Genomic DNA, 41,452 nt, shown 5'->3' with positions numbered 1-41,452 from the left:
CCGCACCTGGCTGCGGACCTGCTCACCGGCTACGAACACGCCTTTCCGGAGCTGCGGAAGTTGTGGGGCGGGGGCGGCGGCTGACACACAACGGCGGCGGCTGGGGCGGCGGCGACTTCGGCGGCGGTGACATGGGCGGCTGGGGCGGCGACTCCGGCGGCGGAGGCGACTTCTAGTACCGGCACGGACCTTGGCGCCTTCCGGAGACTCCGGCCGGCGCCCGGAAGCAGTACACCACTGTCTACGGATTTCAGTGGCCATCACAGAGCAGGACGAAAGGTAACACCATGGTTAAGCAGTCCATTTTCGGCCGTATCGCGCAGCTGGCAAAGGCGAACATCAACTCTTTGCTGGACAACGCTGAGGATCCGCAGAAGATGCTGGACCAGATGGTCCGGGACTACACCAACAACATTGCCGAGGCCGAATCCGCCGTCGCACAGACCATCGGCAACCTCCGGATGCTCGAAGATGACTACAACGAGGACATCAAGAACGCCCGCGACTGGGGCAACAAGGCCCTGGCTGCATCGCGCAAGGCCGATGAGTTCCGGGCCAGCGGCGACGTTGTTGACGCCGAGAAGTTCGACAACCTGGCCAAGGTTGCCCTGCAGCGCCAGATGGCGGCCGAGAACGAGGCCAAGGGTGCGGAGCCGGCTATCATGTCCCAGCGCGAGGTGGTGGACAAGCTCAAGACCGGCCTGGAGCAGATGAAGGGCAAGCTCAACCAGCTCACCAGCAAGCGCAACGAACTGGTGGCCCGGTCCAAGACTGCCGCTGCCCAGTCGCAGGTCCATGACGCCATCAAGAGCATCGACATCATGGACCCCACCAGCGAAGTGGGCCGGTTTGAGGAAAAGATCCGCCGTGAGGAAGCCAAGGTCCGCGGCCAGCAGGAACTCGCTGCCTCCAGCCTGGACGCCCAGTTCAACCAGCTCGAGGACCTCGGGGAACAGGTGGAAATCGAGGCCCGCCTGGCCGCGCTGAAGTCCGGCGGCGCGAAGCCTGCAATTGCCTCAGGCAATTCCACGTCCTCCGAGTCAACCGTGGAAGAAGCGGACTTCGACAAGCTTTGACAGGCACGAATAGAACGCTGTTCCCCTAGCGCGGAACAAGGGCCAGGACCCGACATCCCTGGCCCTTATCCGTGCCCCGGTGTGTAGCGTGGTGGCATGGCCTCCTCCAACGAGACATCCCTGGTCTGGCTGCGCGACGATCTGAGGCTGGACGACAACCCGGCCCTGGCAGAAGCCGCCGGCCTGGGCAAGCCGATGACAGTGGTGTACATCCTGGACGAGGAGTCCGAGGGCGTACGTCCCCTGGGTGGCGCCACCCGCTGGTGGCTGCACCATTCCCTCGCCGCTCTTGCCACGGACCTTGAGGCCAAAGGCTCGCGCCTGGTACTGCGCCGCGGTCAGTCAGAATCCATCATCCGGAATCTTGCCCTGCAAACGAATGCCAGCCATATCTTCTGGAACCGCAGGTATGGCCAGCCTGAGCGCACCATCGACGCGGGGCTCAAAGATTGGGCAGGCGAAAACGGCATCCAGGCCTCAAGCTTCCAGGCCAACCTCCTGTTCGAGCCCTGGACCATCCGCACCGGGGCCGGCGGGCCGTACAAGGTCTACTCCCCGTTCTGGCGGGCCTGTATGGCGTCCGCCGACATCCGGGACCCGCTGGACGCTCCTTCATCACTGCCGGGACCTGCGGCCTCCGGTCCGGGCGTGCCCGCAAGCGATGCTCTCGGCAGCTGGAAGCTGCTGCCCACCTCCCCCGACTGGAGCACGGGGCTGGCTGAAAGCTGGGAGCCGGGTGAGAAGGGGGCGGCCGACCGCCTGGCGGACTTCCTGGACGGACCAATCGAGGATTATGGCAGCGGCCGGAACATTCCCGGCACGGAGGGAACCAGCCGGCTCTCGCCGCACCTGCGCTTTGGTGAGGTCAGCCCGTTCCGCGTGTGGCGCGAAATCCACCGCCGCCATTCCGGAAGGATTCCTGCCGACGTCGGGACCTTCCGTGCAGAACTCGGCTGGCGCGAGTTCAACTGGCACCTGCTGTACCACAACCCCGACCTTGCCACCCGGAACTTCCGGCCCGCATTCGATAACTTCCAGTGGGGCCAGGTGAGCCGCAAGGAACTTGCCGCCTGGCAGCAGGGGAACACCGGATATCCGCTCGTGGACGCCGGGATGCGGCAGCTCTGGAAGACCGGATGGATGCACAACCGTGTACGGATGGCGGCTGCATCCTTCCTGGTGAAGAACCTCCTCATCGACTGGCGCATCGGGGAGGAATGGTTCTGGGACACCCTGGTGGACGCCGACGCCGCCAACAACCCCGCAAACTGGCAGTGGGTGGCCGGGTCAGGCGCGGATGCCTCCCCCTATTATCGGATCTTCAACCCGGTGACGCAGAGCAAGAAGTTCGACGCCGACGGCCGCTACTTGCGCACCTTCATCCCCGAGCTCCAGGGCCTGAAGGGTAAGGAAATCCACGAGCCGTGGACGGCGGAGGCGGACAGCTACCCTAGGCCGCTGGTGGATCTGGCGGAGTCCCGGGAACGGGCCCTGGATGCCTACCGGGCGCTCAAGGACGAATAGCCTTGGTCAGCGGCTGCTGACTTTGCCCATCAGCGAAGCAATTGGCCGCAGGAAAAGCGGGCGTGCCAGGAACCAGGCTGCGACCATGACGGCCACCGAGGCGACGAACACCCAGAAACCGAACCAGCCGTCGTCGTCCCTTGCGCCGTACATGTGGTTCAGGTTCCGCAGTGCGCCGGTGGCCAGCACCAGGAAGACGTGGACCACGATGAAGGCGACGAAGTAGATCATCACCGGGAAGTGGACCGCGCGTGCCCATTCGATGGGGTAGGCCTTGTTGAGCCTTGCCGCCTTCTTGGGCCAGGCGGAGGACATCCGCAGGCCGGTAATGAAGGCCAGCGGCGCCGCGATGAACACGGTGATGAAGTAGGTCAGGAGCTGGAGGGCGTTGTAGTTGACCCAGCCGTTTTCCGTGGGCCAGTCCAGTGACGCATACTGCAGTGCCGCCGAGAGGGCGCTCGGGAACACGTCCCAGCTGGTGGGGACGATCCGCATCCACTGTCCGGTGGCGAACAGCAGCACCGCAAACACCACCCCGTTGAGGATCCACAGGGCGTCCAGCGTCAGGTGGAACCACAGCTCAAGGCTGATCTTGGTGGGGGCGTTCCGGGTCTTGATCAGGCCCTTGTTGTTGCGGGTCCAGTACCCGCTGGGACGGGTGGTGGTGCGCACCTGCCAGCCGGTGCGGATGATCAGCAGCAGGAAGAAAGCGTTGAGGAAATGCTGCCACGCCAGCCAGGCGGGAAAGCCCACCGGGGCGTTCTCCGGAAGTTCCGACTGGCCCGGATAGTCCGCCACGAAGGAGGCGACGGCAGGAAGCCCCATCAGCCCCTTGGCGGCCAGGACCACCAGGACAAGCGCGGCGAGGACAGCCGGCACGCCCCAGTAGAGGCGGGACCGCTTGCCCGCGGCGGTGCCGGGCTTCTTCGTGGGTGTGGACATCGAGCAACATTCCTCTCGAGAATGACTGGCCAACTGCTCACTGCTGTGAGGCTCTGCGAAAGAGAATACTAGGAACTACCCGTGATGAAGGAAAAAGAAGACCCCGGCCGGCTGTCCTGCCGGTCGGGGTCTTTCGTGGTTGCGGGGACAGGATTTGAACCTGTGACCTCTGGGTTATGAGCCCAGCGAGCTACCGAACTGCTCCACCCCGCGTCGCTGAAACAACACTACCCTATTTTCGCACCGGCATTTACCAGCCGGTTTGGCACCTGCCGGACGGGTTAAAGCAAGAAGGCCCGGACACTGTTTCCAGTGTCCGGGCCTTCCGCCAGTTGCGGGGACAGGATTTGAACCTGTGACCTCTGGGTTATGAGCCCAGCGAGCTACCGAACTGCTCCACCCCGCGTCGCAAGAACTACTTTACCGGGAGGTGAACAGGCGGCCAAATCGAGACGGCGTGATCTCCGTTACGCCGGCCCGGCACCTCGCCCGCGAGGGGCCGGGAGGCCGGGCCGCCGTCGTCGTCTAGTTGCTGGGTGAAGGCGACGGCGACGCCTCGGGCGTTGCCGTCGACGCCGGGGCGGGGGTGGCCTCGGGCGCCGCTACCGGGATCTTGGCCTCGGCATCCACGGCCTTCTGGAGCGCCGCCGCAATCCGCTTTTGGGCTTCGCCGTAGGCCGCGAAGTCACCCGCCGCCAGTGCGGCCTGGCCGGCCTGGATAGCGGCGTTTGCCTCATCCAGCGCCGCCTTCAGCTCGGCCTTCGCGTCCACTCCCCCGGGCGCCGCAGGCGTTGCCGGATCGGCAGGCGCCTGGCCATTGTTGTCCGAGTCCCCGGCAGCAGCACCGGAATCACCGCCGAAGAGCTGCTTCAGCGCCTCATCCAGTGTGGGTGCGAAGCCAACCTTGTCACCGAACGCCACCAGCACGCGCTGCAGCGTGGGGTAGGACGTCTCGCCCGTGGACTTGAGGTAGACCGGCTGCACGTACAGGATGCCGCCGCCGACAGGCAGGGTCAGCAGGTTGCCGTTCAGCACGTCCGAGGCGCCCTGACGCAGCAGGTTCAGGGCCTGCGACACGGTGGGGTCGGAGTTGAACTTGTTCTGCGCCTGGCCGGGACCGGGGACCTGCGTCTCCGGCGGAATCTGCAGCAGCCTCAGCTTGCCGTAGCCTTCCGCCTTGACCCCTGCCTCATTGCCCGCGTCAGAATCTGCCGCCAGGAAGCCATACAGGACGTTGCGGGCGTTGCCGTTGACGATCTGTGGAATGAACGAGGAGGTGAGCTGGAACGCGGGCTCGTCCTGGTCCGGCATCTGCAGGGACATGTAGAACGGCGGCTGCTTCACTCCTGTAGTGGAATCCACTGTGGGGTCGTTCGGAACGCTCCAGGCGTCCTTCGTCTGGTAGAAGGTGGACGGGTTGGTCACGTGGTATTCACCCAGCAGCTGACGCTGGACCTTGAAGAGGTCCTCCGGGTACCGGACGTGGGACATGACATCGCCCGACATCTCGGAGTAGGGCTTGAGCGATGTGGGAAACACCTTCTGCCAGGCTTTCAGCAGCGGGTCCTGGTCGTCCCAGGCGTATAGCGTGACGGAGCCGTCGTACGCATCCACCGTGGCCTTCACGGAGTTCCGGATGTAGTTGACCGTACTGTTCGGCAGGGCCACTGTACGGCCGGACGTGGTTAGCGAGTCTGCAGTCGCATCCGAGAGCTGCTCCTGCTGGGAATACGGGTAGTACTGGCTGGTGGTATACCCGTCCACGATCCACTTCACGCGGCCGTCCACCACCGCGGGGTAGGCATTGCCGTCAACCGTCAGGTACGGCGCAACCTTTTTGACCCGGTCCCGCGGATTGCGGTCATAAAGGATCTGCGACTCTGGGTTCACACCGTCCGACAGCAGCAGGTCGGAAGACTGGAACTTGATGGAATACAGCACCCTGTTGAAGAACGTGCCGACATTGGGTCCGCCGTTGCCTTTGAAGGTGTACTGGGTCTCCCCCTCACCGGAGGGCCTGTCCTGCTCCCGCGGCGGGGCTCCTTCCGGGGCGCCCACGATCGAGTAGTCGGGCGAGTACTCCCCAAAGTAGATCCGCGGCTCGTAGGAAGAATCGTCACCCAGGACACCGGTAGAGGGAATGCCCGACTGCAGGAACTCCGGCTTTCCGTCCACCGTGAACTTGTTGCCCTTGGCCGCAACCACACCGTAGCCGTGGGTGTAGACCACGTGCTGGTTGAGCCAGCCCTGCTGGTTGGTGGCAACGTTGGCAGGGTTCAGTTCCCGTACAGCAATAACCGTGTCCTGGATTTGACCGTCAACTTCGTAACGGTCAACGTTCAGGGTTTCGGGGAAGCGATAGTACGGACGGTACTGCTCCAGCTGTGCGAAGGCGTCGGAAATCAGGTTCGGATCAAGGAGCCTGATGTTTGCAGTGGTCTGGGCATCGGGGGCGAGGGCTCCCGTGCTTGCCGTGTTCGTGGCGTCGTAGCGGCTTTCTTGAATGGCATCAAGGCCGTACGCCCTGCGCGTGTTGTCGATGTTGCGCTGGATGAATTCCTTTTCCAGCGTTTCCTCGGAAGGCCGCACCTGGAACTGCTGAATGACCCAGGGGTAGACGCCCCCCGCCAGGATGGAGGTGATGACCAGCATCGCCGTTCCGATGACGGGCAGGCGCCAGCGTCCGATGACGGCGGCAACGACGAAGAGGATGGCCACCAGCACCGCAGCGACGGCCAGGATGGCCTTGGTCGGAATGACGGCGTTGACGTCGGTGTACAGTGCACCGGCCCACCGCCCGTTATTGCTCTGCACCGCCGAGTAACGGTCCAACCAGAAGTTCACGCCCAGCAGCACCAGGAACGCGGCGCCGGTGACGGCGATGTGGATCTGGGCGGCCCGGCTGGTGAACACTCCGCGTTCCATGAGGCGGATGCTGCCGTAAAGGTAGTGCGTCAGGATGCCAGCGATGCCGGCAATGACCACGACACTGATCAGGAAGCCGGTGACGAACCCAAGGAAGGGCAGGACCATCAGGTAGAAACTGATGTCCAGGTTGAATTGCGGATCGGACTGGCCGAAGCCCTCCTGATTGAAGAACAGCAGCACCTTCTGCCACTGGCTCGCGGCGGCGCTGCCGGCGAAGAGGCCGAAGAGGACGGGCAGGCCCACCATGACCACCCGGCGGACAGGTTCCAGCTGGGCCTGATAGCGGTTGAGGTTGTCCCGGATATCGGAGTCCGGAGCGTAGACCGGCCTGGCGTGGTAGGCGATGCGGATGGCGAAGAACACTGCCGCGAACATGATGGCGAAGCCGGCCGCGAAGATGGCGATCCGGACGAGGTTCTCGGTGACGAAGACTTCAAGGAAGCCCAGCTGCCGGTACCAGAGGACGTCGGTCCAGACGTTCGCGAAGAAGATGAAGCCCACAACCACGAGGGCAACAACGATCAGGGTGGGCGTCAGTGCGCCGCGCCGGGAAGGGGGTCTGCCTGTGGACATGGTGCTGGCGGGACGGGACAAACTGGGTACCTCATAGCTGGTCGTCAGATATTTGGAGCGTGCGAGCTGGCGGTGGACTCCGCCAGCCAACGGCTGGTTTTGTCCGCCATATATTTGCCACGAGTGGCGGTAAAGCTTAGTTCCTCTTGAGTCTAGTTGCGCCCAGTCTAGTTGTTTGTGCAGGTGGGTAGGCCGGATGTGTCCTGGCCGCTGGCGGCACGTTCGACGGCGGCCCTCGCCTCCGCGAGGGTCTCCACCCGCACCACCTGCAGCCCGTCCGGGATGTGTCCGGCTACATTCGGGCAGTTGGCGGCAGGTGCAAGGAACAGGGTGGCTCCCCCGGCCCGGGCGCCGTGCATCTTCTGTGCGATGCCGCCGATCGGTCCAACGGCGCCGTCCGGGGAGATGGTGCCGGTCCCGGCGATGTGCTTGCCGCCGGTCAGGTCCCCGGGGGTCACTGTGTCGATGATGCCCAGCGAGAACATCAGCCCTGCCGAGGGCCCGCCCACCTTCTCCAAGGAAATCTCGACGTCGAACGGAAAGTCGAACAGATATTTCAGCATGACGCCGAGGATGAACCTGCCCTCAGCGTTGCTCTTGGGTGTGATGGTTTCGGTGACCTGCTGCCCGTCACGTTCCACGACGACGGTGGCGGGGGCGCCGTTGCCGGCCGCCAGTTCCTCCTGGACGACCGACAGCGCGCTGATGTCCTTGCCGTTGATGGTCTTCAGGATGTCCCCGGGCTGGATCTTCCCGGCCGAGGCGGAGCCCTCGGAAAGGCCGGCTGCCTGGAGCTGCTGGCCATACGGGATGTCCAGCTCATTGAGTGCCGAAGCTACCGCGTTTTCCTGCGACGTGGCCATGGCCACGGCGCTTTGCTCCTCGGCTTCCTGCCTGGTGGTGCCGGTCGGGTAGATCAGCTCCGCCGGCTGGACCGCGTGGGTGGGGTCCAGCCACGCGGAAAACGCACGGAGGACGCTGACCGGGCCGTTGGGGCCGCCGGCAACATACACGGTGGTCAGGTCAAGGTTGCCTGCCGCGGGATACGATTCACGGCCGGTGACCTTGATGACCGGCGTGCCCTGGCTCTGCCCAAGGGTGTTGTACGCGGGCCCGGGCGTCTCGATGACGTAGGGCACCGGAAGCGTGGCGACGCCGATGCCGAGGCCAAGCGCGGCCATCCCCGCCAGCATCATGGAGGACACCCTTGGATCCCTGGGTGCCGCGCCCGCCTCGAAAGGTCCAGGGCCGCCGTCATACGCCACACCGTCGTCCTTCTTCCACGGGAAGGCGGCCTGCGGAAGCTCTGGGGCGTGGTCCTCGGAGGGGTGGCTGCCACGGGTTGTCGTCACCCACCCAAGACTACGCGGTGGCGGCCGCGTACAGTCTTTGCCTACAGCGAACGGTACCGGAGCGCGGCAGACAGCCGGGGGCAGCCGCGGTACCGTGAAGGTTGATCAACAGTCACACCGACGATCGGCGGGATCATGACCTCCAATCCACTCAATCCGTCCAACGGCGACGACACCCCCAAGGACCCGTTGACCGAAATGCTGCAGAACCTCATGGGCGGCAAGGGGATGGAGAACTTCGACCCCGCCGAACTGGCCAAGGCTGCCGGGCTTCCCAATGACCCCAACCTGCTCGCCCAGATGTTCTCCCAGGTCCAGGCGATGATGAGTGCCCCGTCGGAAGGACCAGTGAACTGGACGCTGGCGCACGACAACGCCCGCCGGGTGGCGGCAAGCAGCTCTGACCCGTCTGTGACGTCCCAGCAGTCCCGCGACGTTGACGAGGCCCTGCGCCTGGCGGAGCTGTGGCTGGATCCCGTCACGGACCTGCCCGCCACCGGCCTGATCGGCCGCGCATGGTCCCGGGCGGAGTGGGTCGAGGCGACGCTTGGCACTTGGAAGAGGCTGACGGAGCCGGTGGCCAACAGCATCGCCAACGCGCTTTCCACCGCAATGACCGAACAGATGCCCGAGGAAATGAAGTCCATGATGGGCGGTGCCTCGTCCATGCTGCAGAACATGGGCGGCGCCATCTTCGGCATGCAGCTGGGCCAGGCAATCGGCGCGCTCTCCGCGGACGTGGTCAGCTCCACCGATATCGGCGTGCCCCTGGCGGACCTTGAGATGGCGCTCCTGCCCGCGAATGTTGCCGCCTTCGGTGAGGGCCTTTCCCTGCCCGAGAATGACATCCGGCTCTTCCTGGCAGTGCGAGAGGCCGCCCATGCCCGCCTCTTCGTCCAGGTTCCGTGGCTGCGGGGACACCTGCTGGGCGCCATCGAGGCGTACGCCCGGGGCATCCACATTGACACGTCCCGCATCGAGGAACTGGCCCGGGACCTGGATCCAAGCAACCCGGAAGGCATCCAGGAGGCCCTGTCCCAGGGCGTCTTCATGCCCCAGCGCACCCCGGCCCAGGAGCAGGCCCTCGAGAAGCTGGAAACGGCCCTCGCCCTCGTGGAGGGGTGGGTGGACGAACTGACCGCCGCGGCGACCGAGAAGATGCTGCCATCGGCGTCGGCACTGCGGGAAACCGTCCGCCGCCGCCGCGCCACCGGCGGTCCGGCGGAACACGCCTTCGCCTCGCTGGTGGGACTGGAACTGCGCCCCCGGCGGCTGCGTGACGCCGCCACCCTGTGGGCCACCTTGAAGGAAGAGCGCGGCATCGAAGGGCGCGACGCCATCTGGCACCACCCGGACCTGCTCCCCACCGCCGAGGACCTGGACGATCCCAAGGGCTTCAGCAGCCGGCGCAAGCTTGCCGAAGCCACCGACAGTGAAGTGGACGATGCCCTGCAGAAACTGCTCAATGGTGGTTTCGACACCCCGGCGGCGGACGCCGGCAAGGGAGAAGCAGCCGGCGAGGAAGAAGAAGAAGAAAAGGACGACGACGGAGGCGACACCCAGCCGAAAGGCTGAGTTCTCCCGTGGCCGGGGGGCCGCTGCTAGTCGGCGTCCCCCGGCCAGCCATCCAGCTCCGGCCAGCCTTCGAGCTCCTGGTTGCCGCTGCCGCCAAGTGTCCCACCGTCCCTTGCCGCAGCCAGTCCGCGCGCGGTGGCAAAGGAAACACCTTCCAGGAATGCCTTGGCGCGCTGGGTTTCCGGGTACGCCTCGAGCAGCTTCCAGAAAGCTGCGTTGTGCCCGGCCACCAGCAGATGGGCAAGTTCGTGGAGCAGGACATAGTCGATGACCCACTGCGGCATCGGACGGAGTTTGTCCGAGAGCCGGATGGTTCCGTCAGCGGGTGTGGCTGATCCCCAGCGCGAGTTCTGGTTGCTGACCCAGCGCACGGACGTTGGGACGGCACGCCCGCCGAGGTACCGTCCCGAGAGGTGGGTGGCGTGGGCGGCAAGGGCGGCGTCCGAGGCGGGACGCTTCCGGCCGGAGGCCGCGCGGCGCTCCCCCTGCCGCTGCAGCTTGGCCAGCATGCGCCGGACCCACTCGGACTCCTGGGCTGCGGTGAAACGGGCCGGAATGGCAACGACGGCTGTCCCATTCTCCCAGAAAGCCGCCACTGTCCGGGTACGGCGGGCAGAACGGCGCACTTCCACCGGTGCACCGTCCGCGGTGGTCAGCGGAGCAACTGTCCGCCGGCTCCCCGCAGCGACTCCGGGGCCCACCGCTGCTCCGGGACTCACAGTGCCGTACTTTCGGCCAGGACCCGGAGCACGGCTTCCCCGTACTTCTCCAGCTTCGAAGGGCCCACCCCGGCAAGGCCGGCGAGTTCTTCCAGCGAGGCCGGCCGGGCCTCGGCGATGGCTGTCAGTGTTGCGTCGGTGAAGACCACGAAGGCCGGGACGTCCGTGGACACGGCCACTTCCCGGCGCCAGTTCCGGAGTGCGTCAAAGGTCTGTTCCTCGTAACCCGGCGGGCAGGCGTTGCAGCGTCCCACCTTGCGCTCGGCGCCGGTGGCCAGCATGCTCCCGCAGACCCTGCAGACTGCGGGGGCGGCTGCCTTCCGGCGCGGGGCCACACCCTTGCCGCGGGCATTTGAGCTCGCCACTGATGCAGGCCGGAGCCCGTCGAGGAACCGGGACGGCTTGCGGTTGGCGCGGCCACCGGGCGTCCGAGCGGTGCTCCAGGACAGCGCGAGGTGTTCACGGGCCCGGGTGATTCCGACATAAAGGAGCCGGCGTTCCTCATCCACGGATTCCGGCGAGTCGGCGAAGGAGATGGGCATCAGGCCTTCGCTGAGCCCGACGAGGAACACGGCATCCCATTCCAGGCCTTTGGCGGCGTGCAGGGATGCCAGCGTCACCCCCTGGACTGTGGGCGCGTGCTGGGCCAGTGAGCGTTCCTGGAGTTCGTTGACGAAGTCAACCAGGCCAAACTGCGGTCCCCGGTTCTGGACGAGTTCGTCGGCCAGCGCCACGAGCGCCGCCAGCGATTCCCAGCGCTCCCGCAGCGCGCCGCCGCTGTGTGGTGCGGAGTCTGTGTAGCCGAGGGAGGCAACGATGTCCCGGACCAGCTGCCCCAACGACTCCGGCGCATCGGCCTCGCTGGCGGCCCTGGTTGCGGCCCGAAGCTGGAGGATGGCGTCACGGACTTCCTTTCGCGCGAAGAACCGCTCGCCGCCGCGGAGCTGGTAGCCGATGCCGGCGGCGGCCAACGCCTGCTCGTAGGCCTCGGACTGCCCGTTGGTCCGGAACAGGATGGCCACCTCGCTGGCGGGTGTGCCGGCGTCGAGGAGGGCCTTGATCTTCTGGGCCACCGTGGCGGCTTCGGCTTCGTCGTCGGCACATTCCGTGAACGTGGGCACGGGGCCTGCGGGCCGTTGCGCCACAAGCTGCAGGGGCGCAGCCCACGCGGCATCCGCTGCCGGTCCTCCGCTGCGCCGGGCCGCCAGGAGGTCGTTGGCGAGTTTCACCACCTGCGGCGTGGAGCGGTAGTCCCTGATCAGTTTGACCACGTTGGCCTGGGGATAACGGGCCTTGAAGTCCAGGAGGTGCCGGGGCGATGCGCCCGTGAAGGAGTAGATGGTCTGGCTGGCGTCGCCCACGACGCACAATTCGTCGCGCCCGCCCAGCCACAGGTCCAGGAGCCGCTGCTGCAGCGGCGACACGTCCTGGTACTCGTCCACCACGAAATGCCGGTACTGCTCCCGGACGGTGGCGGCAACCCGTTCATCTTCCTGCAGGATCCCGACCGTGATCAGCAGGACGTCCTCAAAATCAATGACGTTGCGGTCGGTTTTGACGTCCTCGTAGGCCTGGAACACCCGGGCGACAGCCGTCAGGTCGAAGCCGCCCGGCGTGCCCCTCCCCTGGGCGTTCTCGAGGTAGTTGGCGGGAGTCAGCATGGACACTTTGGCCCATTCGATCTCCGATGCCAGGTCGCGGATGGAGGCCCGGTCCGTGCTCAGCCTTAATCGCCGGGCCGCCTCTGCCAGCATTTGCGCCTTGTGGTCCAGAAGGTTGGGAAGCGAGCCGCCCACGGCCTGCGGCCAGAAAAACTGGAGCTGGCGCAGGGCCGCGGCGTGGAACGTGCGGGCCTGGACATTGCCTGCGCCAAGGTCCCGGAGCCTGCTGCGCATCTCGGCAGCTGCCCGGGCAGTGAAGGTGACGGCCAGCAGCCGCTGCGGAGTGTAGACGCCCGAGTGGACGCCGTAGGCGATGCGGTGGGTGATGGCCCGGGTCTTTCCCGTCCCGGCGCCGGCGAGCACGCACAGGGGTCCGTTGAGGGTGCTCGCAACCTCGCGCTGTTCGGCGTCCAGCCCGCCAAGGATCCGGTCCTCAAGCGATGCCGCCCCGTCAAAAATTTCTGTAGTCACTTCTGCTGCTTTATGTCTCGACTACCGCGTGCTTGGAGTCTGGTGGATAAGGGATCAGGCGCCGGCGCGGTCCTCGATCCGCCCGCCGTACCAATGCTCAATGAGCGCCCGTGCGATGGAGAGCCTGCTGGAAATGGTGACATCACCCCTGAGAACGGCTTCCTGCAGATCCTCCCGGCTGAACCAGCGCGCCCTGGTGACCTCCACGCCGTCGGGCGTTGCCTCGGCATCTTCGGTGACGGCGGTAAATCCAAGCATAAGGGAGGCCGGGAAAGGCCACGACTGCGAACCGAGATACTGGCAGGCAGTGACGCGCACTCCCACTTCCTCAAGCACCTCCCGCACCACTGCCTGTTCCAGTGATTCACCGGGTTCAACGAACCCCGCGAGGGTGGAGAAGTTCTTGGCGTCCACCGGGCCCCCGCCGCCCAGAAGCACCCGCCCGTCGGGCCCCACAACGGTGACGATGATGGCGGGGTCAGTCCGCGGATAGTGCTCGGACGAATCTGCCGGGCAGCGGCGCATCCAGCCGCCGGCCTCCACCAGAGTGGGGGTTCCGCACCGCGGACAGTGCGTGTGGCCTCCATGCCAGTTGGCGATGGCGCTTGCCTCAACGAACAAGGCAGTGCCGGTTTCCGTCAGGCCTGCAGCCACGTCCCGAAATCCTGCCCAGGCGGCATCGCCCGGAATGCCCGCAGTGCCCGGCTCCAGCGGCTCGGACAGGACGAAAAGCAGCAGTTCGGTGCCGGCGGGAAGGCCGGAGCCCGGCAGGGCAGCGCCGAGGTAGATCACCAGTTCCGGCGTGGCGGAAACCGCTGACAGGCCTTCCAGCAGGCCTTTGGCGCCGGTCATAAACAGGCTTCCGTCCTGCACCAGTCCCTGCCGCCCGGACAGGACGACTGCCAGCGTGCCTGGCGCGGCGAGGAGTTCGTCCACCATCCCCGGCCTGGTCCGAACGGCCGATCCCCTGTCCACCAGCGCCGGCCGGACGGGAAGCAGGGTGTCCCGGAGGTGGTTGGCCGGCAGCAGCGCCGGCGCTCCCTGATGGACCGGTGTGACAGACTCCGCGTGGCTCATGCATCCACCGTACTGACATGGACCGACAATCCGCATTTCCGGCGTGGCCCTCCGCCCCGCGCGGGTACCCCCCCTTTGCACCGATCTGAAGACTCGCCGCCCGCAGACCGGTGACTTGGACGGCGGGCAATCTACCGTGGAACGGTGAGAAGAAAACCGATTGAACTGGCAGCCGTTGCAACCGCGGCAGTCCCCGGACTGACCCCAACGGCCGTTAGCTCTGCCCCGGATGATCCCGCAGACTTCGATTCGGCCCTGCTCCTGGATTCGGAGGGCAAACGCTGGCGGGTCAGGTCTCCGCGGCACGCGGAGGCCAGCGCCCGGCTGGAGACCGAGTTCCTGGTGTTGCGGGCCTTCGCGCCGGGAATCCGGGCCGAACTTCCGTTCCTGATGCCCACGGTGGCCGGCAGCGTCCGGTTGGGCACCCTGAGCACATTTGTTTACTCACACCTGGCCGGAAGTACCCGCAGCGTTGAGGAGCTGACCGCGGGCCCTGAGGCCCTGGCCCGCGAAATCGGCGCGGCGCTGGCAGCCATCCACGATCTGCCCCGGGCCCTGGTCAGCAACGCCGACCTGCCCAGCTACACTCCCAACGAGTTCCGCCAGCGCAGGCTGAATGAACTGGACCAGGCAGCCACCACCGGGAAGATTCCGCCGGCGCTCCTGCTGCGGTGGGAGCACGCCATGGAGGATGTATCGCTGTGGCGCTTCAATCCCTGTGTGGTGCACGGCGACCTGCACGAGGACAACATCCTGGTCGAAGGCCAGCGCGTCACGGCCGTGACCGGATGGACCGACCTTCGGATCGGCGACCCGGCTGACGACTTCGCCTGGCTGGTGGCATCCAACGAGCAGGACTTCGTGGATGCTGTCCTGGCCCGCTACACGGCCAGCCGGCGCGACACGCCGGACAATCACCTGCTGCGCAGGGCCGCCCTTTCGGCCGAATTCGCCCTGGCCCAGTACCTGGTCAAGGGAATTGCTGCGGGCGATCCGGCAATGGTGGCGGAGGCGGAGGGCATGCTGGAGACACTTGCCAACGACATCGCTGAGCACGGCGGCCAACCCATCAGTGTTGAGCCGCAGCCCGCCGCTCTCACCGTGCCCGGGGCAGCAACGTCCGAGGGCGGGCCCGGACCGGGTGGGTCGGCCGTTACGGTCATTCCCGTCCCGGCACAGCCGGCGGTAGGAGCCGTTCCCGTCCCGGCACACCCGGCGGCAGGAGTTGTTCCCGTCGCGGCACAGCCGGCGGTGGAGGTTGTTCCCGTCCCGGTTAAGCCGGCGGTTCATGTGACACCCATCCCCGCCGAGCCGGAGCAGGCGGCTGGGGGGAAACAGCACTCCCAGGACGGGCCCGACGATACGTCCACTGCCGCCCTGCCGATCATCAACGCCCGGCAGTCCTAACCGGAAGCGCTACCCCGGATCCGCCCGACCCGTGCGGTCACCGGGAATCCAGGGCTGCGCTGACGATGGCCTCCAGCTCCTCGGCAGTTCCGAGGTCGTGGGGCCGTACCACCTCGTTGTCGGCCACATAGAAGAACGCTGCCCGCACTTCCTCCAGCGGAACGTTCTTCAGGCGTGCCCACGCCAGCCGGTATACGGCCAGCTGCACCGACCGCGCCCGCAACTGGGCACCGGACGGACGCCGGCCGGTCTTCCAGTCCACGAGGTCCCAGGACCCGTCCGCGTCCCGGAATACAGCGTCGATCCGGCCGCGCACAACCACCTCGCCCACCCGGGTTTCAACGGGGACCTCCACGAAGGCCGGCGAACGCTCGGCCCAGGGTGAGGCGCGGAACGTCGCCACCATGGAGTCGAGGTCGTAGGCGGCGTCGATATGGTCGTCCGAACCGGGAGCCTCACCCAGATCGAGCATTCCGGCAGCCCCAAAGTATTCCTCCACCCAGGCGTGGAATGCCGTTCCTTTGCGTGCCGACATTCCGGGTTCACGCGGAACCGGCCGGCGGAGCCTGGCGAGCACGTCCGACGGGTCGTTTCCCAGGTCCACCAGCATGGATGCGGAGATATGGCTTGGCAGGTGAACATCCTGGCCGTAGGACCGTTTGGCCCGGCGCTCGAGCAGCAGCGCCGCTTCCCGTGCCCACCCGGCCGCTGGTCCAGCCAGGCCGGTGATACCTGCCGGGCCGCCTTCAGCATCCAATGGTCCGGCCTCATGCTGGTGGTTCCCGGCAGCCTCGAGTTCGGCCAGAACAAGGGCAGCAGCCCTGTCCATGGCCTCCCTGCGGCCCCCGGCCAGCCGGAGCCGCTCCCCTGTCCGGGGATCCACCGGGCCTTCAAGGGGATCGTAGGGCCAACCTGCCACTTCGGTTTCGCTGGACAAGGGGCTGCTTTCGGGCAGGGCGTCTTCCGCCAGGGACAGCGGATGGACCGAGGCCCGGGCCTGCTGCCCATCGGACTTCACGAGGACATCCAGTTCGGCCAGGAACGGTGACATTTCCGCCCTGGCGGCGCGCGATCCCACCCATGCTGCACTGGAGACCCACAGGACGTGCTTCGCCCGGGTGTAGGCAACGTAAGCCAGGCGTCGCTCCTCCGATTCCCCGTGCGCCTGCACGGCCGCCTTGAAGTCCTTCTCCGCATCCAGCCAGCCCTTCTGGTCCGGCTGGTCCAGGTCCCACTGCGGCAGATCTGCACGGTCGCCCCGCAGGGGCCATGGCAGGGCCGCACTCCCGCTGCTCCAGCGGGAGTCCTTGTCGCTGGGAAAAGCCCCGGCGTTCAACCCGGGCACAAAGACGACGTCCCACTCCAGGCCTTTGGACGCGTGGACGGTCAGAAGCTGGACGGCTTCCCTGTTGACGTCGCCGGGCGGAGCTTCGAGCCCGTTCTCCTCCTCGGCTGCAGCTTCGAGCCAGGCAAGGAAGGCAAGGATGTCCACCCGCTGGGAGGTCCGAAGAAATCCCGCAGCGGCGTCCTGGAAGGCGTCCAGGTTGCGGCGCGCCTGGTGGATGCTGACCCCTGGGCGTGCCGCAACTTCGATATCCAGTAGCATGGCCCGTTCCACTTCCCCCAGGAGTGTGGTGAGGTCGTCCCCGAGGTAGCCGCGGAGCTGCCGCAGCTCGGCGGAAAGCTGCAGGAGGCGGCCGCGGGCCCCGGTGCTCAGGCACCTGCCGCTGGAGGAAGTCCATCCCTCGCGTGGCAGCCAGTCAAGGGCTTCCACGAGGCTGGCACCATCTGTCAGGTCACCCTCGAGAACGGGGGAATCCTCGTCGGGGGAATCGTCGTCGGACCGCTCCGCGGCCTGCCCGCGGCGGCGGGCCAGGTGGCTGGACCAGTCCCGCAGGGCCATCAGGTCCGCCGGTCCTATCCGCCACCTCGCTCCGGCGAGCAGCCGCATGAGCGCGTCCGACCGGCCCGGATCGGCCAGTACCCGGAGGGTGGCCACGAGGTCCACCACCTCGGGTGTGTCCAGGAGCCCGCCAAGGCCCACGATCTCGTAGGGGATGCTCCTGGCTTCAAGCTGGCGGCGGACAACTTCCATCTGCGCCCGCCGCCGGCACAGGACGGCGATGGCCGGCGGAACGGGGGTTCCATCGGGCTTCAGTTCGAAGTCTGTTACCCGGTATTTCAGGACTTCTTCGGCAAGTGCGGCAGCTTCCTCCACGTCACTGCCGAAACGGCCAAGCACCACGGAGCCCTGGGCAGCATGGGGGCTGGGCTGCAACGGAGGTACATGCGCGGTCTGGGCTCCCTTGCCGCCTGCCGGCCCACGCTGCGCTTCGGCTTTGACCAGCGCTTCCGACATCACGTTCGCCGCCGCCAGGATGGACCGTCCGTTCCGCCATGCGGTGGTCAGGTAGGACGTGGGTGCAGGCGCCCAGCCTGCCTGCCCGCCCATAGATTCCTGGCGGACAGGAAACTCCCGGACGAAATGGAACAGCTGGCCGGCCGAGGCCCCGCGGAAACCGTAGATGGACTGGTTCGGGTCTCCGACGGCCGTGACGGCGTGCCCGCCGCCGAAGAGCCGCGAGAACAGGACGAGTTGGGCATGCGAGGTGTCCTGGAACTCATCGAGCAGGACAACTTTGTACCGTTGGCGTTCCATCTGGGCGGCCATCGGAACGTCCCGGGCCACCTTGGCTGCGAGCGCCACCAGGTCGCCGAAATCGAGGGCGCCGCGTGCCCGCTTTGCCTCGGCATACCTGCCCACCATGTCGGCAACGCTGGCGCGGGTGCGAAGCATGGCGGCCAGCTCTGCAACGGCCTGCGGAGCGTTCTTCTTTTTGTCGGCCAGGTAAGGAAGCGATTGGAAGTCTGAGAGCCGGGCCATGAGCCAGGCCTCAACGTCTTCCGGTTCCTGAAGGTGTTCGGCACATTCTCCGGCGAGTTGGATGACCGCCTTCACCAGGGTGGACTTGGCGGCACGGAAGTGGGCGTACTCGCCGTCGTAGGCTTCCACCACTTCGCTGGCCAGCTGCCACGCCTGCGCCCCGCCCAGCAGGACCACATCCCGTTCCACGCCCAACCGCAGCCCGTAGTCGGAAACGATCCCGCTGGCGAAGGAGTGGTAAGTGGACACTTTGGGTTCCAGGGCATCACTGCTGAGCAGGCCTTCCGGAAAGACCTGGTGCGCCGTATCGCCGGCAACCAGCCGCTGGAGGGCCACCAGTTTGGCGCGGATCCTCGATGCCAGTTCCCCCGCGGCCTTCCTGGTGAACGTCACGCCGAGGACTTCCTCCGGCCGCACCCAGCCGTTGGCCACGAGCCACACCACCCGGTCCGCCATGGTGGCCGTCTTGCCGGAGCCGGCACCGGCGATGACCAGCCGCGGCGTGAGCGGCGAGGAGATGATGGCGGATTGTTCGGCTGTGGGCATGTTCTTTTCACCCAGGAGCACCGATAACTCCTCGGGGCTGAACCGTGCCCCCGGTGGCTGGGGAGCTGCTGCGGCCGCCGCTGATGGCCCGGCATCCGGCTCAGCGCCCTGCCGGCCGGGCAGCACGTCGAGGTTATGGCTCATTCCGTCACTTGCCTTCCACGCACGCAGAGCGGGCATACCTCGGGCAGCTTGCAGCCATGGCCTCCGTGGCTCCCCTTTGCCGGATCATGCCGGGCTTCGAATTCCTTGCCGCCCATCACTTTCGCTGCATCCTTTACCATGTCGAGGGCCCAATTTTCCTGCGGGTCGAGTGCATCCTGCTGCTGGACGGCAGGGTTCTTGGCGCTTGTTCCGAGTTGGGCAAGAACAGCCCCGCCGGGCAGGGTGCCGCCCTCCCTGCCTGTTGCCTCGGCAAATCCCCCCGCGAGGACTGCTGCCTGGTAGGCACCGAGCTGGGGGTGCCGGGACAGTTCAGCCTTTCCGGGCTGCCGCTTTCCCGTCTTCAGGTCCACGATGACCAGCCTGCCTTCGCCGTCGATCTCCAGCCTGTCCACCTGGCCGCGAAGTATGGCCTGACGTGGGGCCAGACCGTCCACTGCCACCTCGCCAAGGGGCACCTCAAAATCCTGCTCCACGCCCACGAGGCTGCGGCCCTCGCTCCTCATCACCAGGATGTACTGGGCGAGCTTACGCACCATAGACTCCGCCCGCTGGAAATCAAGCCCGCCCTCCCAGTTGTCCTTCATGCCCAGGGTGGGCCAACGGCGGACCAGCTCCGCGAGGTACTCCCCGCCCGAGGCGTCCGGCAGTTCCTGCGCAATGGCGTGCACCAATGTTCCCAGGCTGCGGGCAAAGTCTGTGGCCGCCTCGCCCCCGGCCGCCTGCACGAACCAGTCAAGCGGCGACTTCTGGACCGTCTCGACCTTCGACGGCGACACGGACACGGTACCGCCGGGCGGAACCACGGCTGCCTCGGACGTCAGCGGCGCGAGTCCCCACCACGTGGAGGGATGGGCACCCGGGACAGGCGGCACGGCAGCCGCCAGCCGGGCCAGCACCCTTGCCGCCTCCCGGGCCTCCGCTGCACGGTTCCCGTCCAGCTGGGCATGCTGCCGCAGTTCGGCAACGAGGGCCCGCAGGGTCATGGGGCGCTCCACCGCGGTGAAGCCCCTCCGCTCCTGGCCACGCTCCAGCGGCGCGACGTAATCCAGGAATGACGACGGCTGGTCGTCCTCCGAGGCGACGGCTGTGCATATGAGCAGCTCCCGGGAGCGTGAAACAGCTGTGGAAAAGCTGCGCAGTTCGTCGTAGCGGATTTCGCGCAACCGGCTCAGCGGGTCCCGTTGCAACGCGTAGGCGGGGCCGTGTTCAACGGCGTCCGCGTAGAGAGTGCTGCCCAGGAGTTCCCCCCGGAGCCTGGTATTGGGCCACACGCCCTCCTGAAGGCCGGCGACAATCACGACCGGCCATTCCCGTCCTGCTGCGCTGGCGGGCGTCATCAGCTCCACGGCATCATCCACCTGTGCCCTGGCTGCAAGGGTGTCCATGGGGAGCTCCTGGTTGAGGAGGTACTCCAGGAACTGTTCAGGCCCGGCTCCGGGCATCTGGTCCACGTACCGCTCGGCCGTATGGAACAACGCCATCATCGCATCCAGGTCCCGGTCGGCCCGGGCGCCGTGGGGGCCGCCTGCCAGTGCAGTTTCCGTCCAGGATGCTGCCAGCCCGGTGGAGCTCCACAACGCCCAAAGCACCGATTCGGCGTTGGCGCCCGGCTGGAAGGCAGCTTCGCGGCCGGCCTGGATCATCCTGGCGGCACGCCTGGCCGCCCTGCCTTCGATACCCAGGGCGGACAGCGCTCCGGGCTCCAGCAGGGCCTCGACCAGGAGTGCATCGCTGGTCCGTCCGCCGCCACCCAGCAGTTCCTCACGGCGAAGCGACTGCCGGAGCCGCCGCAGTTCGATGGAACTGGCTCCGCCGATCCGGGACGTCAGGAGGGACACTGCGGCTTCCGGGGTCAGCAATGTGGGGTCCAATGCAATGGCAAAGGCATCCAGCAGGGGGCGTACCGCTACTTCGTCCCGCACCGCCGACTCGGCAACCGGCACCCGGACAGGGATCCCCTGCCCCGAGAGGTAACGCTGCAGCTCGCTGACCTGTCCGCCGTTGCGCACGATGACAGCGATCTCCGTGAGGTCCCGGCCATGGTTGATGTGCTGGTCCAGGATCCGCTGGGCGACATACCGGAGCTCGTGCACTGCTGACGGGACCAGGTGCGCCTCGACGGTCCCTTCCTGCAGGTTCCCCTCCGGCCGGTCCTTCTGCGGATGCTCCAGCCGCCTGGCCAGCTGCCCACCCGCGCGCTGCGAGATCCGGCCGGCTACACCGAGCCAGGCGTCCGCGAGCGCCGGAACCAGGCGGTGGGAATGGGACAGCGGACGCTCCACGAGGGGCGCTCCCGTGGACAGCAGCCGCGGCAGCTCCGCCACGAGGTCGGGCCGGGCCCCCCGGAAGCCCTGGACCACGGTATCGGGCGAGTACGCCACATAGCAGTCCTTGCCTGCCGCGATGTCCGCCAGGAGCTCGAATACTGCGGGGTTCGCTTCCTGGATGTCGTCCACCACCACCAGTTGCAGCCTGTCCCGTTCGGCGGCGAGGAATTCCGGCGCGTCCTGGAAGATGTGGCGTGCCGCTGTGATGATTCCGGCGGGGTCGAAGGCCTCAGGCATCCTGAGGTCCAGGACATCCCGGTACTCGTTGTAGAGGGCAGCCGCGGCGATCCAGTCGGGCCTGCCGCACTCCCGGCCAAGCACTTCAAGATCCTCCGCAGTACGGCCGGACTCGATGATCCGGTCGAAGAGCTGCCGGACCTCCTGGCGGAAGCCGCGGGTTTCGAGCGCGCCGTTGAGGTCCTCAGGCCACGGCAGTTCCAGGCCCGGAAGGCGGTGCCCGTCAAGGAGTTCCTTGATGATGAGGTCCTGTTCGGGACCGGACAGGAGGCGCGGCGGCCGGGCCAGCGGGATGACGCCCTCAGCCTTGGCGCGCCTGATCAGGTCAAAAGCGTAGGAAGCCCACGTGCGTGCGGGGGTGGTGCTGAGGCTGCGGTCCAGCCGGGCGGTAAAGCGGTCCCGCAGGAAATCAGCGGCCAGACGGCTCGGGGCAAGGATCAGCATGTGCTCGGGATCGATGCCGTCCCGCAGGGCGCGCTCCACGGCAGCCTCGATGAGCACAGTGGTCTTACCGGTCCCGGGGGCGCCGGGGACCAGCACCGGCCCGGCTCCAAAGGGAACATCGACGGCGGCCTGCTGGTCAGGAGTGAGTGACGGCGCGGCTGCATGGACCTGGCGCGGCGCGAGCAGCCGCAAGGAACCTGGCCTTCCTGCGGTAGCGTCTGGGCTGCTTCCTGCTTTGCCAGCTCCGGGCCCGAAAGCGGACTCCTGCCCCGGCTGGGGGTCGGGCCGGTATTCGTCACGTGGTCCCGTGAAGGGAAGAGTTACTGTCACACCGACATTCCATCATCAGCCACCGACAATCCCTGGAGCCGACGCTCCAGCGCCGCGGCGATGCCGTCCACCCTGTCCAGATCCCCGTCGGTCGGCTGCCAGCGAGCGGCGGACAGATCGACGCGCCACCGGCCCTCCCCGGTCCGGAGGAAGGACGCGAAGTCGCCTCGGAGCGGTGTTCCCTCATCCAGGTAGCGGCGGAGGGCCGCGGCTTCATGCCCCTCGGGAGCATGTCCGCTCGCCTTCAGCACACGCCACCAGGAAACACCACTGCCGTAATGGCTCAGCACCGCCCCCACCTGCCGCGGGCCCCCGGCCCCGAGCAGTTCGGAAACGTCGCCGTAGGACACAACGGACCCGGCTGGTACCAGCCCAACAACGGCCAGCACCGCCTCCACATACTCGATCCGCACTCATCCAATCTATCGGCAGTGGCGCTCCCGGGAATTGTCCGGGGTCCCCCTTAGCGTTGAAGCATGAGCACCTGGAACACCCTTCCCCGAGCAGCCTTCGATCTCGAAACCACAGGGCGGAACTCCCGTGCGGCCCGGATTGTCACAGCGTCGGTGACCGTCGTCGACCACCACGGCGAGGTCATCAAGGAACACGAGTGGCTGGCGGATCCGGGGGTGGAAATTCCCGTTGAAGCCAGCGATGTGCACGGAATCACCACGGAGCAGGCCCGGCGTGACGGGCGCCCCGCCCATGAAGTCACCAGGGAACTTGCAGGGGTCCTGCAAGAGTTGTTCGACGCCGGTGTTCCCGTCATTGCCTTCAACGCAAGCTACGACTTCACCGTGCTGGCGGCCGAGTCGGCCCGGTACGGGGTCCCACAGCTGACGCGGTTCCCGGTACTTGATCCCTACATTATGAATAAGCAGGTGGACCGCTACCGGAAGGGCAAGCGCACCCTCACGGCCCTGTGTGAGGAGTACGGCGTGGTCCTGGACAACGCCCACACGTCTGCCGCTGACGCCCTGGCCACACTGAAGGTCCTGGATGCAATGGCCGGCAAGTTCCCCAAACTGATGATGCCGGCCAGCCAGCTCCACCAGCTCCAGGTCGATTGGGCTGTCAGCCAGGCTGCGGACTTCCAGGGCTACCTCCGCAAGACCAAGCCCACCGCCGTGATCGAAGGTGATTGGCCGGTCCTGCCTCCACAGGATGCCAGCGTCGGCGGATTTTAGGCTTCAGCAGGGCCTGCCCCGCCGTAATGCGAGGCAAGTCACAGTGCAACCACTGCGCATTTCACTCTTGAAGGGGCCCCGCGAATTCGCCGGATCACCAAGGGGTCTCCCTGTTGCGCGTGCGGGAAGGGGAAGTTCCCGAATTAAATCCGGCTTCAGGCTGCCCTGCTCGTCCTTCGATTTCCTTAGCAGCGCATTTTCGATGAAGTGAGACAATAAAGTTTTGCGGTCACCCCTGCCCTGGCCATGCTTGACCAGCACGGGGCAGGTGCCAGGCGCCATCAGCGCAGCCTTGCGGCCCGGTTGACTTATGACTCAATGAAAGTGACAACCTGATGAAAATCAAAGCGATGAAGTGGCTGACTACCGCCCCCGTTGCTCTGGCCCTGGCGGTTTCCCTGGCCGCCTGCGGTTCAGGGTCCCCGGAGCCCGCCGGCACCCCCACCGATGCCCTCGCCGGCAGCGACCAGCAGACACTGGACAAGTACACCACTGCGGATGTCACCCCGATCGACCAGATCGACAAAACCAAGCTCGGCCTCAACACCGAAGGCAAGCTCGAAGTGGGCACCCTCTCGGACGCGCCGCCGAATATCTTCATCGACCCCTCCGGCAAGTTCACCGGCTACGACAACGAGCTCCTGCGCGCTATCGCCGCCAAGCTCGGTCTCGAGGTGGAATTTGTTGCCACGGACTTCTCGGCGCTCCTTTCCCAGGTGCAGACCAAGCAGTTCGACGTCGGGTCCTCCTCCATCTCCACCACCGAAGCCCGCCGCCAGAACGTCGGCTTCACCAACGGCTACGACTTCGGCTTCATGGCCGTCGTCGCCAAGACCGACGGCGACGTCAAGAGCTTCGATGACCTCACCTCCGACCTGCGCGTCGGCGTCGTCCAGGGCACCGTCCAGGACGACTACGTCACCAACACCCTGAAGATGGAACCGATCCGCTTCCCGGACTACGCCACCGTCTACGCCAACGTCCGCAACGGCCAGGTGGACGCCTGGGTGGCTCCGTCGCAGCAGGCTGAAGGCCAGGTCAAGGAAGGCGACGGCACCGCCATCGTCGAATCGAAGATCAACACCGAGAACTTCACCGCCTACGCCGTGGCCAAGGACAACCAGCCGTTGATCGACGCGCTGAACTCGGGCCTGGACGCCGTAATCGAGGACGGGACCTGGTCCAAGCTGACCAAGGAGTGGTACCCGGACCGCGAAATGCCGACTGACTGGAAGCCGGGCAGCAAGGCCGCCACGGTTCCCCAGAGCTGATTGAGCCGGGACGTTTATGGATCTCCTGGACCAGCTTGCCGACACCTTCTTCAACTGGGAGGAAATGACCAAAGTCATTCCCGCCCTGTTCATGGTGGGCCTGCCCAACACCCTGATGCTGGCCATTGCCTCAGGCATCTTTGGATCCCTGCTGGGGCTGCTGCTGGCCATGATGGGCATTTCCCGCAACGCGGGGGCCCGGTGGGCGGCACGCATTTACACCGACATCTTCCGCGGCCTGCCGGCCATCCTGGTGATCCTGGTGATCGGCATCGGCCTCAGTCCGATCGCCAGGGAAATCACGGGTTCGCGGAACCCGTATCCCCTGGGGATCCTGGCCCTGACCCTGATCGCCGCCGCCTACATCGGCGAGATCTTCCGGTCTGGTATCCAGAGCGTTGAGAAGGGCCAGCTGGAGGCCTCGCGGGCCCTCGGGTTCAGCTACGGCAGCTCCATGCGCCTGGTAGTGGTGCCCCAGGGCATCCGGCGGGTCCTTCCCGCCCTGGTGAACCAGTTCATCTCGCTGCTGAAGGACTCCTCGCTGGTGTTCATGCTGGGCCTGGCTGCCTCCGACCGTGAGATCTTCCGGATCGGCAACGATGCCATGGCCAACACCGGCAACCTGTCACCGCTGGTGGCCGCCGGTGTCCTATACCTGATCCTGACCGTCCCGCTCACCCACTTCGTGAACTTCATCGACCACCGGCTGCGTACCGGCAAGCCGGAGAAGAAGGAGCCGGACGAACTGGCAGCACCTATCGGCAAGGGGGCACACGCATGACGGAATTCGCTTCCGGAACCCTGACCGGCAAGAACCTGCACCTATCGTTTGGCCACAACCACGTTCTGCGCGGGATCGACCTGCACGTGGAAAAGGGCACCACAGCCTCGGTCATCGGCCCGTCCGGGTCCGGCAAGTCCACGCTGCTGCGCGTCATGAACCGCCTGATCGAGCCCGACCAGGGTGACATCCTGCTGGATGGGCGTTCCGTCCTGAAGGATAACCCGGACGAACTCCGGCAGCGGATCGGCATGGTGTTCCAGCAGTTCAACCTGTTCCCGCACAAGACCGTGGTGGACAACGTGTCGCTGGCCCTCCGTAAGCTCCGGAAGCTGCCCAAGGACCAGGCCCGTGCCGAAGCCCTGGAGCAGCTGGACCTGGTGGGCCTGAAGCACAAGGCCGATTCCCGTCCGGCCAACCTGTCCGGCGGCCAGCAGCAGCGCGTGGCGATTGCCCGGGCTCTGGCCATGAAGCCGGAGGTCATGTTCTTCGATGAGGCCACGTCGGCCCTTGACCCCGAACTGGTCAAGGGTGTCCTCGCCCTCATGGCGGACCTGGCGAAGGGCGGCATGACCATGGTGGTGGTGACCCACGAAATGGGCTTCTCCCGCAACGTCTCGGATAACGTCACGTTCATGGACGCGGGTGTCGTGGTGGAGTCCGGTCCGCCGGAGCAGATTTTCACCGCACCGCGCACCGACCGGCTTAAGGGCTTCCTTTCGGACGTCCTCTAGCCGAAGACAAGAAATCCCCGCGTCCCGGGCCTTTCCCCCCACACATGGTGGGTGGATTGGTCCGGGACGCGGGGATTTGCCGTTTAAGCCGGCGACGGCGGAACCCGCCCGGCGGCCGGAATTACGGCCGGGCCGCAGCGGCTGCCGCTGCCGCGGCGGGCAGGGCGTCGAAAATCCGGTTCATGGCGGCGTCGTCGTGGGCTGCGGAGAGGAACCAGGCCTCGAACACCGACGGCGGCAGGTAGACGCCGGACTCCAGCATGGAGTGGAAGAACGGCGCGTACCGGAAAGCCTCCTGGGCTTGGGCGTCGGCGTAGTTGTGGACGCCGTGCCTGGAGGTTCCGAAGGCCACCGAGAACAGGTTTCCGGCGAACTGGATGGAGTGGTCCACCCCGGCGGCATCCAGGGCGCTGGAAAGAGCCGAGGACAGTTCCAGCGAGCGGGTGTCGATGTAGGAGTAGACGTCGCGGGTGGCGTTGGTCAGTGTGGCAACACCGGCGGCCATGGCAACCGGGTTTCCGGACAGCGTTCCCGCCTGGTAGACGGGGCCGGTGGGAGCCAGGTGGTCCATGACGTCGGCGCGTCCGCCAAGTGCCGCCGTCGGCATGCCGCCGCCAATGACCTTGCCGAATGTGAGCAGGTCCGGGGTCCAGGGATCGGCGGCGTCGGGCGCTCCGCCGGTCAGTCCCCAGTAGCCGGAGTAGCCGGTGCGGAAGCCCGTGAGCACCTCGTCCACGATGAGCAGGGCCCCGTGTTCCCGGGTGATCCTGGACAGCCCCAGGTTGAAGCCCTCTTCCGGGGTCACCACGCCCATGTTGGCCGGGGCGGCCTCGGTAATGACGGCTGCGATGTTGGGGCCGTGCGCAGCGAATGCTTCCTTGACGGCGGTGAGGTCGTTGTACGGCAGGACCAGGGTTTCCGCGGCGGTCGCCTCGGTGACGCCTGCGGAACCTGGCAGGGCGAGGGTTGCGACGCCGGACCCGGCTGATGCCAGCAACCCGTCCAGGTGGCCGTGGTAGCAGCCCGCGAACTTGATGATCAGGTTGCGCCCCGTGAAGCCGCGGGCCAGCCGGACGGCGGTCATTGTGGCTTCGGTGCCGGTGGACACCATCCGGAGGCGTTCGACGGCGGGCACGCGTTCCTTGACGATTTCGGCCAGGTTGGCCTCGTCCGGAGTGGAGGCGCCGAAGGACAGTCCGCGGTCAACCGCGGCATGGACCGCGTCCAGCACGGCCGGGTGTGCGTGGCCCAGCAGCGCAGGGCCCCAGGAGCAGACCAGGTCAACGTATTCCTTGCCGTCCGCGTCCGTCAGGTAGGCGCCCTTGGCGGCCACCATGAAGCGGGGCGTTCCGCCCACGGAGCCGAAGGCGCGGACGGGCGAGTTGACGCCGCCCGGCATCAGCTGGCGGGCGCGGTCGAATAATGCCTCGTTGCGAGGATTGCTGGAAGTCATGGTTCCTATTCTCTCAGTTAGCCGGCATGTCAGCTGCCGAGCAGTTCCGCCACCTTGGGAGCCACCGCCGTTCCCATCAGCTCAATCGAGCGCATCATTGCCGAATGCGGCAGTGGCCCGCTGCTGTACTTCAGGTCGAAGCGGTCCACCCCCAGGTTCTGCTTGAGCAGGGCAATCTTCCGGGCCACCGTCTCCGGGGAGCCGACGTACAGGGCGCCCTCCGGTGCGCACATGGCGTCGAACTCGGGACGGCCGGCAGGGCCCCAGCCGCGTTCGGCGCCCAGCCGGTTCCGCAACGTGAGCCAGTGCGGATAGAACTCCTCGCGCGCCTGCTCGTCCGTGGGGGCGACGTGCCCCGGCGAATGCGTGGCCATCTGCTGCATCGGGTGCCCATATTTAGCCATGGCCTCGCGGTACAGGTCTGCCAGCCGACGGAAAGCACGCGGCTGGCCGCCGATGATGGCGAAGATGATCGGGTAGCCGTAGTGGGCGCACCGGAGCACCGATTCAGGGGTGCCGCCGACGCCGATCCAAGTGGGCAGCAGGTGGTGTTCCAGGGGTGGGTAGACGCTGAGCCCGGCCAGGGCCGGCCGTGTCCGTCCTTCCCAGTGGACCGGCTGCTGCAAACGCACCTTGCTGAACAGTTCCAGCTTCTCCTCGAAGAGGACCTCGTAATCTGCGAGGTCGAACCCGAAGAGGGGGAACGATTCCACGAACGAGCCGCGGCCCAGCATGACCTCGGCGCGGCCGTTGGAGATGGCGTCCACCGTTGAGAAGCGCTGGAAGACACGGATGGGATCGTCCGAGCTGAGGACGGTGACGGCCGAACCCAGGCGGATCCTGGTGGTGCGGGCCGCCGCAGCAGCCAGGAAGACTTCCGGCGCGGATACCGCGTAGTCCTTCCGGTGGTGCTCCCCCACACCGAAGGCGTGAAGTCCGACGGCGTCCGCAAGTTCGGCCTGTTCCAGCAGCTGCCGCAGGACTTCGGCATGCGCCTGCGGGGAGCCGTCCTTTTTCACCCCGACGTCACCGAACGTGTTGAGGCCCAGCAGGATGCGGTCCTCCCCTACAGGTTCGGTGGGTCCCGCGGGCAGCTCCGTCATCAGGATTCCTTCAGCCAGCCGGCCAGCTCCGCGGCCCAGTACGTCAGCACCATGCCCGCACCGGCCCGGCGGATGCCCAGCACGGATTCGGTGATGGCCGCCCGCCTGTCGATCCAGCCGTTGGCGGCCGCGGCCTCGATCATGGCGTACTCCCCTGAAATCTGGTACGCCGCCACCGGCACCGGGCTCATGGCGGCGACGTCGGCCACGATGTCCAAGTAGCTCATGGCCGGCTTGACCATCACGATGTCGGCACCCTCGGCCAGGTCCAGTTCCACTTCCCGCAGCGCCTCGGTGCGGTTTCCTGCATCCATCTGGTAGGTCCGCCGGTCGCCCTTGAGCTGGGAATCGACCGCCTCGCGGAACGGTCCGTAGAAGGCGGAGGCGTACTTGGCCGAGTAGGCGATGACCGCCGTGCTCGTGTGCCCGGCTCCATCCAGGGCGGTCCGGATGGCGGCGATCTGTCCGTCCATCATGCCGGAGGGTCCAAGCATGTGGGCGCCGGCGTCCGCCTGTGCCACGGCCATGCGCGCGTAGATTTCCACGGTGCGGTCGTTGTCGACGTAGCCGTCGTCGTCGAGCACCCCGCAGTGGCCGTGGTCGGTGAACTCGTCCAGGCACACGTCGCTCATGATCACCAGGCTGTCCCCCACCTCGGCGCGAACGTCGCGGATGGCCTTGTTCAGCACTCCGTCGGGGTCCAGCGAGGCCGAGCCCTCGGCGTCGCGGTTTTCCGGGATGCCGAACAGCATGATGCCGCCCAGCCCCAGCTCGGCGGCCTCGGTGGCGGCGCGCTTCAGGGTGTCCGTGGTGTGCTGCACCACCCCCGGCATGGAAGTGATGGGGTTCGGTTCGGTGAGCCCTTCCCGGATGAAGGCGGGAAGGATGAGCTCGGCCGGCGCCAGGCGTGTTTCGGCGGTCAGCCGGCGCATGGCGGGCGTGGTCCGAAGGCGGCGGGGGCGTTGGCTGGGGAATGTCATGGTCCTGTCCTTCACGTTGTTCCGGGTGGATTCGGGTGCGGTGCCCCGCCGGAACCGGCGGTTCCAAGGGCAGCCCCGACGGCAGCTACGAGTCCCTCCGGCGTCGGCTCAGCCGCCACGGCCGCCACCTGCAGGCCAAGCGCGGCGGCCTGTTCCGCCGTCGAACGCCCGATGACCACAAGCCGGCAGCCGCGCAGCGGCGCCAGGTCTGCGATCCGGCGCACGGCGCTGGGTGAGGCTGCGAGCACGGCGTCGATACTTCCGTCCGCGATCCCCGCCCGGGCCGCTGCCGGCGAAAGCAGGGAGTACGACGGCGGCACGCGGCCCGCGTCCCCGTCCTCCACCGAAACGGCGAGCCTGCGCTCGGCTGCCGCGGGGTAGCCGACCGTCCGGTAGGCGGCCACCACCGTGACTTTGCTGCCTGCGGCGTCGAGCCCCTCAGCAAGCGCGGGCGCCGCGATGTCGGCCTGTGGCAGCAGGACCCTCCCGTCGCCGGGCCAGACCTCGAGCAGTCCGGCGGCGGACTGCTCGCTGCGCGGCGTCAGGTCCACCGCCAGGCCGTTGGACTCCAGGAGCCTCCGGGTGGCTGGTCCCACGGCAGCAATCCGGGTACCGGCGGGGACCCACTGGCGCAGGGAAAGGCCGCGGTCCCGGGCTTTGCCGAGGAGCACATGGACAGTGGTTGCGCTGGTGAGCACTAGCCAATCGAACGCGCCGGCTCCCAGTGCGTCACAGGCCACGTCCAGGGAATGCTGGTCCGGTGCCTGTTCGAAGTCGATGAGCGGCAGGAGCATGGCGGTGGCCCCGGCTTTTTCCAGCGCAGCCACGAGTTCCAGTGACCGCTCCGGGCTCCGGGTGATCAGGACCCGGGCGCCGGCCAGCGGCTTGCCCGCCCCTGATGTTCCTGCAGGCACTCCCCCGGGCAAGGTCAGGATGCCTGGAGGTCTGCGATGTCGGCGGCACCGGCGGCAAGGAGGACCTCGGCCAGTTCGATGCCCAGAAGGGTGGCGCCCACCTCGGTCAGCCCGTCGGTTGCCCGCTTGTCGCGGACGGACGCGGTGCCGTCCACGGCGCAGACGACGCCTTCGAGGTGCAGCATGCTGCCCTTCCGGTAGGCGTACGCGCCCACCGGAGCCGCGCAGCCGGCTTCCAGCCGGGCCAGCATGGCCCGCTCCGCCGTGACGGCGAGCCGGGTGTCCGGGTCGTCCAGCGCGGCGAGGGCCTGGGCCAGCACGGCCTGGGACCCTTCGGTTGAGCCGGGCTTCCGCGGGGCGTCGGCGGTGCGGCACTCGATGGCCAGGGATCCCTGCCCGGCGGCCGGGAGCATGACGTCGGTCTCCAGGAATTCGCTGACGGCATCCAGCCTGTTGATGCGCTCCAGGCCTGCGGCAGCAAGCACCACGGCGTCGAGGTCGCAGGACTTGCCGGGCACCACCTGGTCCGTGGTGTTGCCCGGAAGCCCGGGAACCCGGCCCAGGCGGGTGTCCACGTTGCCGCGGATGTCCAGGATCTCCAGGTCGGGCCGGGCCGCGCGGAGCTGTGCTGCACGGCGGGGCGAACCGGTGCCCACCGTGGCGCCGGCGGGCAGATCGGCCAGTTTCAGCCCGTCCCGGGCGCAGAGGACGTCGCGGACGTCAACGCGGCGCGGGGTGGCCGCCAGGCTGAGCCCCACGGCTGCCCCGGTGGGAAGGTCCTTCAGGGAGTGGACGGCCACATCGCATTCGTTCCGCAGCAGCGCGTCCCGCAGCGCTGCCACGAAGACCCCGGTGCCGCCCATCTGCGACAGCGAGCCGGTGAGGACGTCGCCGTCGGTCCTGATGTGGACGAGCTCCACGGGAAAACCTCCGACGGCGGCCAGCTGGTCCGCGGTCTGCTGCGTCTGCGTCAGGGCCAGTTTGCTGGCGCGGGTTCCGATCCGGACAGTCACTGCTGCGCTGCTCCTTGCGATGCTTCCGTCTGCGCCGGCACGGCGGGGTAAGGGTCATGGCCCGTCCCCACGGTGGTGTCGGCACCGGCGATGGTGGGCTTTTCGCCGCGGAAGTTCGCGCAGCAGCCTGGCCGGCAGACGTCGTACCAGGGGCCGAGGTCCGTCACTGCCGGACGTTCGCTGATGTGGTTGGCCTCGGTGCGTTCGCAGATGAGGTCCACCATGCCGTTGACGAACTTGCGGTGGGTGCCCGGGGTGGGAACGCGGGTGGCGGCCAGGCCCAGGTTGGCGCAGGTCTCCAGCGCTTCGGTGTCCAGGTCCCAGACAACCTCCATGTGGTCGCTGACGAAACCGAGCGGCACGATGACGATGCCCCTGGTCCCCTTGCCGGCGAGTTCCTCGATGGCGTCATTGATGTCGGGTTCAAGCCACGGCACGTGCGGGGCGCCGGAGCGCGACTGGTAGACCAGCGACCACGGCGCCGTGAGGCCGGATTCCTCCTCCACCCGCTGCATCACGGCCGCGGCGGTGGCGAGGTGCTGCGCCACATAGGCCGAGCCTTCCTCGAATTCGCGGGGCTCGCCGTCGGACTTGCCGGCAGCTTCGGCATCCCGGGTGGGGATGGAGTGGGTGGCGAAGAGGATCTGGACGGGGGCATCCGGGGTTCCGGCTTCAGCCAGCTTGGCACGGACCTCGGCGAGGCCGGCGGCGGTCCCTTCCACGAACGGCTCCACGAATCCGGGGTGGTCGAAGTACTGGCGGACCTTGTCCACTTCCAGGCGTCCGTCCAGTCCGGTCTCGGTCAGCGCCATGCCGATGTCCTCGCGGTACTGGCGGCAGCTGGAGTAGCAGGAGTAGGCACTTGTGGTGATCATCAGCAGGCGGCGGTGGCCGGCGTCGTACGCGTCCTGAAGTGTCTCCGGAATGTAGGGGGCCCAGTTGCGGTTGCCCCACAGCACGGGGAGGCTGATGCCGCGGGCGGCCAGCTCGGCCTCGAGTGCTGCCTTGAGCTCACGGTTCTGCTGGTTGATGGGGCTGATGCCGCCGTTTGCGCGGTAGTGGTGCGAGACCTCCTCCAGCCGCTCGTCCGGGATCCCGCGGCCGCGGGTGACGTTGCGGAGGAAGGGAATCACATCCTCCTGGCCCTCGGGACCGCCGAAGGAGGCGAGGAGTACGGCGTCGTAGTTCTTGGGGGCCATCCGGCCCGCCTCCGTCACGGGATTGACGGCGGTGGCGCCCTGGGGATCGAGGGGGCTCATGCCAGCACCTCGGCTACCTCGTCGGCGGAGATCCGGCGGCCGGTGTAGAACGGGACTTCCTCGCGGACGTGGTTGCGCGCCTCGGTGGCGCGCAGGTGCCGCATGAGGTCCACCAGGTCAACGAGTTCGGGGGCCTCCAGGCCGAGGATCCATTCCCAGTCGCCGAGCGCGAAGGAGGACACGGTATTGGAAATGACCTGGGGGAAGTCCCGGCCCAGCAAGCCGTGGTCACGGAGCATCTTGCCGCGCTCCTCCTCCGGCAGGATGTACCACTCGTAGGAGCGGACGAACGGGTAGACGCACAGCCACTCCGCCGGGGTGACGCCGCGGGAGAAAGCAGGCGTGTGGTTCTTGGCGAACTCCGCCTCGCGGTGCACGCCCATCGCCGACCAGACGATCTCGGTTCCGGCGAAGAGCGAGCTGCGGCGGATATCGCGGATGGCCTGCTGGAGGGCCTCCGGCTTGGGCCCGTGAAGCCACACCATGACGTCCGCATCGGCGCGCATGGCGGAGACGTCATAGCTGCCGCGGTGGGTCACGTGCCCCTCAGCCAGGCGCTGCAACAGGGCCTCGAAATCGGCGGCGGCATCGGCGCTGCGGACCACTGCCTCCGACCGTTTGAAGACAGTCCAGAGGGTAAAAAACTGCTCGGCTGATTCTTCGGTTTTAGTGACAGATTCGGCAGAAGTGTGGCTCATGGTTACAAGTTTGCCCTTTAGTACCCGCCAAGTCGAAACCAACAACTTCTACAACCCGTAGAAGTGGCCAAGATCACACCGGGCCTCCGTTCCCCCTCTGTCCCAGTCGCTCCGGCGTTAGAGATTGCGCAGGCGGAAGAGCACCAGGCCAGCCGCACCTGCCACACCCACCAGTCCGGACCCGAGCCACACCATGGCACTGCGCGGCTCCGGCTGGGGCTTGAGCGTGGCGCTGCTCCGCGCACCGGTGCCGGTGCTGTACGGCGTCCACGCCGAGTGGGCCCGGGGTGTGCTGTTCAGTGGCGCGCCGCCAGCTTGGCTGCCGGGCGCCGCACCTGCCGCCGGGTTTGTGGCCGGGCCGGTGGAATGCGACTGCTGGGCCGCCGGAGCCTTTGCGGATTCACTGGACGCAGCGGCGACGGAACCAGCCGGCGTTTGGCTGGCATCTGCAGCGGCGGGGGTCCCTGCGGCCGTGGTCCCCGGAACGGCCGGGGCAGTGGGGACTGTCGTCGCTGCGGCGGCGGACGCCGCCGGTGACGATGCCGGGCCGGTCTGCGATGCCGCGGCGCCATATTTCGTTTGCGTTGGAGCGGCTGCAGGTGCGGTGCCGGTGGATGGAGCCGCAGGAGGGGTACTGCCCGTCGGAGCGTAGGAAGGCGACGGTGTTGGGGTGGGGACCGCCGTCGCGGTCGGGGAAGGGGTAGCCGTTACCGCCGGAAGGAGTGCCGGGGGCAAAGACAGCACCAGGGCGGAGGGCGATGCCGACGGACGCGGAACAGCGGTCTCCTGCGCGGACTTGTCCTTGCCTGACCCCTTGCCGCTGGAGTCCTTCCCGTCCCTGTCCTGGCCCGGCGCTGCCTGCAGGGCCTTACCGGCGCTGCCCCGCTCGGATGCCTCCGGCGGCTGGGAGCCTGTTTCCTGCGCCAGCGGGATTGTCCGGGTGCCGGGATCAGCCAGCCCTTCGTCTGCTTGGGACGCCGTGGCGCCTGTGGCTAGAACCAGTACCGCTCCGATCGCCGCTGCATAACTGCCGCGCCGGATTCCCCCATGGATACCGGTCCGGGATATTGAAAGCTCGGACCTGTTGTGAACCATAGTCATCGACCCTAACCATGGAGCAGAAGGAATTGAAAGCCGGTGAAACGGGGTTGGACCAACCGCCGGATGCGCCGTTTGCACTCAACCTCGGGCTGACCAGCGAAGACGTTCAGCTTGCGAGGTTCCGGATCTGTTGTTGCGTGTCGGACACCACGGCGGCGAGCCCGTTGCCGGCAACCCAGCCACCCACCACGGCAAGGCCGCCCGCCGCGTTGCAGGCTTCACGAATGGCCGCCACCCTCGCGCGGTGGCCGACGGCCGCGAACGGCAGGGCCCCGCGCCAGCGGACCACGTCCCAGTCAAGGATGGTTTCCCTGCTGATGTCCACACCCAGCAGGGCTGAGGCGTCGCACAGTGAGGCGGCCAGGAGTTCATCGTCCGTTTCGGGACCGGCCGGCTGCCCCCCAGCGCCGTCCACGCGGCCATACGACAGCCGCAGGACGTGCCGGCCGGGGCCCGCAGCTGCAGCCAGCCAGTCCCACTTGCCCGTGGCGTGCGTCAGCGCCTTCGCCGCAATCCCCGGGGTCTGCGGTGCCACCAGGACGCCCGTGCCGCGGGGGCGGCGGTCGAGGGCGGGATTGTCCAGCACCAGGGTCACGAGCTTGACGTCGGGCCCGGGTGCCGGTTTCTTGCCGGCGACGGCGGGCACCGGCCCGGCCAGGAGGTCGACGGCGGCTGGACCGTCCACCGCCACCACCAGCAGGTTCGCGTCGAAGGCCGAGCCGGTCGACCGTATGTGCCACCCGTCCAGAGTGCGGTTTATAGCGACGGCGGGTGTGCCGGACAGCAGGGCGACTCCCTCCCCGCGAACGGCTTCCATCAGCGCGGTGACCAGCGTGTGCATGCCGCCTTCCAGGCCGGCGACGGCGGAGCCTGCTTTGGCGGGTCGCCTTTCAGCGGACGCAGCTGCCGGGGCGGCGCTGCGCCGCTGGGCGGCAATGGCGGCTGCGAGGGAACCGTGCTGCCGGAGGCGGGCGCGGAGCCCGGGAGCCACCATGTCAACGTCCAGCAGCCCGGGATCGGCCGAGTGGACGCCGCCCACCACGGGGGCGACCAACCGCTCCAGGACGCGGGTGCCCATCCGGGCATGGACCAGCGCTGACACGCTGGTCACCTCCTGCCGGTTTCCCACCGAGGCCGGCAGGATCCGGTCCAAGGACGCCCGGAGGGAACCCAGCAGCCCAAGGGAACGCCGGACCTCCGGGTCCCAGGGGTTGGCGGGGATGCCCAGCACACCCGTCTTAGGCAGTTCCCGCGGACCTTCCGGCAACTGGACCCACGCACCTCCCGGCCGGGGACTAACGATGTTGCCGCCAAGCCCAAGCTCGGCGGCCAGGCTTGCGACGGCGCCGGACCTTGTGGCGAAGGACTCGGCGCCGCTGTCCAGGGTGAGGCCGGCCACCACATGGCTGCCCACGCAGCCGCCCCACTCATTGCCGGCTTCAAGGACGGTGACCCGGTATCCCGCGAGAGCCAGTTCCCGCGCGGAGAGCAGCCCGGAGATGCCGCCGCCCACCACCAGCGCGGTCTGTGCCGTGGCCGGCGCGCTGCCCACGGACTACTCCGGGGAAATGGAGTGGATGAGCTTTACCACCCGGGTCAGGACATCGGGGTCCGTCTCAGGGGGCACGCCGTGGCCCAGGTTAACAACGTGTCCGGGTGCGGACGAGCCTGCCGCAATGACCTCGCGGACATGGGCTTCAAGGATTTCCCAGGGGGCCGGAAGCAGGGCGGGATCAATGTTTCCCTGCAGCGGTACGGTGCCGCCCAGGCGGCGGTTGGCTTCGTCAAGGGGCAGCCGGTAGTCCACGCCCACCACGTCGACACCCACATCCTTCATGGCCACCAGGAGCTCCGAAGTGCCGGTGCCGAAATGGACCAGCGGGGCGCCGAGGTGCCGCACGTGGTCCAGCGCACGGGTTGAGGCAGGCGCGACGTACCGGGTGTAGTCGGCCAGGCCCAAAGATCCGGCCCAGGAGTCGAACAGCTGGCCCGCGGAGGCTCCCGCCTCAAGCTGTGCGCGGAGGAACATCCCGGACGCGTCGGCAGCCCAGCTGGCCAGGGCAGACCAGGTCTCCGGGTCGGCGTGCATCATGGTGCGCGGCCCCAGGTGGTCGCGGGAGGGCTTGCCCTCCACCATGTAGGCAGCCAAAGTGAACGGGGCGCCGGCAAAACCGATCAGGGGGGTCTTGCCGAGCTCGGCCACCGTCAGCCGGACGGCTTCCCGGATGGGTTCCAGCGCCTCCCAGGTCAGCTGCGGCAGCGCTGCCACGTCGGCTGCCGTGCGGACGGGCTTATCAAGGACAGGACCTACTCCCGGAACGATGTCCACGCCAACGCCGGCGAGCTTCAGCGGGATGACGATATCGGAGAAGAAAATGCCTGCGTCAACGTCGTGCCGGCGGACCGGCTGGAGGGTGATCTCAGACGCCAGCTCCGGCCGCAGGCAGGAGTCCAGCATGGCTATGCCCTCACGGACCTTGAGGTACTCGGGCAGGGAACGCCCCGCCTGCCGCATGAACCAGACGGGACGGCGGGAGGGTTTGCCGCCGCGGTAGGCAGTGATGAGCGGGGAGTCCGCGGTGCGGCCGTCCAGCAGCGGATGGTCAGCGGCAAGGGCGCCGGCAGCAGAGACGGCAGGGCTAGAAGTCATGCCATTGATTCTGCCGAAGATCAGCGCCAAAAGATAACGACAGCCTGTCATCCCGCAGCCAAATTTCCCGCCGTAGCAGGAATCACAAGCCCAGGTACCCCCGGGACCGGGCAGGGAGTTGTTCTACCGAGGAACGAAAAAGCTATGATTGGTCTGCTGTGGTTCTTTTTTCATTGGTGGCTACACACGCCGACATCGACCTTGAGACCGTTGCTCAGTTGAGCAACGGTTCCTCTGGGATTGCCACAAACGCCCTCTCCGGATCGCCGGCGGTGACAGGCGCAGTCGTCCTCGCCACCTGCAACCGCTACGAGATCTATGGCGAGGCGCCCCATCCGGATGATGTAGAGGCCGCGCGCGCGGCGCTTGTCGCCCAGATCAGCGAGGCCAGCGGACTAAGCGAACCGCTGGTATCCCGCTCCTTCAGCACCCGCACCGGCCCTGAAGTAACCCAGCACCTCTTCGCCGTCAGCGCAGGGCTGGACTCCGCCGTCGTCGGTGAACGGGAAATCGCAGGCCAGGTACGCCGCGCACTCATCACCGCCCAGCATGAAGGCACCGCAAGTGCGGGTCTGGTCCGGCTGTTCCAGGCCGCCTCCAAAACCGCAAAGGACGTAGGCGCCCAGACGGCGCTCGGTTCGCGCGGCCTGTCCATCGTGTCCGTCGCCCTGGACCTTGCAACAGATCTTTCTGAAAACCAGGACTGGTCCACCAAGAAGGTGGTGGTCTTCGGGACCGGAGCCTACGCCGGCGCCACCATGGCATTGCTCCGCGAACGCGGCTGCACGGACATCTCCGTCTTCTCCTCCTCCGGCCGGGCGGAAGCGTTCGTCGCCACGCGCGGCGGCACCGCCCTCGACGAGGATTCCCTCAATCCCGCCGTTGCCGCTGCGGACGTCATGATCGGCTGCAGCGGTTCAGACGCCCGGGTGGAGGCCGATGAACTGGCCCAGGTCCGCGCCAACTCCCCGCAGCCGCTGATCGCCATCGACCTGGCCCTCACCCACGACTTCGACCCCGCCGTCGGCGATCTGGACGGCGTCGAACTCCTCACCCTGGAATCGGTCCGCCTCGCCGCGCCGCAGGAACAGGCCGAATCGCTGGCCCAGGCAAGCAGCATCGTCAAGGGTGCCGCCACGGCTTTTGAACAGGAACGCGAGGCCCGGTCCGTGGATTCCGCCATTGTTGCCCTCCGCCGCCACACCATGAACGTCCTGGACGCCGAAATGGAAAAAGTCCGGGCCCGGCACGGCTGCACCGCCGCTGCCGAGGAAGTGGAGTTCGCACTCCGCCGCATGGTCAAGCAGCTGCTGCACGTTCCTACGGTCCGTGCCCGGGAACTGGCGGCCAACGGCCAACAGGACGAGTACGTGGCGGCCCTGGAGGCCCTCTACGGCATCACCGTGGAGCAGCCCGCCGCCCGCCCGTCCGCCCAGGCAGATTGCCCAGTGGACCATCGGGGCCTCGAAAGCGCCTGAACCACACATGCCCTATCAGATATGGCTCCGAAAATCCTGTTTTGGGAGCCATATCTGATAGAGCAGCGGGTCAGTAAACGGGCTTGTGCGGTTCCACCTCGCGCACCCATGAGAGGATGCCGCCGTCGAGATGGCTGACGCGCTGGTAGCCCGCCTTCTGCGCTGCCGCCAGGACGTTGGCCGACCGTGTCCCTGCCTTGCAGAGAAACACGATGTCCCGGTCCTGCGGAATTTCCGCCCACGCGTCGCCGGCCAGGATCCGGCCCTGCGGGATCAGGACTGCGCCGTCGATCCGGACGATCTCGAATTCACCGGGCTCCCGTACGTCCACCAGCTCAAAATCCTTGAGCCCGGCTTTCCGGGACGCCAGCATGGTGGCCAGCTGCGTTGCGGTCACAGTGTGTTCGGTGTCCGACGGCGCCGCCGGCGTGATGCCGCAGAAGGCCTCATAGTCCGTCAGCTCCGTGATGGGTTCCGCCGCGGGATCCTTCGATACCCGGATCTCCCGCCAGCTGCCGCCCAGGGCGTCGAACAGCGCCACACGGCCCAGGAGGGAACGTCCGACGCCGGTGATCAGCTTGACTGCCTCCGTAACCATCAGCGACCCCACGGCCGCGCACAGCATGCCGAAGACTCCACCCTCGCCGCAGGAGGGAACAGAGCCTGCGGGCGGCGCTTCGGGGTAGAGATCGCGGTAGGTGGGGCCGTGCTTTTCCCAGAACACGCTGACCTGGCCGTCGAACCGGAAGATGGAGCCCCAGACGTAGGGCTTGCCCAGGATGGCTGCGGCGTCGTTAACCAGGTAACGGGTGGCAAAGTTATCCGCCCCGTCAAGGATCAGGTCGTAGCCGGCGAACAGTTCCAGGGCGTTGGAGGCGTCCAGCCGGACATCGTGGAGGCGGACGTCCACCAGCGGGTTGAGCGCGGCGATGGCGTCCCTGGCCGATTCGATCTTGGGCCTGCCGACGTCGGCCACACCATGGATGACCTGGCGTTGCAGGTTGCTGAGGTCAACGGCGTCGTCGTCAATGATCCCGATGGTTCCCACGCCGGCCGCCGCCAGGTAAAGCAGCGCAGGTGATCCCAGCCCGCCGGCACCGATCACCAGGACTTTCGCGTTCTTGAGCCGCCGCTGCCCAATGGTCCCGATCTCGGGAATGATGAGGTGCCGCGAATAGCGCTCCACCTCGGCAGGGGTCAGCTCACCAGCCGGTTCCACCAGGGGATCCAGGGAAACAGAGGAAACATTTGCGGTGAAAGTCGAAGCCATACTTCAATGTATGCCCAGGGATACCGCCGGGTCATATTACCCCGCAGTAAAGTGGAGCTAACCGCAATGGAAAGAAGGACAACCGTGGTCCCTGAAGCACGGGCTGACCGCCCTCCCGCCGCCGAACCGCAGGCGACCCCGCGGCCGGCAGGCCAGCGCTCCGCCCGGCTGCCGCGCGACGAGCGCCGCGCCCAACTCCTTTCCGCAGCGCAGGAAGTCTTCGTGGCCAACGGCTACCACGGAGCCGCCATGGACGAGATCGCCGAGACGGCCCACGTCAGCAAACCCGTCCTGTACCAGCACTTCCCTTCAAAGCGGGACCTGTACCTGGCACTGCTGGAAAGCCACTTGGCCTCCCTGACCGAGCTCATGCTGGGTGCCCTGAACTCCACCACGGACAACAAGGAACGCGTGCAGGCCGTGATGCGGGCCTACTTCCGCTTCATCGCCAATGACGACCAGGCCCACCGGCTGGTCTTCGAATCGGACCTGATCAACGATCCGGATGTCAGTTCCAGGCTGGAAACATTCAACCGGACCTTCGCGGACGCGATCGCACGCGTCATTGCCGAGGACACCAAGCTCCCCCATCTCGAAGCCGAACTCCTGGGCCGGGGGCTGGCAGGAATGGCCCAGGTCAGCGCCCGCTACTGGCTTGAAACGGACGGCAACCTGGACCTCGATGTGGCCAGCGACCTCATCTACCGTTTAGCTTGGCGCGGAATCTCTCGCTTCCCCAAAGAGTCCTAGACTACAAATAAGACATCATCCATGAACTTTGACTGGCTGGGAGGCCCCTGTGGAAATTAAGATCGGCGTTCAGAACGTTGGCCGCGAGATTGTGCTCGAATCGACCCAGGACGCCGAGACGGTGGCCAAGGTTGTGGGCGAAGCCATCAATGCCGGCAGCGAGCTGCGGCTGACCGACGACAAGGGACGCCTGATCATTGTTCCCGGCAATGCCCTCGGCTATGTGGAAATCGGCGCCGAAGAGGTCCGCCGCGTAGGGTTCGGCCAGTTCTAGCCCGGAACCACGGACGTCCCTAGGAGATCCATGCTTTCCCTGACCATCGTTGTTCTGGCAGCGGTTGCCGCAGGCTTCATCGTCTGGGCGAATGACAGGCGGCACGCCAAGTATGGCGCCGGCCTGCCCGCAGGCGTTGCCGTCGTTGCCGGGGTCTTGACCTGGATCATCCTGATGATGGCAGGCTTTGGCTACCGGCCGGGCCTGACGTGGCTCCCGTGGGTCCTGCCCATCGTCCTTGGAGTTGCCGCCGCCGTGGCCGCGGTCCTCTACCTGGGCCGCAGCCGCGCCCGTCTGG

The 41,452-nt window shown here is 67.1% G+C and carries 32 protein-coding genes and 2 tRNA genes (1 of these 34 running past the window's edge); 12 read left to right on the top strand and 22 right to left on the bottom strand.

The window, feature by feature from the left end; genetic code table 11:
- The first annotated feature begins 287 nt into the window (after positions 1-287).
- A complete protein-coding gene (locus AC5RT3_RS02315) occupies positions 288-1,076 on the top strand; it encodes a PspA/IM30 family protein (protein WP_494050854.1) in 789 nt (262 codons plus the stop codon).
- A gap of 96 nt (positions 1,077-1,172) precedes the next feature.
- The gene (locus AC5RT3_RS02310) at positions 1,173-2,600 is read left to right on the top strand and encodes a cryptochrome/photolyase family protein (RefSeq protein ID WP_494123385.1); all 1,428 of its coding nucleotides are present in this window, start codon (positions 1,173-1,175) and stop codon (positions 2,598-2,600) included.
- 6 nt (positions 2,601-2,606) lie between these two features.
- On the opposite strand, the gene AC5RT3_RS02305 is transcribed toward AC5RT3_RS02310, so the two are convergent.
- The 5 genes from AC5RT3_RS02305 to AC5RT3_RS02285 form a co-directional block, all read right to left on the bottom strand.
- A complete protein-coding gene (locus AC5RT3_RS02305; protein ID WP_494123384.1) occupies positions 2,607-3,542 on the bottom strand; it encodes a cytochrome b/b6 domain-containing protein in 936 nt (311 codons plus the stop codon).
- 136 nt (positions 3,543-3,678) lie between these two features.
- A tRNA-Met gene (locus AC5RT3_RS02300) sits at positions 3,679-3,755 on the bottom strand.
- Positions 3,756-3,874: 119 nt separating this feature from the next.
- Positions 3,875-3,948 (bottom strand) — tRNA-Met (locus tag AC5RT3_RS02295).
- 119 nt (positions 3,949-4,067) lie between these two features.
- Positions 4,068-7,043, bottom strand: coding sequence for a UPF0182 family membrane protein (locus AC5RT3_RS02290; protein WP_494123395.1), 2,976 nt, complete (start codon positions 7,041-7,043; stop codon positions 4,068-4,070).
- A 167-nt stretch (positions 7,044-7,210) separates the two neighbouring features.
- Complete coding sequence (locus tag AC5RT3_RS02285; RefSeq protein ID WP_494123394.1) at positions 7,211-8,239, bottom strand: YlbL family protein; 1,029 nt, start codon at positions 8,237-8,239, stop codon at positions 7,211-7,213.
- Positions 8,240-8,530: 291 nt separating this feature from the next.
- Here AC5RT3_RS02285 and AC5RT3_RS02280 point away from each other — a divergent pair, with 291 nt between their 5' ends.
- On the top strand, positions 8,531-9,970 hold the full coding sequence (locus tag AC5RT3_RS02280; protein ID WP_494123383.1) for a zinc-dependent metalloprotease: 1,440 nt from the start codon (positions 8,531-8,533) through the stop codon (positions 9,968-9,970).
- 26 nt (positions 9,971-9,996) lie between these two features.
- Here the strand turns inward: AC5RT3_RS02280 and AC5RT3_RS02275 are convergent, their stop codons facing one another.
- Genes AC5RT3_RS02275 through nudC form a run of 3 tightly spaced genes read right to left on the bottom strand, consistent with a single transcriptional unit; the run spans position 9,997 to position 13,898 of the window.
- On the bottom strand, positions 9,997-10,671 hold the full coding sequence (locus tag AC5RT3_RS02275) for a M48 family metallopeptidase (RefSeq protein ID WP_494123393.1): 675 nt from the start codon (positions 10,669-10,671) through the stop codon (positions 9,997-9,999).
- A 14-nt stretch (positions 10,672-10,685) separates the two neighbouring features.
- On the bottom strand, positions 10,686-12,821 hold the full coding sequence (locus AC5RT3_RS02270; protein ID WP_494123382.1) for an ATP-dependent DNA helicase UvrD2: 2,136 nt from the start codon (positions 12,819-12,821) through the stop codon (positions 10,686-10,688).
- A 54-nt stretch (positions 12,822-12,875) separates the two neighbouring features.
- Positions 12,876-13,898 (bottom strand): NAD(+) diphosphatase, encoded by a 1,023-nt coding sequence (nudC, locus tag AC5RT3_RS02265; RefSeq protein WP_494123381.1) that lies wholly within the window; start codon positions 13,896-13,898, stop codon positions 12,876-12,878.
- Between the two features lie 144 nt (positions 13,899-14,042).
- Here nudC and AC5RT3_RS02260 point away from each other — a divergent pair, with 144 nt between their 5' ends.
- The gene (locus AC5RT3_RS02260) at positions 14,043-15,305 is read left to right on the top strand and encodes a macrolide 2'-phosphotransferase (RefSeq protein WP_494123380.1); all 1,263 of its coding nucleotides are present in this window, start codon (positions 14,043-14,045) and stop codon (positions 15,303-15,305) included.
- A 37-nt stretch (positions 15,306-15,342) separates the two neighbouring features.
- Here the strand turns inward: AC5RT3_RS02260 and AC5RT3_RS02255 are convergent, their stop codons facing one another.
- From AC5RT3_RS02255 to AC5RT3_RS02245, 3 genes are all read right to left on the bottom strand, one after another.
- Entirely contained in the window at positions 15,343-18,879 is a 3,537-nt protein-coding gene (locus tag AC5RT3_RS02255) for an ATP-dependent helicase (protein ID WP_494123379.1), read from the bottom strand.
- Positions 18,876-22,100, bottom strand: a complete 3,225-nt coding sequence (locus AC5RT3_RS02250) for an ATP-dependent helicase (RefSeq protein ID WP_494123378.1) — start codon at positions 22,098-22,100, stop codon at positions 18,876-18,878. The genes AC5RT3_RS02255 and AC5RT3_RS02250 overlap by 4 nt, the downstream gene beginning before the upstream one ends.
- Positions 22,101-22,234: 134 nt before the next feature.
- Positions 22,235-22,651: an MGMT family protein gene (locus tag AC5RT3_RS02245; protein ID WP_494050865.1), complete on the bottom strand. Its 417-nt coding sequence runs from the start codon at positions 22,649-22,651 to the stop codon at positions 22,235-22,237.
- A 63-nt stretch (positions 22,652-22,714) separates the two neighbouring features.
- Here AC5RT3_RS02245 and AC5RT3_RS02240 point away from each other — a divergent pair, with 63 nt between their 5' ends.
- From AC5RT3_RS02240 to AC5RT3_RS02225, 4 genes are all read left to right on the top strand, one after another.
- Positions 22,715-23,425, top strand: a complete 711-nt coding sequence (locus AC5RT3_RS02240) for a 3'-5' exonuclease (protein ID WP_494008774.1) — start codon at positions 22,715-22,717, stop codon at positions 23,423-23,425.
- Positions 23,426-23,760: 335 nt separating this feature from the next.
- Positions 23,761-24,696, top strand: a complete 936-nt coding sequence (locus tag AC5RT3_RS02235) for a substrate-binding periplasmic protein (RefSeq protein WP_494050866.1) — start codon at positions 23,761-23,763, stop codon at positions 24,694-24,696.
- Between the two features lie 16 nt (positions 24,697-24,712).
- Positions 24,713-25,477, top strand: coding sequence for an amino acid ABC transporter permease (locus AC5RT3_RS02230; protein ID WP_494050867.1), 765 nt, complete (start codon positions 24,713-24,715; stop codon positions 25,475-25,477).
- Positions 25,474-26,211: an amino acid ABC transporter ATP-binding protein gene (locus AC5RT3_RS02225; RefSeq protein WP_494008777.1), complete on the top strand. Its 738-nt coding sequence runs from the start codon at positions 25,474-25,476 to the stop codon at positions 26,209-26,211. The genes AC5RT3_RS02230 and AC5RT3_RS02225 overlap by 4 nt, the downstream gene beginning before the upstream one ends.
- A gap of 121 nt (positions 26,212-26,332) precedes the next feature.
- Here the strand turns inward: AC5RT3_RS02225 and hemL are convergent, their stop codons facing one another.
- The 10 genes from hemL to hemE all read right to left on the bottom strand — a co-directional run bounded on the left by hemL (position 26,333) and on the right by hemE (position 37,382).
- A complete protein-coding gene (gene hemL, locus AC5RT3_RS02220) occupies positions 26,333-27,664 on the bottom strand; it encodes a glutamate-1-semialdehyde 2,1-aminomutase (protein ID WP_494123377.1) in 1,332 nt (443 codons plus the stop codon).
- A 29-nt stretch (positions 27,665-27,693) separates the two neighbouring features.
- Positions 27,694-28,767 (bottom strand): LLM class flavin-dependent oxidoreductase, encoded by a 1,074-nt coding sequence (locus tag AC5RT3_RS02215; protein WP_494123376.1) that lies wholly within the window; start codon positions 28,765-28,767, stop codon positions 27,694-27,696.
- Positions 28,767-29,747, bottom strand: coding sequence for a porphobilinogen synthase (gene hemB / locus AC5RT3_RS02210; RefSeq protein ID WP_494050870.1), 981 nt, complete (start codon positions 29,745-29,747; stop codon positions 28,767-28,769). Before hemB ends, AC5RT3_RS02215 begins: the two co-directional genes overlap by 1 nt.
- A gap of 11 nt (positions 29,748-29,758) precedes the next feature.
- Positions 29,759-30,661 carry a uroporphyrinogen-III synthase gene (locus AC5RT3_RS02205; RefSeq protein WP_494050871.1) on the bottom strand — a complete coding sequence of 301 codons (903 nt, stop codon included), beginning with the start codon at positions 30,659-30,661 and terminating at the stop codon, positions 29,759-29,761.
- A gap of 14 nt (positions 30,662-30,675) precedes the next feature.
- A complete protein-coding gene (gene hemC / locus AC5RT3_RS02200) occupies positions 30,676-31,674 on the bottom strand; it encodes a hydroxymethylbilane synthase (protein WP_133346061.1) in 999 nt (332 codons plus the stop codon).
- On the bottom strand, positions 31,671-32,933 hold the full coding sequence (locus AC5RT3_RS02195) for a ferrochelatase (RefSeq protein ID WP_494050872.1): 1,263 nt from the start codon (positions 32,931-32,933) through the stop codon (positions 31,671-31,673). Before AC5RT3_RS02195 ends, hemC begins: the two co-directional genes overlap by 4 nt.
- The gene (gene hemQ, locus AC5RT3_RS02190; RefSeq protein ID WP_494050873.1) at positions 32,930-33,631 is read right to left on the bottom strand and encodes a hydrogen peroxide-dependent heme synthase; all 702 of its coding nucleotides are present in this window, start codon (positions 33,629-33,631) and stop codon (positions 32,930-32,932) included. Before hemQ ends, AC5RT3_RS02195 begins: the two co-directional genes overlap by 4 nt.
- Positions 33,632-33,748: 117 nt before the next feature.
- Positions 33,749-34,732, bottom strand: coding sequence for a hypothetical protein (locus AC5RT3_RS02185; RefSeq protein WP_494123375.1), 984 nt, complete (start codon positions 34,730-34,732; stop codon positions 33,749-33,751).
- A gap of 106 nt (positions 34,733-34,838) precedes the next feature.
- Complete coding sequence (hemG, locus tag AC5RT3_RS02180) at positions 34,839-36,284, bottom strand: protoporphyrinogen oxidase (RefSeq protein ID WP_494123374.1); 1,446 nt, start codon at positions 36,282-36,284, stop codon at positions 34,839-34,841.
- A 3-nt stretch (positions 36,285-36,287) separates the two neighbouring features.
- Positions 36,288-37,382, bottom strand: a complete 1,095-nt coding sequence (gene hemE / locus AC5RT3_RS02175) for a uroporphyrinogen decarboxylase (protein ID WP_494123373.1) — start codon at positions 37,380-37,382, stop codon at positions 36,288-36,290.
- Positions 37,383-37,540: 158 nt separating this feature from the next.
- Here hemE and AC5RT3_RS02170 point away from each other — a divergent pair, with 158 nt between their 5' ends.
- The gene (locus AC5RT3_RS02170; RefSeq protein ID WP_494123372.1) at positions 37,541-38,860 is read left to right on the top strand and encodes a glutamyl-tRNA reductase; all 1,320 of its coding nucleotides are present in this window, start codon (positions 37,541-37,543) and stop codon (positions 38,858-38,860) included.
- 70 nt (positions 38,861-38,930) lie between these two features.
- Here the strand turns inward: AC5RT3_RS02170 and moeB are convergent, their stop codons facing one another.
- On the bottom strand, positions 38,931-40,130 hold the full coding sequence (gene moeB, locus AC5RT3_RS02165; RefSeq protein ID WP_494103011.1) for a molybdopterin-synthase adenylyltransferase MoeB: 1,200 nt from the start codon (positions 40,128-40,130) through the stop codon (positions 38,931-38,933).
- Between the two features lie 84 nt (positions 40,131-40,214).
- On the opposite strand from moeB, the gene AC5RT3_RS02160 reads away from it, so the two are divergent.
- The 3 genes in view from AC5RT3_RS02160 to AC5RT3_RS02150 are tightly spaced (at most 49 nt apart) and all read left to right on the top strand, a layout consistent with a single transcriptional unit that may run on beyond the window.
- Positions 40,215-40,880: a TetR/AcrR family transcriptional regulator gene (locus AC5RT3_RS02160; protein WP_494008789.1), complete on the top strand. Its 666-nt coding sequence runs from the start codon at positions 40,215-40,217 to the stop codon at positions 40,878-40,880.
- 49 nt (positions 40,881-40,929) lie between these two features.
- Positions 40,930-41,154 (top strand): DUF3107 domain-containing protein, encoded by a 225-nt coding sequence (locus tag AC5RT3_RS02155; protein WP_009357701.1) that lies wholly within the window; start codon positions 40,930-40,932, stop codon positions 41,152-41,154.
- A gap of 30 nt (positions 41,155-41,184) precedes the next feature.
- A protein-coding gene (locus tag AC5RT3_RS02150; protein ID WP_494123371.1) for a hypothetical protein crosses the window boundary here: on the top strand, positions 41,185-41,452 show its 5' portion. The gene runs 35 nt beyond the window's last position; the window shows 268 of its 303 coding nt (coding positions 1-268); it begins with the start codon at positions 41,185-41,187; its stop codon lies off the right edge, out of view.

This window comes from Arthrobacter sp. Y3221159, from assembly GCF_059089885.1.
This window is presented reverse-complemented; position numbering and strand designations above follow the sequence as displayed.

Coding starts and splice junctions, on each gene's coding strand:
- AC5RT3_RS02315 (WP_494050854.1), top strand. CDS start 288: ATGGTTAAGCAGTCCATTTTCGGCCGTATCGCGCAGCTGGCAAAGGCG.
- AC5RT3_RS02310 (WP_494123385.1), top strand. CDS start 1,173: ATGGCCTCCTCCAACGAGACATCCCTGGTCTGGCTGCGCGACGATCTG.
- AC5RT3_RS02305 (WP_494123384.1), bottom strand. CDS start 3,542: ATGTCCACACCCACGAAGAAGCCCGGCACCGCCGCGGGCAAGCGGTCC.
- AC5RT3_RS02290 (WP_494123395.1), bottom strand. CDS start 7,043: ATGTCCACAGGCAGACCCCCTTCCCGGCGCGGCGCACTGACGCCCACC.
- AC5RT3_RS02285 (WP_494123394.1), bottom strand. CDS start 8,239: ATGATGCTGGCGGGGATGGCCGCGCTTGGCCTCGGCATCGGCGTCGCC.
- AC5RT3_RS02280 (WP_494123383.1), top strand. CDS start 8,531: ATGACCTCCAATCCACTCAATCCGTCCAACGGCGACGACACCCCCAAG.
- nudC (WP_494123381.1), bottom strand. CDS start 13,898: ATGAGCCACGCGGAGTCTGTCACACCGGTCCATCAGGGAGCGCCGGCG.
- AC5RT3_RS02255 (WP_494123379.1), bottom strand. CDS start 18,879: ATGAGCCATAACCTCGACGTGCTGCCCGGCCGGCAGGGCGCTGAGCCG.
- AC5RT3_RS02240 (WP_494008774.1), top strand. CDS start 22,715: ATGAGCACCTGGAACACCCTTCCCCGAGCAGCCTTCGATCTCGAAACC.
- AC5RT3_RS02235 (WP_494050866.1), top strand. CDS start 23,761: ATGAAAATCAAAGCGATGAAGTGGCTGACTACCGCCCCCGTTGCTCTG.
- AC5RT3_RS02230 (WP_494050867.1), top strand. CDS start 24,713: ATGGATCTCCTGGACCAGCTTGCCGACACCTTCTTCAACTGGGAGGAA.
- AC5RT3_RS02225 (WP_494008777.1), top strand. CDS start 25,474: ATGACGGAATTCGCTTCCGGAACCCTGACCGGCAAGAACCTGCACCTA.
- hemL (WP_494123377.1), bottom strand. CDS start 27,664: ATGACTTCCAGCAATCCTCGCAACGAGGCATTATTCGACCGCGCCCGC.
- AC5RT3_RS02215 (WP_494123376.1), bottom strand. CDS start 28,767: ATGACGGAGCTGCCCGCGGGACCCACCGAACCTGTAGGGGAGGACCGC.
- hemB (WP_494050870.1), bottom strand. CDS start 29,747: ATGACATTCCCCAGCCAACGCCCCCGCCGCCTTCGGACCACGCCCGCC.
- AC5RT3_RS02195 (WP_494050872.1), bottom strand. CDS start 32,933: ATGAGCCCCCTCGATCCCCAGGGCGCCACCGCCGTCAATCCCGTGACG.
- hemQ (WP_494050873.1), bottom strand. CDS start 33,631: ATGAGCCACACTTCTGCCGAATCTGTCACTAAAACCGAAGAATCAGCC.
- AC5RT3_RS02185 (WP_494123375.1), bottom strand. CDS start 34,732: ATGACTATGGTTCACAACAGGTCCGAGCTTTCAATATCCCGGACCGGT.
- hemE (WP_494123373.1), bottom strand. CDS start 37,382: ATGACTTCTAGCCCTGCCGTCTCTGCTGCCGGCGCCCTTGCCGCTGAC.
- moeB (WP_494103011.1), bottom strand. CDS start 40,130: ATGGCTTCGACTTTCACCGCAAATGTTTCCTCTGTTTCCCTGGATCCC.